The 57,671-nt window shown below is 58.7% G+C and carries 46 protein-coding genes (1 of these 46 running past the window's edge); 28 read left to right on the forward strand and 18 right to left on the reverse strand.

Going from position 1 to position 57,671, the window contains the following annotated elements; translation table 11 throughout:
• Positions 1-303 carry the 3' portion of a hypothetical protein gene (locus ACQKPC_RS02275; protein WP_427622967.1) on the forward strand. 279 nt of this gene lie to the left of the window's left edge, so only the last 303 of its 582 coding nucleotides appear in the window; its start codon lies off the left edge, out of view; its stop codon occupies positions 301-303.
• A 174-nt stretch (positions 304-477) separates the two neighbouring features.
• On the opposite strand, the gene ACQKPC_RS02280 is transcribed toward ACQKPC_RS02275, so the two are convergent.
• Together ACQKPC_RS02280 and ACQKPC_RS02285 are read right to left on the reverse strand one after the other, a co-directional pair.
• Complete coding sequence (locus tag ACQKPC_RS02280; RefSeq protein ID WP_008009296.1) at positions 478-1,695, reverse strand: argininosuccinate synthase; 1,218 nt, start codon at positions 1,693-1,695, stop codon at positions 478-480.
• Between the two features lie 129 nt (positions 1,696-1,824).
• Positions 1,825-2,733 (reverse strand): flagellar protein MotY, encoded by a 909-nt coding sequence (locus tag ACQKPC_RS02285; protein ID WP_427622968.1) that lies wholly within the window; start codon positions 2,731-2,733, stop codon positions 1,825-1,827.
• Positions 2,734-2,890: 157 nt separating this feature from the next.
• Here ACQKPC_RS02285 and pyrC point away from each other — a divergent pair, with 157 nt between their 5' ends.
• Both pyrC and rnt read left to right on the forward strand, forming a co-directional pair.
• Entirely contained in the window at positions 2,891-3,937 is a 1,047-nt protein-coding gene (gene pyrC / locus ACQKPC_RS02290; protein ID WP_427622969.1) for a dihydroorotase, read from the forward strand.
• On the forward strand, positions 3,934-4,611 hold the full coding sequence (rnt, locus tag ACQKPC_RS02295; protein ID WP_008069497.1) for a ribonuclease T: 678 nt from the start codon (positions 3,934-3,936) through the stop codon (positions 4,609-4,611). Before pyrC ends, rnt begins: the two co-directional genes overlap by 4 nt.
• A 210-nt stretch (positions 4,612-4,821) precedes the next feature.
• On the opposite strand, the gene ACQKPC_RS02300 is transcribed toward rnt, so the two are convergent.
• On the reverse strand, positions 4,822-5,424 hold the full coding sequence (locus tag ACQKPC_RS02300; protein ID WP_007898510.1) for a peroxiredoxin: 603 nt from the start codon (positions 5,422-5,424) through the stop codon (positions 4,822-4,824).
• A 326-nt stretch (positions 5,425-5,750) separates the two neighbouring features.
• Between ACQKPC_RS02300 and ACQKPC_RS02305 the strand changes: the two genes are divergently transcribed.
• Both ACQKPC_RS02305 and bfr read left to right on the forward strand, forming a co-directional pair.
• Complete coding sequence (locus ACQKPC_RS02305; RefSeq protein WP_123500682.1) at positions 5,751-5,969, forward strand: bacterioferritin-associated ferredoxin; 219 nt, start codon at positions 5,751-5,753, stop codon at positions 5,967-5,969.
• Positions 5,970-6,168: 199 nt separating this feature from the next.
• On the forward strand, positions 6,169-6,642 hold the full coding sequence (gene bfr / locus ACQKPC_RS02310) for a bacterioferritin (protein WP_123500680.1): 474 nt from the start codon (positions 6,169-6,171) through the stop codon (positions 6,640-6,642).
• 271 nt (positions 6,643-6,913) lie between these two features.
• Here bfr and grxD read toward each other — a convergent pair whose 3' ends face one another.
• The 3 genes from grxD to ACQKPC_RS02325 form a co-directional block, all read right to left on the reverse strand.
• Positions 6,914-7,255 (reverse strand): Grx4 family monothiol glutaredoxin, encoded by a 342-nt coding sequence (gene grxD, locus ACQKPC_RS02315; RefSeq protein WP_007898513.1) that lies wholly within the window; start codon positions 7,253-7,255, stop codon positions 6,914-6,916.
• A gap of 97 nt (positions 7,256-7,352) precedes the next feature.
• Positions 7,353-9,461, reverse strand: a complete 2,109-nt coding sequence (locus ACQKPC_RS02320; RefSeq protein ID WP_427622970.1) for a molybdopterin oxidoreductase family protein — start codon at positions 9,459-9,461, stop codon at positions 7,353-7,355.
• 134 nt (positions 9,462-9,595) lie between these two features.
• The gene (locus ACQKPC_RS02325; RefSeq protein ID WP_008069494.1) at positions 9,596-9,886 is read right to left on the reverse strand and encodes a hypothetical protein; all 291 of its coding nucleotides are present in this window, start codon (positions 9,884-9,886) and stop codon (positions 9,596-9,598) included.
• A gap of 406 nt (positions 9,887-10,292) precedes the next feature.
• Between ACQKPC_RS02325 and argF the strand changes: the two genes are divergently transcribed.
• Together argF and ACQKPC_RS02335 are read left to right on the forward strand one after the other, a co-directional pair.
• A complete protein-coding gene (gene argF / locus ACQKPC_RS02330; protein ID WP_032830187.1) occupies positions 10,293-11,213 on the forward strand; it encodes an ornithine carbamoyltransferase in 921 nt (306 codons plus the stop codon).
• Positions 11,210-12,319 (forward strand): ABC transporter ATP-binding protein, encoded by a 1,110-nt coding sequence (locus ACQKPC_RS02335; RefSeq protein ID WP_427622971.1) that lies wholly within the window; start codon positions 11,210-11,212, stop codon positions 12,317-12,319. The genes argF and ACQKPC_RS02335 overlap by 4 nt, the downstream gene beginning before the upstream one ends.
• Positions 12,320-12,485: 166 nt before the next feature.
• On the opposite strand, the gene ACQKPC_RS02340 is transcribed toward ACQKPC_RS02335, so the two are convergent.
• Entirely contained in the window at positions 12,486-13,268 is a 783-nt protein-coding gene (locus ACQKPC_RS02340; RefSeq protein WP_427622972.1) for a PhzF family phenazine biosynthesis protein, read from the reverse strand.
• Between the two features lie 116 nt (positions 13,269-13,384).
• Positions 13,385-13,855 (reverse strand): Cys-tRNA(Pro) deacylase, encoded by a 471-nt coding sequence (gene ybaK, locus ACQKPC_RS02345; protein WP_427622973.1) that lies wholly within the window; start codon positions 13,853-13,855, stop codon positions 13,385-13,387.
• 370 nt (positions 13,856-14,225) lie between these two features.
• Between ybaK and ACQKPC_RS02350 the strand changes: the two genes are divergently transcribed.
• The 11 genes from ACQKPC_RS02350 (at position 14,226) to ACQKPC_RS02400 (ending at position 26,898) form a co-directional block, all read left to right on the forward strand.
• Entirely contained in the window at positions 14,226-15,077 is an 852-nt protein-coding gene (locus ACQKPC_RS02350) for an MIP/aquaporin family protein (protein WP_123500668.1), read from the forward strand.
• 76 nt (positions 15,078-15,153) lie between these two features.
• Positions 15,154-16,659, forward strand: coding sequence for a glycerol kinase GlpK (gene glpK, locus ACQKPC_RS02355; RefSeq protein WP_427622974.1), 1,506 nt, complete (start codon positions 15,154-15,156; stop codon positions 16,657-16,659).
• Between the two features lie 84 nt (positions 16,660-16,743).
• Entirely contained in the window at positions 16,744-17,499 is a 756-nt protein-coding gene (locus ACQKPC_RS02360; RefSeq protein WP_007898523.1) for a DeoR/GlpR family transcriptional regulator, read from the forward strand.
• A gap of 327 nt (positions 17,500-17,826) precedes the next feature.
• Positions 17,827-19,365: a glycerol-3-phosphate dehydrogenase gene (gene glpD, locus ACQKPC_RS02365; RefSeq protein ID WP_427622975.1), complete on the forward strand. Its 1,539-nt coding sequence runs from the start codon at positions 17,827-17,829 to the stop codon at positions 19,363-19,365.
• A gap of 451 nt (positions 19,366-19,816) precedes the next feature.
• Entirely contained in the window at positions 19,817-20,731 is a 915-nt protein-coding gene (locus ACQKPC_RS02370; protein ID WP_123500663.1) for a glutamate/aspartate ABC transporter substrate-binding protein, read from the forward strand.
• Between the two features lie 190 nt (positions 20,732-20,921).
• Positions 20,922-21,668: an amino acid ABC transporter permease gene (locus ACQKPC_RS02375; protein WP_427622976.1), complete on the forward strand. Its 747-nt coding sequence runs from the start codon at positions 20,922-20,924 to the stop codon at positions 21,666-21,668.
• On the forward strand, positions 21,668-22,339 hold the full coding sequence (locus ACQKPC_RS02380) for an amino acid ABC transporter permease (RefSeq protein ID WP_427622977.1): 672 nt from the start codon (positions 21,668-21,670) through the stop codon (positions 22,337-22,339). The genes ACQKPC_RS02375 and ACQKPC_RS02380 overlap by 1 nt, the downstream gene beginning before the upstream one ends.
• On the forward strand, positions 22,336-23,070 hold the full coding sequence (locus ACQKPC_RS02385; RefSeq protein WP_008069475.1) for an amino acid ABC transporter ATP-binding protein: 735 nt from the start codon (positions 22,336-22,338) through the stop codon (positions 23,068-23,070). The genes ACQKPC_RS02380 and ACQKPC_RS02385 overlap by 4 nt, the downstream gene beginning before the upstream one ends.
• Before the next feature lie 263 nt (positions 23,071-23,333).
• On the forward strand, positions 23,334-25,235 hold the full coding sequence (locus tag ACQKPC_RS02390) for a sensor histidine kinase (protein WP_427622978.1): 1,902 nt from the start codon (positions 23,334-23,336) through the stop codon (positions 25,233-25,235).
• Positions 25,232-26,560, forward strand: coding sequence for a sigma-54-dependent transcriptional regulator (locus ACQKPC_RS02395; protein ID WP_427622979.1), 1,329 nt, complete (start codon positions 25,232-25,234; stop codon positions 26,558-26,560). Before ACQKPC_RS02390 ends, ACQKPC_RS02395 begins: the two co-directional genes overlap by 4 nt.
• An 8-nt stretch (positions 26,561-26,568) precedes the next feature.
• Positions 26,569-26,898, forward strand: a complete 330-nt coding sequence (locus ACQKPC_RS02400; protein WP_185047110.1) for a GlpM family protein — start codon at positions 26,569-26,571, stop codon at positions 26,896-26,898.
• Positions 26,899-27,035: 137 nt separating this feature from the next.
• Here ACQKPC_RS02400 and ACQKPC_RS02405 read toward each other — a convergent pair whose 3' ends face one another.
• On the reverse strand, positions 27,036-27,704 hold the full coding sequence (locus tag ACQKPC_RS02405) for a DsbA family oxidoreductase (RefSeq protein WP_427623019.1): 669 nt from the start codon (positions 27,702-27,704) through the stop codon (positions 27,036-27,038).
• A 553-nt stretch (positions 27,705-28,257) separates the two neighbouring features.
• On the opposite strand from ACQKPC_RS02405, the gene ACQKPC_RS02410 reads away from it, so the two are divergent.
• The gene (locus ACQKPC_RS02410) at positions 28,258-28,614 is read left to right on the forward strand and encodes a DUF6124 family protein (protein WP_427622980.1); all 357 of its coding nucleotides are present in this window, start codon (positions 28,258-28,260) and stop codon (positions 28,612-28,614) included.
• Between the two features lie 188 nt (positions 28,615-28,802).
• Here the strand turns inward: ACQKPC_RS02410 and ACQKPC_RS02415 are convergent, their stop codons facing one another.
• Positions 28,803-29,837, reverse strand: coding sequence for an alpha/beta fold hydrolase (locus ACQKPC_RS02415; protein WP_427622981.1), 1,035 nt, complete (start codon positions 29,835-29,837; stop codon positions 28,803-28,805).
• Between the two features lie 476 nt (positions 29,838-30,313).
• Between ACQKPC_RS02415 and ACQKPC_RS02420 the strand changes: the two genes are divergently transcribed.
• A complete protein-coding gene (locus tag ACQKPC_RS02420; protein ID WP_427622982.1) occupies positions 30,314-35,887 on the forward strand; it encodes a hypothetical protein in 5,574 nt (1,857 codons plus the stop codon).
• Between the two features lie 41 nt (positions 35,888-35,928).
• Here the strand turns inward: ACQKPC_RS02420 and metE are convergent, their stop codons facing one another.
• Complete coding sequence (gene metE / locus ACQKPC_RS02425; protein WP_427622983.1) at positions 35,929-38,241, reverse strand: 5-methyltetrahydropteroyltriglutamate--homocysteine S-methyltransferase; 2,313 nt, start codon at positions 38,239-38,241, stop codon at positions 35,929-35,931.
• A gap of 120 nt (positions 38,242-38,361) precedes the next feature.
• Between metE and metR the strand changes: the two genes are divergently transcribed.
• Complete coding sequence (metR, locus tag ACQKPC_RS02430; RefSeq protein WP_007898547.1) at positions 38,362-39,279, forward strand: transcriptional regulator MetR; 918 nt, start codon at positions 38,362-38,364, stop codon at positions 39,277-39,279.
• A gap of 384 nt (positions 39,280-39,663) precedes the next feature.
• On the opposite strand, the gene ACQKPC_RS02435 is transcribed toward metR, so the two are convergent.
• The 4 genes from ACQKPC_RS02435 to ACQKPC_RS02450 form a co-directional block, all read right to left on the reverse strand.
• Positions 39,664-40,179, reverse strand: a complete 516-nt coding sequence (locus ACQKPC_RS02435; protein WP_427622984.1) for an N-acetyltransferase family protein — start codon at positions 40,177-40,179, stop codon at positions 39,664-39,666.
• Position 40,180: 1 nt separating this feature from the next.
• Positions 40,181-40,819: a LysE family translocator gene (locus tag ACQKPC_RS02440; RefSeq protein ID WP_008072313.1), complete on the reverse strand. Its 639-nt coding sequence runs from the start codon at positions 40,817-40,819 to the stop codon at positions 40,181-40,183.
• Positions 40,820-40,842: 23 nt separating this feature from the next.
• Positions 40,843-41,277, reverse strand: a complete 435-nt coding sequence (locus ACQKPC_RS02445) for an NUDIX hydrolase (protein ID WP_427622985.1) — start codon at positions 41,275-41,277, stop codon at positions 40,843-40,845.
• Positions 41,278-41,538: 261 nt separating this feature from the next.
• On the reverse strand, positions 41,539-42,897 hold the full coding sequence (locus tag ACQKPC_RS02450) for an HD domain-containing phosphohydrolase (protein WP_427622986.1): 1,359 nt from the start codon (positions 42,895-42,897) through the stop codon (positions 41,539-41,541).
• A 256-nt stretch (positions 42,898-43,153) separates the two neighbouring features.
• Between ACQKPC_RS02450 and ACQKPC_RS02455 the strand changes: the two genes are divergently transcribed.
• The 6 genes from ACQKPC_RS02455 (at position 43,154) to ACQKPC_RS02480 (ending at position 52,260) form a co-directional block, all read left to right on the forward strand.
• Positions 43,154-45,460, forward strand: coding sequence for an EAL domain-containing protein (locus tag ACQKPC_RS02455; RefSeq protein WP_427622987.1), 2,307 nt, complete (start codon positions 43,154-43,156; stop codon positions 45,458-45,460).
• Entirely contained in the window at positions 45,457-47,331 is a 1,875-nt protein-coding gene (locus tag ACQKPC_RS02460; protein ID WP_427622988.1) for a putative bifunctional diguanylate cyclase/phosphodiesterase, read from the forward strand. The genes ACQKPC_RS02455 and ACQKPC_RS02460 overlap by 4 nt, the downstream gene beginning before the upstream one ends.
• 46 nt (positions 47,332-47,377) lie before the next feature.
• Positions 47,378-48,337: a cytochrome-c peroxidase gene (locus ACQKPC_RS02465; RefSeq protein WP_427622989.1), complete on the forward strand. Its 960-nt coding sequence runs from the start codon at positions 47,378-47,380 to the stop codon at positions 48,335-48,337.
• Positions 48,334-50,145, forward strand: a complete 1,812-nt coding sequence (locus ACQKPC_RS02470; RefSeq protein WP_427622990.1) for a DAHL domain-containing protein — start codon at positions 48,334-48,336, stop codon at positions 50,143-50,145. The genes ACQKPC_RS02465 and ACQKPC_RS02470 overlap by 4 nt, the downstream gene beginning before the upstream one ends.
• Positions 50,142-51,548 (forward strand): ATP-binding protein, encoded by a 1,407-nt coding sequence (locus ACQKPC_RS02475; RefSeq protein ID WP_427622991.1) that lies wholly within the window; start codon positions 50,142-50,144, stop codon positions 51,546-51,548. The genes ACQKPC_RS02470 and ACQKPC_RS02475 overlap by 4 nt, the downstream gene beginning before the upstream one ends.
• A gap of 427 nt (positions 51,549-51,975) precedes the next feature.
• Entirely contained in the window at positions 51,976-52,260 is a 285-nt protein-coding gene (locus tag ACQKPC_RS02480) for a putative quinol monooxygenase (protein ID WP_007905780.1), read from the forward strand.
• Here ACQKPC_RS02480 and ACQKPC_RS02485 read toward each other — a convergent pair.
• From ACQKPC_RS02485 to ACQKPC_RS02495, 3 genes are read right to left on the reverse strand one after another with little or no spacing between them, the layout of a single operon-like run.
• Positions 52,208-53,779 carry a glycosyltransferase family 39 protein gene (locus tag ACQKPC_RS02485; protein WP_427623020.1) on the reverse strand — a complete coding sequence of 524 codons (1,572 nt, stop codon included), beginning with the start codon at positions 53,777-53,779 and terminating at the stop codon, positions 52,208-52,210. The two genes, ACQKPC_RS02480 and ACQKPC_RS02485, sit on opposite strands and share 53 nt — an antisense overlap.
• A 47-nt stretch (positions 53,780-53,826) precedes the next feature.
• Positions 53,827-55,335 (reverse strand): glucosyltransferase domain-containing protein, encoded by a 1,509-nt coding sequence (locus ACQKPC_RS02490; RefSeq protein ID WP_427622992.1) that lies wholly within the window; start codon positions 55,333-55,335, stop codon positions 53,827-53,829.
• A gap of 1 nt (position 55,336) precedes the next feature.
• Positions 55,337-56,278, reverse strand: coding sequence for a glycosyltransferase family 2 protein (locus ACQKPC_RS02495; RefSeq protein ID WP_008072303.1), 942 nt, complete (start codon positions 56,276-56,278; stop codon positions 55,337-55,339).
• Between the two features lie 221 nt (positions 56,279-56,499).
• Between ACQKPC_RS02495 and ACQKPC_RS02500 the strand changes: the two genes are divergently transcribed.
• Complete coding sequence (locus ACQKPC_RS02500; protein ID WP_427622993.1) at positions 56,500-57,624, forward strand: OpgC family protein; 1,125 nt, start codon at positions 56,500-56,502, stop codon at positions 57,622-57,624.
• Positions 57,625-57,671: the final 47 nt, after the last annotated feature.

Below are 57,671 nucleotides of genomic sequence, written 5' to 3' on the forward strand. Positions count from 1 at the left end.
TCCAGCGTAGCGCCCGAAAACTCGACCCAGCACCATGTAAACCTGCCTGCCCCCCTAAAGGATCTGCACATCGTCGATGCACGGTGGATACACAAAAAAATGGCGTTCAGCGCCCTGATGGAGAGCATTCAGTACCCTGCGGACAATCCCGCACAAGTGATCGTATTTCTCACGTGTACCGATTCGGATAAATTGCTGAAGGCAAACACGCTCAAACATTGGAAACAAATAAAGAAACGCAACAGCGCAACGTTCTGTATTTCTTACAATTTGAGCTCACAGGGCGTGACGATTATGGGCTAGGTATTGAACTGTCGCACATCAGAAAGGCAGCCCTTGAAGCAGATCAAGGACAGGAAGTAGAAGGAACGGTCAGCGGAAACAAGAAGAAAGCGAAACGTTATATGCAGCAGCCCCTCTTCCAATTTGTGGCCTTGTCATCAACAAGGCCACAAATTCATTACCGACTCAAAGGTCTCAGAAAAGCTTCCGGCCCTTGTTCGCCGCGATGCGCATGCGCAAGGCGTTGAGCTTGATGAAGCCCGCCGCGTCGGCCTGGTTGTAGGCGCCGCCATCTTCCTCGAAGGTCGCGATGTTGGCGTCGAACAACGACTCGTCGGACTTGCGGCCGGTGACGATCACATTGCCCTTGTACAGTTTCAGGCGCACTACGCCGTTCACGTGGGCCTGGGAAGCATCGATCATCTGTTGCAGCATCAGACGCTCAGGGCTCCACCAGTAACCGGTGTAGATCAGGCTGGCGTATTTAGGCATCAGCTCGTCTTTGAGGTGAGCCACTTCGCGGTCCAGAGTGATCGATTCGATCGCGCGGTGAGCGCGCAGCATGATGGTGCCGCCCGGGGTCTCGTAGCAGCCGCGGGACTTCATGCCGACGTAGCGGTTTTCAACGATGTCCAGACGGCCGATACCATGTTCGCCACCGATCCGGTTCAAGGTCGCCAGCACGGTGGCCGGGGTCATTTCGACGCCGTCCAGTGCGACGATGTCGCCGTTGCGGTAGGTCAGTTCCAGGTACTGCGCTTTATCAGGAGCCTTCTCCGGGGAGACGGTCCAACGCCACATGTCTTCTTCGTGCTCGGTCCAGGTGTCTTCCAGCACGCCGCCTTCATAGGAGATGTGCAGCAGGTTGGCATCCATCGAGTACGGGGATTTCTTCTTGCCGTGGCGCTCGATCGGGATGTTGTGCTTTTCAGCATAATCCATCAGCTTTTCACGGGAGAGCAGGTCCCATTCGCGCCACGGAGCGATCACTTTCACACCTGGCTTCAGAGCATAGGCGCCCAGTTCGAAACGAACCTGGTCGTTGCCCTTGCCGGTCGCGCCGTGGGAAATGGCGTCAGCGCCGGTTTCGTTGGCGATTTCGATCAAGCGCTTGGCGATCAACGGACGAGCGATAGAAGTACCCAGCAGGTACTCGCCTTCATAAACGGTGTTGGCGCGGAACATCGGGAACACGAAATCGCGCACGAATTCTTCGCGCAGATCGTCGATGTAGATTTCTTTTACGCCCATGGCCTGTGCCTTGGCGCGGGCCGGTTCGACCTCTTCGCCCTGACCCAGGTCAGCGGTGAAGGTCACTACTTCACAGTTATAAGTATCCTGCAGCCACTTGAGGATCACCGAAGTGTCCAGGCCGCCGGAATACGCCAGAACGACCTTGTTTACGTCCGCCATGCCATCACTCCACGGGGTTCTACGGAAAGCCGTCAAGTCTACCGCTCATGCAGAATAATTTACAGAGGCGCGACAGCTTATGACGACGAAGCGACAGATTATGTCGAGCGAGCGACGATTTCAGCGGGTTCAGGAGGTCTTCGCGCTGCCCGCGGAAGCAGTGGCTGGAGGCGCCGGTTGCTCGGTCGGCGCTACCCGTTCAAGACGTACGGCAACCCGGCGGTTCTTCGCTCGATTGGCGGCATTGTTGTTCGGTGCCAGAGGATAGCGCTCACCGTGAAAACGCAGGGTGATCTGCGATTCCTGGATACCATTGGCCTTGAAGAAATCCATCACGGCCAGCGCCCTGCGTCGTGATAGTTCGCGGTTGGTCAGGCGGTTGCCGCTGTTGTCGGAATGGCCGTCGAGCTCAATGTGGTTGACCGTCGGATCGGCTTTCATGAATTCCAGCATGACCTGCAAATGGGCCTTGGCTTGGGCGTCTAGATCGATGCCCTCCCCCGGAAAGCCGACTTCGGATTGCTTCACCTGCTCGAAATTCTGCGGCAGCAACTTGGCCACGCACCCTTGGTAGTCACTGTAGGCCTTGCTGAATTTGACCGGCAGCAGACGGACTTCAGACACTCGACCGTCTCCCGAGGAGTGTCGAACCACCGGGCTGCGACCGTCCATCAACCCGTTGATCAGGCGCCCGGCCTGAACTTGCGAGCTGTTGAACAGCACGTTGCCACTGCCGATTCGTACCGAGCCCAGGTTGATGTCGCCACGCCCCGGCTGCCATGGCGCAGCGGCCGCCAGCAAGGTCGCGGAACCGCCACCGATCATCGAGTTGTAGGCCTTCAAGCGAAATGTCGCCTGTTCGCCGGCACGACGCACGAACTCTCCCGAGCCGAAATCGGTGATGGGTTGAGTCAGGCGGCATTCGAACTTGTCACCTTCGACCGTCCACTCGATGCTCTCCAGACGGGTCTGGAAAGTGAGCGCCATCGCAGGAAGGCTGGCAAACACACTGAGCAAAGCTAAATAACGCTGGCGCACGGGAGGCTCCACTGGCTTGTGCAACAAAAAGACCGACACACACATTTACGGCATACCTGTTGGGTATCGGAAGGTTGCCGCAAAACTTGATAGCGAGTGCCTGCAAGAGTCTTTTCCGGTAGCATTCCCCTGAGTTCGACCCGCCTGGAATCCCCTCATGTCCGACCGCCTGACCCTGCTGCGTCCCGACGACTGGCATATTCATCTTCGCGATGGTGCTGTGTTGACCAATACCGTCGCGGATGTCGCGCGCACCTTTGGTCGCGCCATTATCATGCCCAACCTGGTACCACCGGTGCGCAACGCGGCTGAAGCCAATGGCTATCGCCAGCGGATTCTCGCCGCGCGTCCGGCCGGCAGCCGTTTCGAACCGCTGATGGTTCTGTACCTGACCGACCGCACCCAGCCCGAAGAAATTCGTGAGGCCAAGGCCAGCGGTTTCATTCACGCCGCCAAGTTGTACCCGGCCGGCGCGACCACCAACTCGGACTCTGGCGTCACCAGCATCGACAAGATTTTCCCTGCACTCGAGGCCATGGCCGACGTCGGGATGCCCTTGTTGGTTCACGGTGAAGTCACCCGTGGCGATGTCGACGTTTTCGATCGCGAAAAAATCTTCATCGACGAGCACATGCGTCGAGTGGTCGAGCGTTTTCCGACCCTCAAAGTGGTGTTCGAACACATCACCACCGCTGACGCCGTGCAGTTCGTCAACGAGGCTTCGGCCAACGTCGGCGCTACCATCACCGCGCATCACCTGCTGTACAACCGCAACCACATGCTGGTGGGCGGGATTCGGCCGCACTTCTATTGCCTGCCGATCCTCAAGCGCAATACTCACCAGGAAGCCCTGCTCGACGCCGCCACCAGTGGCAGCGACAAGTTCTTCCTCGGCACCGACTCGGCGCCCCATGCCCAGCACGCCAAAGAAGCGGCTTGCGGCTGTGCCGGTTGCTACACCGCTTATGCCGCAATCGAGATGTATGCCGAAGCCTTTGAACAGCGCAACGCGCTGGACAAGCTCGAAGCCTTCGCCAGCCTCAACGGCCCGCGCTTCTACGGCCTGCCGGTGAACACCGATCGCATCACCCTGGTCCGCGATGAGTGGACCGCCCCAACCAGCCTGCCGTTTGGCGAGCTGACTGTAATCCCGCTGCGCGCCGGTGAAAAACTGCGCTGGCGCCTGCTGGAGGAACACGCGTGAGTGAAGACCATTTCGACGACGAACAGGACGGTCAAGGCAACGGAGGTGGTCCTCGTCATCCAATGGCTGCCAGATTCCGTGGTTACCTGCCGGTTGTCGTCGACGTAGAAACCGGTGGCTTCAATTCGGCCACCGATGCCCTGCTGGAAATTGCGGCGACCACCATCGCCATGGACGAAAAGGGCTTTGTGTATCCCGATCACACCTACTTCTTCCGCGTCGAGCCATTTGAAGGCGCGAACATCGAAGCGGCCGCTCTGGAGTTCACCGGGATCAAGCTCGATCACCCGTTGCGCATGGCCGTGAGTGAAGAAGCAGCCCTGACTGATATTTTCCGCGGCATCCGCAAGGCCTTGAAAGCCAACGGCTGCAAACGGGCGATTCTGGTCGGGCACAACAGCAGCTTTGATCTGGGCTTCCTCAACGCCGCTGTCGCACGCCTGGACATGAAACGTAACCCGTTTCATCCATTTTCCAGCTTCGATACCGCGACCCTCGCAGGTCTGGCCTACGGTCAAACCGTATTGGCCAAGGCCTGTCAGGCAGCCGATATCGACTTCGACGGTCGCGAGGCTCATTCGGCTCGCTACGACACCGAGAAGACTGCCGAGCTGTTCTGCGGCATCGTCAATCGCTGGAAACAAATGGGCGGCTGGGAAGATTACAACGACTGATCCATCACTGATTTCTCGAGACGCAAACCTGTGGCGAGGGAGCTTGCTCCCGTCGGACTGCGCAGCAGTCCCATTCTTTCAGAAAGAGAGTGGGGCCGCTTCGCTGCCCAGCGGGAGCAAGCTCCCTCGCCACAAGTGAACAGCCTGGGTTTATCCCGCCCATAAAAAAACCGGCCTTGGCAGCCGGTTTTTTTATGCCTCGAACGTGCCTTACAGCGCAGCAGCGTTCTCGGTCAGGTAAGCCGCAACACCTTCGGTGGAAGCGGTCATGCCTTTGTCGCCTTTTTTCCAGTTGGCAGGGCAAACTTCGCCGTGCTCTTCGTGGAATTGCAGAGCGTCGACCAGACGGATCAGCTCTTCGATGTTACGGCCCAGCGGCAGGTCGTTGATGATCTGCGAGCGGACAACGCCTTTGTCGTCGATCAGGAACGCGCCACGGAAAGCCACGCCGCCTTCGGACTCAACGTCGTAGGCCTTGGCGATTTCGTGCTTCAGGTCGGCCGCCATGGTGTAGCGAACTTCGCCGATGCCACCATTGTTGACCGGGGTGTTGCGCCAGGCGTTGTGGGTGAAGTGCGAGTCGATCGAAACGGCTACCACTTCCACGTTGCGTGCCTTGAAATCAGACATGCGGTTGTCCAGAGCGATCAGCTCGGACGGGCAAACGAAGGTGAAGTCCAGTGGGTAGAAGAACACCAGGCCGTATTTGCCTTTGATGGCCGAGGACAGGGTGAAGCTGTCTACGATTTCGCCATTGCCGAGTACGGCCGGTACGGTGAAGTCAGGGGCTTGTTTGCCTACGAGTACGCTCATTGGATATCTCCTGGTGTAATAACGTTGAAGAACAGGGTTCATGCCAGCCTGCCACCCTCGTGGCGACAGCCCTGTGACACAAACCTGCTTCGCAAAAGGCCGACCATCATACACCGCGTTTTTCACCTGTCCTTAGCGCCTTAATGGTTTTTTTCCTGGAAGGTAAAAAGACCGCTGCTATATTTTTCTCCTGACAACGTGAGAAGAAACCGTTCGTCAGTCACATGCCCTTATGATGAAAACCTTTCAGAAACCACTTTGACAATCATTCTCGTTAACATTAAGATCCATCGCAATTGAGTCACAACCAGCGACGGTTTTCACTTATGTATGTCTGCCTCTGCACTGGCGTCACCGACGGTCAAATCCGCGATGCAATCTATGAAGGTTGCTGCAGCTACCGGGAAGTCCGTCAGGCCACCGGCGTTGCCAGCCAATGCGGTAAATGCGCCTGCCTTGCCAAGGAAGTGGTCCGCGAAACCCTGGGCAAACTGCAATCGGCCCAGGCGTCGATCCCCTACCCCGCAGAATTTACCGCCGCATAATTACCGTATTTCAAAGAACCGGACTTGATGTCCGGTTTTTTTATGTCTGAAAATCAACCGCTTAGGCGCTAGACGCGGAACACAAACATTCTTATTCCGATTAATTTTCATTTAAGTTTCAATAACTTAGGTTTGACACTCTTAATTACGCGGCTCAAACTCTGCCTTATAGACAGCTAATACAGGGCAGGACCCCATCATGAAAGGCGACATTACAGTCATCCAGCATCTCAACAAGATCCTTGCCAATGAGCTGGTCGCGATCAATCAATACTTTTTGCATGCACGCATGTACGAAGATTGGGGCCTGAACAAGCTCGGCAAGCACGAGTACCACGAATCCATCGACGAGATGAAGCACGCCGACAAGCTGATCAAGCGCATCCTGTTCCTTGAAGGCCTGCCGAACGTCCAGGACCTGGGCAAGCTGAACATCGGCGAACACACCAAGGAAATGCTTGAGTGTGACTTGAAGATCGAACGCGACGGCCATGCCGATCTGAAAGTCGCTATCGCTCACTGCGAAACTGTCGGCGACTTCGGTAGCCGTGAACTGCTCGAAGACATTCTTGAATCCGAAGAAGAACATATCGACTGGCTGGAAACCCAACTGGGCCTGATCGATAAAGTCGGTCTTGAGAACTATCTGCAGTCGCAGATGGGCGAAGAGTAAATGCTACGCCGCTAATCGCGATGCAATAAAAAGCCCCGCTCTCTTTTATAGAGGCGGGGCTTTTTTGTGTGCGCGGTCTTGTCCTGAATATTGTTTACACAGGCACGCTCTTGTTGGAGCGAGCGGGCGGCGATCCCTGTGGCGAGGGAGCTTGCTCCCGCTTGAGTGCGTAGCACTCACAAAACCTTCATCGACTGTAAGGATTTTGGGGCCGCTTTGCGACCCAGCGGGAGCAAGCTCCCTCGCCACACCGCCCACTCCAAGTACCGAATCAGGCGTCGGTCTTGTTGGCCGCAGCAGCTTCAACAGCGGCTTTGATCGTCGCTTGCAACGAACCGTCGGCAGCCATTTCGGTCATGATGTCGCTACCACCAACCAGTTCACCGCCGACCCACAGTTGCGGGAAGGTTGGCCAGTTGGCGTACTTTGGCAGGTTGGCGCGGATTTCCGGGTTCTGCAGGATGTCCACATAGGCAAACTTTTCGCCACAGGCCATTACAGCCTGTGCGGCTTTCGCGGAGAACCCACACTGTGGGGCATTCGGCGAGCCTTTCATGTAAAGCAGAATGGTGTTGTTGGCAATCTGCTCTTTAATCGTTTCGATGATATCCATGGAGCACCTCGGCTGAACTTTCCGACTCAGTGGTCGGCACGGTGGCGCATTGTAACGGAAACCCGAGCGCCATGCTCGGCCTCCCCGACAGTCATGTTCATGCCGCCGCCACGGTCACCGGCACGCCGTTCAACGCCGCATTACCCGACAACTCATCGAGCTGACATTCGTCAGTCAGGTCATTGGCGCTGGAGCCGGGTTGGCCGCTGGCAATCGTCATCTGCACACCCGGTCGCGCATGACCCCAACCGTGAGGAAGGCTGACCACACCTTTCATCATATCCAGGCTGGCGACCACTTCAACCTCGATCACCCCGACCCGCGAACTGACGCGCACTCGCTGCCCATCGTGGAGCCCGCGGCTGGCCAGGTCATCCGGGTTCATCAGCAGTTGATGGCGCGGTTTGCCCTTCACCAGACGGTGATAGTTGTGCATCCATGAGTTGTTGCTGCGCACATGGCGGCGGCCGATCATCAGCAGCTCATCGGCAGCCGGTGCTTGTAGCGCCGCGAAGCGCGCCAGGTCGGCGAGGATCTCGACAGGCGCTGCCTGGACTCGCTGATTGGCGGTCTTCAGGCGTGGCGCCAGGTTGGGTTTGAGCGCCCCGAGATCAATACCATGAGGATGATCGAACAAGGTCGCCAGTGACAGCTTGTGTTCCGAAGCGTCGCCATACAGGCCCATTCGCAGCCCTCGGTCGATCATCTGCGCTGGCGCGATGGTCGATTTCAGCTCCTTGCCAGTCTTCGCCGCAAAGGCTTTGGCCAGCCCCACGAAGATTTCCCAGTCATGCAACGCACCTTCGGGCTTGGCCAGGATCGCCCGGTTGAAGCGGGTGACGTTGCGCACCGCGAACATGTTGAACGTGGTGTCGTAATGATCGTTTTCCAGCGCCGAAGTCGACGGCAGAATCAGGTCGGCATAACGCGTGGTTTCATTGATATACAGGTCAACGCTGACCATGAACTCCAATCCGTCCAGTGCCTGCTCCAGTTGTCGGCCATTGGGCGTGGACAGCACCGGATTACCCGCCACGGTGATCAGCGCGCGGACCTGCCCTTCCCCTTCTGTGAGCATCTCTTCGGCCAGCGCCGATACCGGCAGTTCTCCAGCGTATTCCGGACGCCCGGACACGCGGCTCTGCCACCGGTTGAAATGTCCGCCCGAGGTCGATGCCACCAGATCCACCGCAGGCTCGGTGCACAACGCACCGCCCACCCGGTCGAGGTTGCCGGTGACCAGATTGATCAGTTGCACCAGCCAATGGCACAGGGTGCCGAAAGCCTGGGTCGAAACCCCCATGCGCCCGTAGCAGACCGCTGTCGGCGCTGCCGCGAAGTCCCGTGCCAGTTGGCGGATCTGCTCGGCGGGCACCGCGCACAGCGGGCTCATGGCCTCGGCGGTGAACCCTGCGATTGCCTCACGCACTTCATCCAGGCCATCGACCGGTAAATGACTGTCGTGGGTCAAGCCTTCGGCAAACAAGGTATTGAGCAGCCCGAACAACAGCGCCGCATCGCCGCCGGGGCGTACGAACAGATGCTGATCAGCCATCGCCGCCGTCTCGCTGCGACGCGGATCGACCACCACCACTTTGCCGCCCCGGGCCTGAATCGCCTTGAGGCGCTTCTCCACATCCGGCACGGTCATGATGCTGCCGTTGGAGGCCAGTGGATTGCCGCCCAGGATCAGCATGAAATCGGTGTGATCGATGTCCGGGATCGGCAGCAGCAAGCCGTGGCCGTACATCAAGTGGCTGGTCAAGTGATGGGGCAACTGATCGACCGATGTCGCGGAAAACCGGTTGCGGGTTTTCAGCAGGCCGAGGAAATAATTGCTATGGGTCATCAACCCGTAGTTGTGCACGCTTGGGTTGCCCTGATAGACCGCCACCGCGTTCTGCCCGTGACGCTCCTGGATCGCCGCCAGGCGTTCGGCTACAAGGCTGAAAGCGTCTTCCCACTCGATAGGCTGCCATTCGCTGCCTGTTCGCCGCATCGGCTGACGCAGGCGATCCGGATCGTTCTGGATGTCTTGCAGGGCAACCGCTTTGGGGCAGATATGCCCGCGGCTGAAGGTGTCTTGGGGGTCACCCTTGATCGAGGTGATCTGTACGCCGCTGCCTTCGACCTCGGTGGTTTCGATGGTCAGGCCGCAGATGGCTTCACACAGGTGGCACGCACGGTGATGGAGAGTCTTGGTCATGGCCAGTCTCTGTTTTGTTCTGGGCGGGCAAGATCGGCCGCGGGAACAAAACTATGGCGCGCGACTCACCCCTTGGCCAGCGACGTTCGTCTTGTGAATCGGCGGCCATCAGGCCAGCCAATGGCAGCAAGGGATCAGTTCGACGGCAGACTCGGCGGCGCCTGCAACTGGATCTCCTCGATGGTTTCGATCTGCTCATGGGCAACATGCACGCCGGTGAGTTCGCCGATCAGTCGCCAATGCTCGTCGAGCCCGGCGCTGATGGTGGCCATGCGGTCAATCATGCGCCGGCCAGCCGCTTTCGTGACTTCGTCTTCACTGCGCAACAACTCGAAAGACATCGAGGTCATGGAAGCGGTGAGGTGAGTCAGAGAGCGGGCCGTAAGCCCGAGTAATTCCATTAACAGCTGTTCTTTCGATTCCATTCCAGATGGCTTCCTGCGTCGCTCGTGCCTTAGTTATAACGCAGCACTTTGCTTTAGCAAATGTTTCGGACAAGACACATTGCCCGCCAAAGGTCCGAATGACAGGTCAAAAACCGACCGCCAGCGTGTCGCCCGCGCCCTGTTTGATTGCCAAGCCCGGCGAGCCCGGTGTACAAATGGTCAGCTGCTGTCAGGAAACAGGCTTCAAAAGCGCTACTGCGGTCACCCGTAGCCCCTCTGAAATCCCCTAAACACCGTAGCCCATTGGAAAAACGCGACATTTAATGTCAATATCGCGCCTTCCCCTATTTCGTCGCCCCGTGCGGCTTACGCCGCAGGTCTCGCCCGTTTTTCAGTTAAACAAGGCTTTGAGTATCTGCGGTCTGTTGCAAAAAGGTAGTCAATGATGAGCGCAAGGCACTTTCTCTCCCTGATGGATTGCACGCCCGAAGAGCTGGTCAGCGTGATCCGTCGAGGCGTTGAGCTCAAGGACCTGCGTAACCGCGGCGTACTGTTCGAGCCTTTGAAAAACCGCGTCCTGGGGATGATTTTCGAGAAGTCCTCGACCCGCACACGCATCTCGTTCGAAGCCGGCATGATCCAGCTCGGCGGCCAGGCGATATTCCTGTCGCCACGCGACACCCAATTGGGTCGCGGCGAGCCGATCGGCGACTGCGCCATCGTCATGTCGAGCATGCTCGATGCGGTGATGATCCGTACCTTTGCCCACAGTACCCTGACCGAATTCGCCGCCAATTCCCGCGTGCCGGTGATCAATGGCCTGTCCGATGACCTGCACCCCTGCCAATTGCTGGCCGACATGCAAACCTTCCTCGAACACCGTGGTTCGATTCAAGGCAAGACCGTGGCCTGGATCGGCGATGGCAACAACATGTGCAACAGCTATATAGAAGCGGCGATCCAGTTCGACTTCCAGTTGCGCATAGCCTGCCCGGAAGGTTACGAACCCAATCCTGAGTTTGTGGCTAAAGCCGGCGATCGGGTGACCATCGTCCGCGACCCGCAGGAAGCCGTGCGCGGTGCGCACCTGGTGAGCACCGACGTCTGGACCTCCATGGGCCAGGAAGAGGAAACCGCCAAGCGCCTGAAGTTGTTCGCACCGTTCCAGGTCAACCGTGCCCTGCTCGACCTGGCCGCGCCGGACGTGCTGTTCATGCATTGCCTGCCGGCCCACCGTGGCGAGGAAATCAGCCTCGACCTGCTCGACGACTCGCGTTCGGTGGCTTGGGATCAAGCCGAAAACCGTCTTCATGCACAAAAGGCCTTGCTCGAATTCCTCGTCCCGCCTTCGTACCACCACGCATGAGCCAGCCATTACTGCTGAACCTGCGCAACCTGGCCTGCGGTTATCAAAACCAGCGGGTTGTGCAGAACCTCAACCTGCATTTGAATGCTGGGGATATCGGTTGCCTGCTGGGGTCTTCGGGTTGCGGCAAAACCACCACCCTGCGGGCGATTGCCGGTTTTGAACCGGTGCACGAAGGTGAAATCCAGTTGGCGGGCGAGACCATCTCCAGCGCCGGCTTCACCCTTGCCCCGGAGAAGCGCCGGATCGGCATGGTGTTTCAGGATTACGCACTGTTTCCGCATTTGAGCGTGGCCGAGAACATCGCTTTCGGGATCCGCAAGCACCCGCAAAAGGATCGCATCACCGAAGAACTGCTCGAACTGGTCAACCTGAAAAACCTCGGCAAGCGCTTCCCCCATGAGCTGTCCGGTGGCCAGCAGCAACGTGTGGCGTTGGCCCGCGCCCTGGCGCCGGAACCGCAACTGCTGTTGCTCGACGAACCGTTCTCTAACCTGGACGGCGAATTGCGACGCAAGCTCAGTCATGAAGTACGCGCCATTCTCAAGGCTCGCGGCACCAGTGCAATCCTGGTGACCCACGATCAGGAAGAAGCCTTCGCGGTCAGTGACCACGTGGGCGTTTTCAAGGAAGGTCGCCTGGAGCAGTGGGACACGCCCTACAACCTCTATCACGAACCCCTGACGCCATTCGTGGCCAGTTTCATTGGCCAGGGTTACTTCATTCGCGGCCAGTTAAGCAGCCCGGAATCGGTGCAGACCGAGTTGGGTGAATTGCGCGGCAACCGTGCCTACACCTGGCCAATCGGTTGTGCTGTGGATGTGTTGTTGCGTCCGGACGATATCGTCTATGCGCCGGACAGCCCACTGAGGGCGCAGATTGTTGGCAAGAGCTTCCAGGGGGCATCGACTCTGTACCGCTTGCAGTTGTCTACGGGCGCGCAGCTGGAGTCGATTTTCCCGAGTCATGCCGATCATCTGGTCGGTGCTGAAGTAGGCATTCGGGTGGCGGCTGAACACTTGGTGCTGTTCCAGGCGAACGGCAGCACGGCGGCGCAGATTCCGGTGATCGAATCCGGTGTTCGGCGGTACAGCACCACCAGTTGAGCGGACACAAGCGGGCTTGCTCGCTGTGGCGAGGGAGCTTGCTCCCGCTGGTTCGCGAAGCGGACCCAAATCCAGCGAATGCGGTTCGCTGGTTTTACGACTGCTTCGCAGCCGAGCGGGAGCAAGCTCCCTCGCCACAGTGGGCAAGCCTCGCTCCTACAAAAAATCATCCAAGCAATAATTTTCCGCTCGCAACCAGCGTCGCATTCCCGCCAATACTCACTCGCTCCCCTTCCAGCTGGCAGAACAACTCCCCACCTCGCGCCGAACACTGATAAGCCGTCAGACTCGACTTGTTCAAGCGTTCCGACCAATACGGAATCAGGCTGCAATGGGTCGACCCGGTCACCGGGTCTTCGTTGATGCCGATTGCTGGCGCAAAGTACCGCGATACAAAATCATGCGTGTTGCCCTTGGCCGTCACAATGGCGCCTGGCCACGGCAGTTTTGCCAGCGCAACCATGTCCGGCTGACAATCGAGCACCGCTTGCTCGGACTCCAGTACCACGAACAATTCTTTGGAACCCAACACATCGACTGCTTGCACACCCAAGGCGTGCTCGACATCCAGGGTCACGCCCACTTCTGTCGGCACGATGGCCGGGAAATCCAGCCACAAGCGCTCGCCCTCACGGCTGACACTCAGCGGGCCGGACTTGCAGATGAAGTCCAGTCGCTCGACCGGTTCCTTATAGATTTCAAACAGAACATAGGCGCTGGCCAGGGTCGCATGGCCGCATAACGGGACTTCGGTGGTGGGGGTAAACCAGCGGATGTGCCAGACGGAACCCTCACGAACCAGAAATGCGGTTTCGGCGAGGTTGTGTTCGGCGGCGATTTTTTGCATCAACTCATCGTCGAGCCAGGTATCGAGCCGGTACACCATCGCCGGGTTGCCACTGAACGGCCGATCACTGAACGCGTCGACCTGATGAAACTCTAGCTGCATGCCACTTCTCCCTTTTTCAGGTCGACGAGCATGGAGCCACGAAGAGTCCTTCACCAGTGACAGAGCGAATCAATTTTCACCATACAGCGCCGGGCTGAACGCCCGAGGCCTTCTGTTCAGGTGCGACCGATATCGGCGAACTTCGCCTGGGTGTGTTCGGCCAACACCGCGGGCGCCAGTTCGACTTCCAGTCCACGCCGTCCGGCGCTGACAAAGATGCTGGAAAAAGGCTGAGCCGAATGATCAATAAAGGTACGCAGGCGCTTCTTCTGCCCGAGCGGACTGATGCCGCCTAACAGATAACCTGTCGACCGCTGTGCAGCCGCGGGATCGGCCATTTCGACTTTCTTCACACCAGCGGCCTGCGCCAGCGCCTTCAAGTCCAGACTTCCGACGACCGGCACCACAGCCACCAACAATTCCCCCTTTTCGCTGGCCGCCAGCAATGTCTTGAACACCTGCGCCGGGTCCAACCCCAGTTTTTCCGCGGCCTCCAGACCATAGGACGCTGCCTTCGGATCATGTTCGTAACTGTGCACGCGATGTTCGGCACGAACTTTTTTCAACAAATCCAATGCGGGGGTCATGGCAGCTCCAGACTTGGTGGCAGAAGAAAAAATACTGCGCAGGATTCTAGGTCATTGATCGATAAAAGGCTCTATTACAACGCTATTTCAAAAGCCTGGCCGGGCTTCTGTGCCGTTCGTCCACGGTCAGCCTCCCCGATGAACGATGCGGTCATTCACGTGACTAATAGTTGAAATGTGACTGACAGTTCACTTTCGACCTTTGACAGCAGCGTTTCTTGTCTATATTTTTTCGAATCTGAATACTGTACGAATGTCTCACCGCAGCACCCAGCAGCAAGCCGAGCCCAGGATGGGGATCCTCCTCGGTGAAAATCGCGCTTTGACCTTGATGAAAAAGCGCCAGACAACAACAAAAAAGAGGTTTTCAATGACAACTGCTTTACAACAACCGTCGCTCTCGAGCCAATGCATGGCCGAGTTTCTGGGTACTGCACTGCTCATCTTTTTCGGTACCGGCTGCGTTGCCGCGCTCAAGGTGGCGGGTGCCAGCTTCGGACTGTGGGAAATCAGCATCATCTGGGGGGTTGGCGTCAGCATGGCGATCTACCTGACCGCCGGCGTTTCCGGTGCGCACCTCAATCCTGCCGTGAGTATCGCGCTGAGCATTTTCGCTGACTTCGAAAAGCGCAAACTGCCTTTCTACATCTTCTCCCAGGTGGCCGGCGCCTTTTGCGGGGCCTTGTTGGTTTACACGCTGTACAGCAACCTTTTCTTCGATTTCGAACAAACTCACCAAATGGTTCGTGGCACCCAGGCCAGCCTTGAATTGGCGTCGGTGTTCTCCACTTTCCCAAACCCTGCCCTGACCACTGCCCAGGCCTTTTTGGTTGAAGTGATCATCACCGCCATATTGATGGGCGTGATCATGTCGTTGACCGATGACAACAACGGTCTGCCCAAAGGGCCGCTGGCGCCGTTGCTGATCGGCCTGCTGATTGCCGTGATTGGTAGCTCGATGGGCCCGTTGACCGGTTTCGCGATGAACCCGGCTCGCGACTTCGGTCCTAAACTGATGACTTTCTTCGCCGGCTGGGGTGAAATTTCCTTCACTGGCGGGCGCGATATCCCGTACTTCCTGATCCCGATTTTTGCACCGATTGTCGGTGCCTGCCTCGGTGCTGCAGCTTATCGCGGGCTGATTGCCCGTCATCTGCCCAGCGCCATACCTGCTACAAAGGATGCAGTACCGGCCATTGACGGCAAACCAAGAACGTCTTGAAACCGTTGGCGCGTGATCCTGCCCATGTGGTCCCGCGCCTGACCTCACTTCCTAATTTTCGTCCAAGGCAATCGACATGACCGACATACAGAATAAGAACTACATCATTGCCCTCGATCAGGGTACGACCAGCTCCCGCGCGATCATTTTCGATCGTGACGCGAACGTGGTCTGCACCGCCCAGCGCGAATTCGCGCAGCATTACCCGCAAGCCGGTTGGGTCGAACATGACCCGATGGAAATCTTCGCCACCCAGAGCGCCGTGATGGTCGAGGCCCTGGCTCAAGCCGGCCTGCATCACGATCAGGTCGCAGCCATCGGCATCACCAACCAGCGCGAAACCACCGTGGTCTGGGACAAGACCACCGGCCGCCCGATCTACAACGCGATCGTCTGGCAGTGTCGGCGCAGCACCGAAATCTGCCAGCAGCTCAAGCGCGATGGCCACGAGCAATACATCAGCGACACCACTGGCCTGGTCACCGACCCGTACTTTTCTGGCACCAAGCTCAAGTGGATCCTCGACAACGTCGAAGGCAGCCGTGAGCGTGCACGCAAGGGTGAACTGCTGTTTGGCACCATCGATAGCTGGCTGATCTGGAAATTTACCGGCGGCAAGGTGCACGTCACCGACTACACCAACGCCTCGCGCACCATGCTCTTCAATATCCATACGCTGGAGTGGGACGCGAAGATGCTGGAAGTCCTCGACATCCCGCGTGAGATGCTCCCGGAAGTTAAATCGTCGTCCGAGATCTACGGCCACACCAAAAGTGGCATCGCCATTGGCGGTATCGCCGGCGACCAGCAGGCGGCCCTCTTCGGCCAGATGTGCGTCGAGCCAGGCCAGGCGAAAAACACCTATGGCACCGGTTGCTTCCTGCTGATGAACACCGGCGACAAAGCCGTGAAATCCAAACACGGCATGCTCACCACCATCGCTTGCGGCCCGCGTGGCGAAGTGGCCTACGCCCTGGAAGGCGCGGTATTCAACGGTGGCTCCACCGTGCAGTGGTTGCGTGACGAGTTGAAAATCATCAACGACGCCCACGACACCGAATACTTCGCCAACAAGGTCAAGGACAGCAACGGTGTGTACCTGGTGCCGGCCTTCACCGGTCTGGGCGCTCCGTACTGGGACCCATATGCCCGTGGCGCATTGTTCGGCCTGACTCGCGGCGTACGCGTGGATCACATCATTCGTGCCGCGCTGGAGTCGATTGCCTACCAGACCCGCGACGTCCTGGACGCCATGCAGCAGGATTCCGGCGAACGCCTCAAGTCCCTGCGCGTGGACGGCGGCGCAGTCGCGAACAACTTCCTGATGCAATTCCAGGCCGACATCCTCGGCACTCAGGTCGAGCGTCCGCAAATGCGCGAAACCACCGCATTGGGCGCGGCTTACCTGGCGGGTCTGGCGTGTGGCTTCTGGGGCAGCCTGGACGAGTTGCGCGGCAAGGCAGTGATCGAGCGCGAGTTCGAACCGACACTGGACGAAACCGCGAAGGAAAAACTCTACGCCGGCTGGAAAAAAGCGGTCAGCCGCACTCGTGATTGGGAACCACACGAAAGCGCTGAATAAGCCAAGGATGGGGTTCTAACTGGTAGGGAGCAGATTCCTGCGGCATCATGGGCAAATTTTGCACGGCAGCCCAAAGGAAGCCCCATGAATCTGCCTCCCCGTCAGCAGCAAATCCTCGAACTGGTCCGCGAACGCGGCTATGTCAGCATCGAGGAAATGGCCCAGCTGTTCGTCGTTACACCGCAAACCATCCGCCGCGATATCAATCAACTGGCGGAAGTCAACCTGTTGCGTCGCTACCACGGCGGCGCAGCCTACGACTCCAGCGTCGAAAACACTGCCTACGCCATGCGCGCCGATCAGATGCGCGATGAAAAACAGCGTATCGGCGAAGCCATTGCCGCTCAGATTCCCGATCACGCCTCGCTGTTCATCAATATCGGCACCACCACCGAATCCATCGCTCGGGCGCTGCTCAACCACAACCACCTGAAGATCATCACCAACAACCTGCACGTGGCCTCGATGCTCAGCGCCAAGGACGATTTCGACGTGCTGCTGACCGGTGGCAACGTGCGGCGTGACGGTGGCGTGGTCGGTCAGGCGAGTGTCGACTTCATTAACCAGTTCAAGGTCGACTTCGCCCTGGTCGGCATCAGCGGCATCGATGAAGATGGCAGCTTGCTGGATTTCGATTATCAGGAAGTGCGGGTGTCCCAGGCGATCATCGCCAATGCCCGGCAGGTAATCCTCGCGGCGGACTCCAGCAAATTCGGGCGCAATGCCATGATTCGCCTGGGGCCGATCAGCCTGATCGATTGCCTGGTCACCGATCAGCAGCCTTCGCCAGCCTTGGCGCAGCTGTTGAGCCAGCACAAGATTCGGTTGGAAGTGGTTTAACTCCTTTCGAAATGGCTCGCTCCCCTGTGGCGAGGGAGCTTGCTCCCGTTCGGCTGCGCAGCAGACGCAAATCAGACAATTTGTTCTTCCTGAAAAACCGCGCTCACCGGTTTTAGGGCTGCTTCGCAGCCCAGCGGGAGCAAGCTCCCTCGCCACAAAAGCCCTCCCGCGCTCACTAAATGTTCGTAAATTTTCCTTTAACCGCCCTTCGATCAGTATTTTCAATCGAAGTTGACTGGCTGTGCGCGTCTTTATGGGCTAGTATTTTCGTAAATGAACATTAATGTTCGAATTCAAATATAGAAAATCAAAGCCCGAGGCCAGCCGATGCCCACTTCTACCTTGCCTACGCCCCCTCTCGCCGAGGTTTACGATATCGCCGTCATCGGTGGTGGGATCAATGGCGTGGGGATCGCAGCGGATGCCGCCGGTCGCGGTCTTTCGGTGTTCCTTTGCGAAAAGGATGACCTGGCCAGCCACACTTCGTCCGCCAGCAGCAAGCTGATCCACGGCGGCCTGCGCTATCTCGAACATTACGAATTTCGCCTGGTGCGCGAAGCCCTCGCCGAGCGTGAAGTACTGCTGGCCAAGGCGCCGCACATCGTCAAACAGATGCGTTTCGTGCTGCCGCACCGCCCGCACCTGCGTCCGGCCTGGATGATCCGCACCGGCCTGTTCCTTTATGACAATCTGGGCAAACGGGAAAAACTCGAAGGTTCGAAAAGCCTGAAGTTCGGCCCGGACAGTGCACTGAAAAGCGAAATCACCAAAGGCTTCGAATATTCCGATTGCTGGGTCGATGACGCACGCCTGGTCGTACTGAACGCCATGGCCGCCCGCGAGAAAGGCGCCCACGTTCACACCCAGACCCGCTGCGTCAGTGCCCGTCGCACCAAGGGCCTGTGGCACCTGAATCTGGAACGCGCCGATGGCAGCCTGTTTTCGATCCGCGCCAAAGCGCTGGTCAATGCAGCCGGCCCGTGGGTCGCCAAGTTCATCCGTGATGACCTGAAGATGGAATCGCCGTATGGCATCCGTCTGATCCAGGGCAGCCACCTGATCGTGCCGAAGCTATATGAAGGCGAACACGCGCACATTCTGCAAAACGAAGATCAGCGCATCGTCTTCACCATTCCGTACCTGAATCACTTCACCCTGATCGGCACAACCGACCGTGAGTACACCGGCGACCCGGCGAAAGTTGCGATCACTGAAGGCGAAACCGATTACCTGCTCAAAGTGGTCAACGCCCACTTCAAGAAGCAAATCAGTCGCGACGATATCCTGCACAGCTACTCCGGTGTTCGCCCGCTGTGCAACGACGAATCCGACAACCCGTCGGCTGTCACCCGCGACTACACCCTGGCATTGTCGGGCAGTGCCGAAGAAGCGCCGCTGTTGTCGGTGTTCGGCGGCAAACTGACGACTTACCGCAAACTGGCCGAATCGGCGCTGGCGCAACTGGCCCCGTACTTCGCGTACATCAAGCCAAGCTGGACTGCCAGCGCCACCCTGCCCGGCGGCGAAGACATGACCACGCCGCAGGCCTTGAGCTCGCGGATCCGCGACAAATTCGACTGGGTGCCCACCGAAATCGCCCGACGCTGGGCCACCACTTATGGCAGCCGCACCTGGCGCATGCTCGAAGGTGTGGAAAGCCTTAATGATCTGGGCGAACACATCGGCGGCGGTCTCTACACTCGCGAAGTTGATTACCTGTGCAGCGAAGAATGGGCGACCACCGCCCACGACATTCTGTGGCGCCGCACAAAGCTTGGGCTGTTCACTACCCCGGCGGAACAGCAGAAGCTCGAAGATTACCTGAACAAGGTCGAACAGAACCGCAGCAAGATCCAAGCGGCCTGATCGGGAATCCGGTTAAAACGAAGCCCCTGAATCTCATGATTCAGGGGCTTTTTGTATTCTGCCAGACACTACCTATCCCCTGTGGGAGCGAGCCTGCTCGCGATGAGGTCGGCACATGCAACATTGATGTTGCCTGACACTCCGCTATCGCGAGCAGGCTCGCTCCCACAGGGGATAGGTGCAAGGCATGAGATTCCATTCGGTTTTCCGAACGCGACCCGACGGTCGATTCGGTTAACCGGATTCTCCATCGCGAAAATTCACGCCATAAATATTTAATATCTTTATAAATCAATAACTTGATCTATATCGCCTGGCCTGGCACGAGTCATGCTCTACACTCTTGGACGAATGTACGCTGCGCCACCCCTTCAGGAGCCGGCAAGCATTCGAAGCACCAAAAAGGGCCGATGAACTGGCTCCATATAAAAACAATGTCGAGGAAAATTTGATGCGCATCGTTCCCCATCTCCTGGGCGCAGCCATTGCTGCCGCTCTGATTAGCACTCCAGTTTTCGCCGCCGAACTCACCGGCACACTGAAGAAGATCAAAGAGTCCGGCACCATCACCCTCGGGCATCGTGACGCTTCCATTCCGTTTTCCTATATCGCGGACGCTTCCGGCAAACCGGTTGGCTACTCCCACGATATCCAGCTGAAAATCGTTGAAGCCATCAAGAAAGACCTGGACATGCCCAACCTCCAGGTCAAATACAACCTGGTGACCTCGCAAACCCGTATCCCGCTGGTGCAGAACGGCACCGTGGACGTCGAGTGCGGCTCCACCACCAACAACGTCGAACGTCAGCAGCAAGTTGACTTCTCCGTCGGCATCTTCGAAATCGGCACCAAGCTGCTGGCCAAGAAAGATTCCCCATACAAAGACTTCGCCGACCTCAAAGGCAAGAACGTCGTGACCACCGCCGGCACCACGTCCGAGCGCATCCTCAAGTCGATGAACGCCGACAAGCAGATGGGCATGAACGTGATCTCCGCCAAAGACCATGGCGAGTCCTTCCAGATGCTGGAAACCGGCCGTGCCGTGGCTTTCATGATGGACGACGCCTTGCTGGCCGGTGAAATGGCCAAGGCCAAGAAGCCGACCGACTGGGCCGTGACCGGGACTGCGCAGTCCAATGAGATTTACGGTTGCATGGTTCGCAAAGGCGACGCGCCGTTCAAGAAAGCTGTCGACGACGCCATCATCGCGACCTACAAGTCCGGCGAGATCAACAAGATCTACGAAAAATGGTTCATGCAGCCAATTCCGCCAAAAGGCCTGAACCTGATGTTCCCGATGAGCGAAGAGCTCAAGGCCCTGATCGCCAATCCGACCGACAAAGCGGCTGACGAAAAGAAATCCTGATTTCTGACTAACCTTATCCCCTGAGAGAGCCTTTGCCCTTTCAGGGGTTGTCACTCCCTGCTGGCATTTCTGGAAACACTCGAACCGGTGGCTGTCGAGCCGCTCGTGTGTGCCTGACCATTAGAGTCGGGCGGGAACGGAGTCCCCAGGCGGGCATTTGTAAATCGAACGAATCCGAGGGGAGACCCTAATGAATTACAACTGGGACTGGGGCGTGTTCTTCAAGTCCACCGGCGTGGGCAGCGAGATTTATTTCGACTGGTACCTCTCCGGTTTGGGCTGGACCATCGCCATTGCCGTCGCAGCCTGGATCATCGCGCTGCTGCTGGGCTCGATTCTGGGCGTCATGCGCACGGTACCGAATCGCATCGTATCGGGCATCGCGACCTGCTACGTCGAAATCTTCCGTAACGTGCCGCTGCTGGTTCAGCTGTTCATCTGGTACTTCCTGGTGCCCGACCTGCTGCCTGCGGACATCCAGGAGTGGTACAAGCAGGATCTCAACCCCACCACTTCGGCGTTCCTCAGCGTCGTCGTGTGCCTTGGCCTGTTCACCACCGCTCGTGTTTGCGAACAAGTGCGCACCGGTATCCAGGCGCTGCCCCGCGGCCAGGAAGCCGCCGCTCGCGCCATGGGTTTCAAGCTGCCGCAGATCTACTGGAACGTGCTGCTGCCCCAGGCTTACCGCATCATCATTCCGCCGCTTACCTCGGAATTTTTGAACGTATTCAAGAACTCCTCCGTCGCGTCGCTGATTGGCCTGATGGAGCTGCTCGCGCAGACCAAACAGACCGCCGAGTTCTCCGCCAACCTGTTCGAAGCCTTCACCCTGGCCACGCTGATCTACTTCACGCTGAACATGAGCCTGATGCTGCTGATGCGTTCGGTCGAGAAGAAAGTCGCCGTACCGGGCCTGATTTCCGTAGGGGGTAAATGATGGAATTCGACTTCTCGGGCATCATTCCGTCCCTTCCGGGTTTGTGGAACGGCATGGTCATGACCCTCAAGCTGATGGCCTTGGGCGTGATCGGCGGGATCATCCTCGGCACGATCCTGGCGCTGATGCGCTTGTCCCACAACAAACTGCTGTCGAACATCGCCGGCGCCTACGTTAACTACTTCCGCTCGATCCCGTTGCTGCTGGTCATCACCTGGTTCTACCTGGCGGTGCCGTTTGTATTACGCTGGATTACCGGCGAAGACACCCCGATCGGCGCGTTCGCCTCGTGCATCGTGGCCTTCATGATGTTCGAAGCCGCGTATTTCTGCGAAATCGTCCGGGCTGGCGTGCAGTCGATCCCCAAGGGTCAGATGGGCGCTGCCCAGGCGTTGGGTATGGAATACGGCCAGATGATGCGACTGATCATCCTGCCGCAAGCGTTTCGCAAGATGACCCCGTTGTTGCTGCAACAGAGCATCATTCTGTTCCAGGACACCTCGCTGGTGTATGCGGTGGGTCTGGTGGATTTCCTCAATGCCTCCCGTGCCAGTGGCGACATCATCGGTCGCTCCAATGAGTTCCTGATCTTCGCAGGTCTCACGTACTTCACAATCAGCTTTGCCGCCTCGCTGCTGGTCAAGCGTCTGCAAAAAAGGTTTGCCGTATGATCTCTATCAAGAATGTCAACAAGTGGTATGGCGACTTCCAGGTACTGACTGACTGCAGCACCGAGGTCAAAAAAGGCGAAGTGATTGTGGTGTGCGGGCCGTCCGGCTCCGGTAAATCCACCCTGATCAAATGCGTCAACGCCCTGGAACCGTTCCAGAAAGGCGACGTGATCGTCGATGGCACATCCATCGCCGACCCGAAGACCAACCTGCCGAAACTGCGTTCGCGCGTTGGCATGGTGTTCCAGCATTTCGAACTGTTCCCGCACCTGAGCATCATGGACAACCTGACCATCGCACAGGTCAAGGTGTTGGGTCGCAGCAAGGAAGAGGCATCCAAGAAAGCCCTGCAACTGCTCGAACGCGTCGGCCTCTCCGCCCACGCCAAAAAGCACCCGGGCCAACTCTCCGGTGGTCAGCAACAGCGTGTGGCGATTGCCCGTGCGCTGGCGATGGACCCGATCGTCATGCTGTTCGACGAACCGACCTCGGCGCTGGACCCGGAAATGGTCAACGAAGTACTCGACGTGATGGTGCAACTGGCCCACGAAGGCATGACCATGATGTGCGTGACCCATGAAATGGGCTTTGCGCGCAAAGTGGCCGACCGGGTGATATTCATGGACCAGGGCAAGATCATCGAAGACTGCAAGAAAGAAGAGTTCTTCGGCGACATCACCGCCCGCTCCGACCGCGCGCAGCATTTCCTCGAGAAGATTCTGCAGCACTAAACATCGGACGCTGCTCCCCCTGTGGGAGCTGGCTCTGTGGTGAGGGGGTTTGCCTGTGGCGAGGGGGCTTGCCCCCGTTCGGCTGCGAAGCAGTCGTAAACCCGTTGCATGCGGTTTGACTTCGAAATACCGGGGCCGCTTCGCGACCCAACGGGGGCAAGCCCCCTCGCCACAGGCAAGCCCCCTCGCCACACAAGTCCGCTCCCACAGGCGGCCAGTGGAGATATGGATATTTGTGTTGTGGTTGACCCAAGGCATCTGTGATGAAATGCGACTCCACTCTCTATCGCGCCGCGCCGCCATCACTCGCCGTGAAACCCCGTTTGATTCGCCATCTGTTCCTGCCGCCACTGGTCATCGCCCTGATGATCGGATTGGGTTACATCGGCTTCTGGGTCAGTGAACACTACGGAATTCGCAGCCTTAGCGAGAATGGCCAGCGTCAGTTGGAACTGCACGCCCGCGCCGTCGAGAGCGAAATCAGCAAGTACACCTACCTGCCCAGCCTGCTGGAACTCGAATCCAGTGTTTCAAAGCTGTTGGCCGACCCGTCTCCGGAACTCCGGCAGACGGTCAACGAATACCTTGAAGGCCTGAACCGGCGCAGCCGCAGTCGGGCCATCTATGTGATGGACACCACCGGTCGCGTACTGGCCACCAGCAACTGGCGCGATGTCGACAGTTATCTGGGTGAAGACCTGTCCTTCCGCGCCTATTTCCAGAATGCCGTGCGCGGTCAGCCGGGGCGTTTCTATGGCATCGGCAGCACCAGTGGCGAACCCGGCTATTACCTGGCGCATGGCCTGGAAGAGCACGGCAAGATCATCGGCGTCGCCGTGGTCAAGGTCCGCCTCGAAGCCATGGAAGAACGCTGGCAGCGTGCGCGTCTGGAAGCCTTCGTCAGCGACGAGAACGGCATCATCATTCTCTCCAGCGATCCGGCGCGGCGGCTTAAATCGGTTGTGCCATTGAGCGAGGAAACCAAGGAAAAACTGGCCCGTAGCCTGCAGTACTACTGGTTTCCGCTGAACGAACTGCAACCGCTGGCGCGGGAGAAACTGGCCGAAGGCGAGGAAAAACTGACCTTCCCCGCCAACAGCGAATTGATGTCCGATGAAGAGAACATCAGCTACCTCTCGCAAACCCGGCCGCTGAGCGACACCCCATGGAATTTCACCCTGCTCACCCCCCTGCAGGATTTGCGGCGTGAAGCGATCAATCAGGGGATTCTGGTGGCGGTGGCATTTGCCCTGGTGGCGTTTCTGCTGATCGCCTGGAACGAGCGGCGCAAGGTGATCGCCACCCGCCTCGCGGCGCGGGAAGCCTTGCAGGAAGCCAACAATCAACTGGAGCGTCGGATTACCGAACGCACCACCGACCTGCGCGCCAGCAACGAACGACTCAAGGGTCAGATCCGTGAACGCCGGCAGGCGGAAGAGACGTTGCGCCGCGCCCAGGATGAACTGGTCCAGGCCGGAAAACTGGCGGCCATCGGCCAGATGTCCACCAGCATCGCCCACGAATTGAACCAGCCACTGGCCGCCTTGCGGACCTTGTCCGGCAATACCGTGCGTTTTCTGGAACGCGGCCAGCTGGATGTGGCCAGCACCAACCTCAAGACCATCAATGAACTGATCGACCGCATGGGCCGGATCACCGCCAGCCTGCGCTCCTTCGCCCGGCGCGGTGATGACAAGGGCCAGGCCAGTTTTGGTAAAGCCGTGGACGCCGCCCTGCAATTGCTGGGCAGCCGGATGGAAAGCGCGCACCTGCATTTGCATCGCGACCTCGAAGACGTACAGGTGCAGATCGACCAGACCCGTCTGGAGCAGATCCTGGTCAACCTGATCGGCAACGCGCTCGACGCCATGCAGTCGCAGCCCCTGCCGGCGTTGTGGCTCGAAGGCGAGGAGTTCGATGGCAAGTATCGTCTGCGGGTACGCGACAACGGCCACGGCATCGATGCCGAAGCGCGCAAGCATCTGTTCGAACCGTTCTTCACCACCAAACCCGGCGAACAAGGCCTGGGCCTCGGCCTGACGCTTTCCGCCAGCCTGGCCGCCGCCACTGGCGGGCATCTGGGTGTCGAACACCCGGCCAGCGGTGGTACCACCTTCGTTCTCAGTTTACCGTTGGTAAGCCCCACTCCCGCCGAGCCAATATGAACAACGACCTTAGTGTGCTGATCGTCGAAGACGACCCCCATGTCCTGCTCGGCTGCCAACAGGCGCTGACCCTGGAAGACATTCCCTGCGTGGGCGTCGGCAGCGCCGAAGAAGCGCTGGAACGAGTCGGCGATAACTTCGCCGGCATCGTCATCAGCGACATCCGCCTGCCGGGCATCGATGGCCTGGAACTGCTGACCCGGCTCAAGGCCCGCGATCGCAGCCTGCCGGTGGTGCTGATTACCGGCCATGGCGACATCTCCATGGCCGTTGGCGCGATGCAGAAAGGCGCCTACGACTTCATGGAGAAACCCTTCTCCCCGGAACGTCTGGTGGACGTCGCCCGCCGTGCGCTGGAGCAACGCAGCCTGGCGCGAGAAGTGTCGTCGTTACGTCGACAGCTGTTCGAGCGCGACTCCCTCGAAGGACGGATCATCGGGCGTTCGCCGGCCATGCAGAACCTGCGAGAACTGATCGCCAACGTCGCCGACACCTCGGCCAACGTGCTGATTGAAGGCGAGACCGGTACCGGTAAAGAATTGGTTGCGCGCTGCCTGCACGACTTCAGCCGTCGGCACACCAAACAGTTCGTCGCGCTGAACTGCGGTGGCCTGCCGGAGAACCTGTTCGAAAGTGAAATATTCGGCCACGAGGCCAACGCCTTCACCGGTGCCGGCAAGCGGCGGATCGGCAAGATCGAACACGCCGACGGCGGCACGCTGTTCCTCGATGAAGTGGAAAGCATGCCGCTGCCCTTGCAGATCAAACTGCTGCGGGTGTTGCAGGAACGCACTCTTGAACGCCTGGGCTCGAACCAGAGCGTGGCGGTGGATTGCCGGGTGATCGCCGCGACCAAGTCCGATCTGGATCAATCGAGCAAGGCCGGCGAGTTTCGCAGCGACCTGTATTACCGCCTGAACGTGGTAACCCTGGAACTGCCGCCGCTGCGCGAACGCCGCGAAGACATCCTGCAACTGTTCGAACACTTTTTGCAGCAGTCATCCTTGCGCTTCGACCGCGCGGTGCCGGAGCTGGACAACCAGACCCTGTCGAACCTGATGAGCCACGACTGGCCAGGCAATGTGCGCGAATTGCGCAACATCGCCGAGCGTTTCGCATTGGGCCTGCCGGCCTTCAAAAAAACCGGCGCCAGCGGCAGCAACCAGGGCCTGGCCTTCGCCGAAGCGGTGGAAGCCTTCGAACGCAACCTGCTCAGCGACGCCTTGCAGCGCAGCGGCGGCAACCTGACCCAGGCCAGCCAGGAACTGGGGATGGCCAAGACCACGCTGTTCGACAAAGTGAAGAAATATGGGTTGAGCCACTGATGGACCTGATTTTCAAAGCAACCCTGGGCGCGGCGGTGGTGGTGATTCTCGCCATGCTGGCCAAGACCAAAAATTATTACATCGCAGGCCTGGTGCCGCTGTTTCCGACCTTTGCGCTGATCGCTCATTACATCGTCGGCAAGGGGCGTTCGCTGGATGATCTGAAAACCACCATCGTGTTTGGCATGTGGTCGATCATTCCGTACTTCGTCTACCTGGCGACCTTGTATGTGATGGTCGACCGGATGCGGCTGGAGGCTTCGTTGGCGGTGGCGGCGGTGGCGTGGTTGATGGCGGCGACGGTGCTGGTCAGCGTGTGGGTTCGCTTGCACGCCTGACCGCGATCTTCTGTAACTGATCGTTCCCACGCGCAGCAAAGGAATGCAGCCTGTGACGCTCCGCGTCACTGGACGCGGAGCGTCCTTAGAGGCATTCCCACGCAGAGCGTGGGAATGATCGAGCGTGTAACGTCAGTTCAACCGTTGACCGTACCGCCCCTGGCTTCACTCATGATCTGGCGAATCGCACCGACAAACGTCTCCACCGGCTGCCCGCCACTGACGGCGTACTGCCCGTTAAACACCACCGTCGGCACTGAACTCACTCCGCGCGATAGCCACAACTGTTCTTCTTCGCGAACCTCTTTGGTGAATTCATCGGACGCCAGAATCGCCTCGGCCCGCTGCCGATTCAGCCCCACGCTTTCAGCGATCTGCGCCAATTGCCCGTGATCGGAAGGATTGCCGCCCTCGGTGAAATACGCCTTGAACAGTGCGTCTTTCAGGTTGAACTGCAACCCTTCCAGCCCCGCCCAATGCAGCAAGCGGTGAGCATCGAAAGTGTTGTAGATACGGCTGCTGCCGTCCGTGCGAAAGGCAAACCCGACCTCGGCGCCACGCGCGCGGATCATTTCGCGGTTCTTCTGCGATTGCTCAGGCGTCGAGCCGTACTTTTCGCTGATGTGTTCGGTGATGTTCTGGCCCTCTGGGCCCATCTTCGGGTTCAGTTCGAACGGCTGGAAACGGATCTCGGCCTGGACTTCATCGCCGAGCGAATCCAGGGCACGGGTCAGGCTATACAGACCGACGACGCACCAGGGGCAGGACACGTCGCTGACGAAATCGATTTTCAGGGGGGTACTCATCATTTACCTCACAGGCTTGAATCGCGCCGGAAAGTTCGAACGATACACCCGCAGGCTGAGCCCGTGTGGCAGCCGTTCCACTATTCCCCTTGTGGGAGCGAGCCTGCTCGCGAAGGCGTCATGTCAGTTGATATCTGCATTGGCTGATGCACCGCTTTCGCGAGCAGGCTCGCTCCCACAGGGGGATTTCGGGTGTTTTGGGGATGGTGTTTAGTTCTGTTTAGCGTTACTTCCTGAAAGCTACAGCGTCTTGCGCCGTCGCCTACAACCACGTCAGAATCCGCCGGCTTGTGCGCCTGGAGGCCCGTCGGTAACTTGGTTCGTGTCACTGATTCCCAGTGATCGGGTTTAGTAGCCCGGATTACCCCTCAAGACGGTTGCACAAGCGTCATTTAGTCAGGTTTTCACCTGCATTTGATGGTGGCTGTGCGCATGGCACCCTCGGGTGCGCCGGGTTTGAGGGAGTTACCGGTCTACTAACTTGCGCACAGCTACCACCCCTACCGTTTAGTAGCGAGAGAGGTTGTAGCTCTACTAAAAGGTGTATCCCTCAATGTTCAAAATCACTCCAAACCCACCGGAAACCGACGACGTTTCCCCATACGAAACCCCGGGCTCCAAAAAGCTCAACGAAGCCGCCGACCGCGCCCTCGATTACTACCTCAAACCGGTCATTCCCAAAGACACCCCACGCAAACCCAGCACCCTTTACTCGGTCGCCCCCGACGCCAACAACGAAACCCTGCTGGTCAACGCCTGCGAATCGCTGGCGGCGGCGAGCGTGATGTTGAGTGATTTCGCGGGGCAGCTGAACGGCCCTCAACGCAACACCGTGCTCGGCATCCAGAACTCGGTCATGCTGGGTGAACTGGCGGTGAACCGGATGCTGGATAACTTCGTTCCAACGTAAACCAGCCTCCACTGTAATTGAGGCGCTTTTGTGGCGAGGGAGCTTGCTCCCGCTCGGCTGCGCAGCAGTCGTAAATCGGCTTGCGCGGTTTTTCAGGAGATCCGCGCTGACCGGTCATGGGGCTGCTTCGCAGCCCAACGGGGGCAAGCCCCCTCGCCACAAGGGCTCGCACACATTGGATCTGGGTGTTACAGAAGATTGCGTTCGGCCACTGGATCGATCTGCGCCCAATGCGAGGTGTCTTCGCGGTGGGCCTGCAAATACGGCAACACCGCCGCCAGCAACGGCGCCTTGAACGCCTCCTGAAAACGATGGGCCAGCCCCGGAATCAGCTTCAACTGACTGCCGCGAATGTGCGCCGCCAGGTGTACGCCGTGCATCACCGGCAACAACGGATCGGCGGTACCGTGAACCACCAGCGTCGGCACTCGCAATTGATTGAGCAGCGCCACACGGCTCCGTTCAGCGAGGATTGCCATGATCTGGCGCTTCACACCCTCAGGGTTGAATGCCCGGTCATAAGACTGCGCCGCCTGCTGCAACAACGCCTGCCGGTCATCGCTCACCGCCGGGCTGCCCAGTGCCGCCAGCAAGTCAGCCTGTTGCTCCAGCGCCACTTCACGATTCGGCGCACCACGTCGCGCGAGTAACTGCACCAGCGCCGCACTCGGCGCCGGCAAACCTTCGGCCCCCGAGCTGGTCATCAGCAAGGTCAGGCTCTCGACACGCTGCGGTGCCATGGCCGCCATATGCTGGGCGATCATCCCACCCATGCTGGCGCCCAGCACGTGGAATTGCTCGACGTGCAAGGCACTCATCAGGCCGAAGGCATCGTCGGCCATGTCGGTCAGGGTGTACGGCGCCGATACCGGCAAGCCGAGTTTGTAGCGCAGCACTTCGAACGTCAGGTTGGCGTCGACAGGCGCCTGCCGCCAAGTCGAGAGGCCGACATCGCGATTGTCATAGCGGATGACCCGAAACCCCTGCTGACACAGCGCAACCACCACCTCGTCCGGCCAGTGAATCAACTGCCCGCCCAGGCCCATCACCAGCAACAACGCAGGGTCCGAGGCACGGCCAATGCTCTGGTAGGCCAGGCTCACCTGCTCCAGATCGACCCGCTCGGTCGGAACATTGACATCGCACCGCGAAGCCGCCAGGGACGGCAAGCTGAACAATAAAGCGACCAGAAAAGTGGTCGCCGATAACAATAAAGCACGCATGAAAAACACCGAAACGCAGAACTCCAGTAGAGCGCGAGTCTGATGAAGTTTGTTCAAGCGCGCTGCCACAGTTACGTGACAGTTTGATGAAGATTGCCGAGCGGTCATCGTGACAGCCCGATTGCACGAGGAATGCTGTTCACTTAAGAGAGTCTTGAATCAGAGAAACCTGTGGCGAGGGAGCTTGCTCCCGCTTGAGTGCGTAGCACTCACAAAAATCGGTGATTGTTATCGGATTTTGGGGCCGCTACGCAGCCCAGCGCGAGCAAGCTCGCTCGCTCGCTCGCTCGCTCGCCACAAAGGTACGCACGATCCAAGAGCGCGCCTAAATGAACAGCATTACGATTGCACGAGGTGCGTTCGATCACATTCTCCTCTGACGCGATAACTATTTACCGCCACCGTCCCCGAGAACTTTCCTTAAATGGCTCGCAAATGGAGTGGAACCGCCGCTCCTCGCACCGAGCCATGTTGATATGACCGATAGACTTCTTTTCGACCTCCCCAACCCGGCGCCGATCCTCATCCCTACCCCATCCGCGCTGCCGCCTCTCTACGACGAAAGCCTGTTTCTGCATGCTTCGGCACGCTGGCGCGAAAGCAGCGAGGGCTTGCGCGAGCTTCTTGCCGCCAGTCCGGGAATGCGTGACACGCTCACTCAACTGTTGAAACAAAAACTCGATCTGGCCGGGCAACAAGCTGGCTTGCTCTTCGTCGCCACACAGGAGCATCCGGAACGGTTTGTCAGCTTCACCGATGCCTGCGCCTTCGTCCTGCAACACCCGACACTGGAGACGACGCTCGATGAGCGCTGTCGAGTGACCGGTCTGAATCAGACTCATCCCCTGTCGAACCTGACGCCACTGCAAATGCTCGAACGACTCAAGACACTCAACCCTGAACAGTCGCACCGCGAGCGTTGGGCAACCTACTGGGACACGCGCGCCCCCGGCACTGCGGTATCGCGTAAACAACGGGCAATACAGCTTTACCGTCATCATTTCGAAGCGAGCATCCAACTGGCATTCGCCCAGAGAGCCCTGACGGCGGAACAGCTCAAACCCCTGTTGTTGATCATTGATCCGCCCCTCGGTGCTCTGACGCTGGACAGCCAGCCTGTCCATACCGAGCAATTGGCCCTGGTATTGAGTAACCTCGGCAGAGTCGAACTCCCAGGCGCATGGGTCATCACCACAGGCGAGGCGGCCAGCGGCAGTCAATGGCTGTATCTGCCTTGCCGGCCCGTCGCCATTCAACTTTTCAGTCAACGCAGCGACATGGAGGCATGGCTGCTCCGACAGGCACTCATCCCGACCGGCTTGCCTACCGATAACGTTCGCTTTGAATACACCGCCAAAACCGACCCCATGGGCGTGGGCGCAAGCGACCTGTTTGCGGCCTGCCAGCCGGCTCAGGTCAGCGCGTTACGCCACGCAACCCTCGACAAGCCCGGGTTGGCGGAGCACGGTGCGCAATCCCTCGCCCTGGCTGACCAGGTTGACCAAGAGCGCGGCAAGACTGCCATTCTCGCCTCACCCCCCAAGCTGGAAACCGCCGATGGCGACACGGTGGCCAGTGAACAGCCACTGTTTGGCAGCCTATATGCGGATATCCCCTTGTCACTGCGCCGGGCCGCGCTGAACAAGCAGCGCGATGCGCTCGAAATATTGGTGGCAGAGGTAGGAGATGGCCAGGGCCTGCAACCGTTCAAGGACTCGCTCAAAGCGTTGGAAATCGCCGAAGAAGCCGCAGACAAGGCCGCCTCTGCGTTGCTTTATCGATCGCGCCCACTGGATGTGGTCACGTTCCAGCAGGCGTTCACCGCCCTGCACAGCGCCCATAAGGCCGGTCTGCACGCAGAAGCCAGGCTCCAACTGGCGCTTAAACAACTCAGTGACGAGGAGTGCAGCCTGCTCAAGGCCTTGCTGGACACTCCCGATCATCCAGGTCCGGACCCCGTCGCGGCCAGCCTGACCCTATCGATGACCGAACAGAGCGGTGACAAAACCACGGTCACCGCCCAGGAACTCAACGGCGCATTTATCGTCACCCGAGCGGATGCGCTGGCCGATGCCAATTCGCCGCACAGCGTGCTGCTCTACTGGTCTGGCACCGGCGGTGGTCTGCAACGATTCGCCAACCGTCGTGAGCTTGAACGCCAGGTATTGCAGATTCATCAGCAGGACAATGCACTGACGTTGCAGCTGAATAAAATTCCTGGCGACGCGCTGACGTACGGGCTGAATCAACTGACCAGCGACTTCGAAGAGCAGGCCGGCGCGCTGCGCCAGCGTCACGCCGAGCCGGCCCAGGCCGCGCAGCGTGCCGAACAACTGGAAATCTTGCGCAAACACACCCGCGCCACGTTGCAGGTTCCGGTACATGCTGCCAGGAACCTTGCTTTCGCCCACCTGCAAGAGCAAGACCTCAGCAATATCCTCGCCTCCAACCTGCCAAATTGGCTCAGTGCACTGACCGAGGCTGACCGTACCAGGCTCAAGCGACTGATCGAGGCGTACATCAAGGCGATGCAACGTAGCCACGAACTGATAACAGTCGCCCTGGAACCCCGTGACGACTTCACCCGCAAACACTTGCACGCCCGTCTGCGCAAGGATTTCGCGATCAAGGGCCGTTTCGACGTGAAGCTCGACTTGCCCGATTCGGTGAAATGGGCAAAGCATCTCGATCCCGCTCCCGGAGCGCCAGGAACCCCGCAAAAACTCGTGCTGATTCCAAGTGTGACGCGTAGCAGGATGTCTCTCGAGGACCTGGCCCAACACAATATAGACAACACACCGTCGATGAACCTGGAACCCCTTTCCCTGCGATTGAGCTTCATGCAGGTGGAGGTTACTGCGGCGAATAAGACAGAAGCCCAGGCCCTGAAAAGCGGCATCACCCGTGATTATCTGATGAGGGTCCTGCCGGAGCTCGACCTGCCCAAGGCATACGAAACGCTGATCCGCGACGCGTTCACGGGGGCGGCCACCGAGTCCGTCTTCAGCAAAGAGCATCGCCGCGAGAGCCTGATCGAGCCCTGGGCGCTGATGCTCAAATTGCAGGGTGAGACCGCCCGCCTGCAAAAGCAGATCGACCAAAACGACTTGCAAGTCCTGCACATCGCCATCGACGCCGACAACCCCGAAGCCTGGCGCACCGATGGCAAGCGCATTGTATTGCTGCCGGCCTACTTGAGCGTGGGTGGCAAGGACACACCCAATGAAGGCCCCGTGACTTTGTCTGGCGTGAACTTCATCGAGGAACAGGTCAGCGGGGTCACTTTGCTATACCTGCCCGACAGCCCCGATGGCCAATTCCTGCGCCGTTACGACAGCCTGGAAACCGCTCGCAAAGCCCTGTTCAACCTGTGTCTGCATGACAAATGGGTCGGCTACCTGGCTGGCCGGGCCTTACAGGGCGACGTACGAGCCCACGAAATCCGCATCAAGCAGAGCATGCTTAAACATTTCGACGCCTTGATCGGAGTCGGCTTGCGTTGGCCCGCGACCACCTCGTTGGCCGCCCACCTGGTCAATGCTCATATGGGTCGCCTGATCGAAACTCATCGCGGCACCTCCCGCGCCAACGACGCGCTGTACATGGAGCGTTACGCACTGAAAGGCCCGCGCGCCTTCAACTACATAAAAATGGCTTTTGGACTGGTGCCTTTCGTCGGGACCGCTATCGCACTCTACGATGCCTGGATCGCCGCGAACCAGGCGGTGGCAGCCTTTTTACGCGCAGACGTGGGTGACGGCCTGGCGGAGGTCGAATCGGTGCTGTTGTCGCTGATCGACGCGGCCATGGATCTGCTCCCCGGTGAAGTTGCAGCCTCGGCGCTTTCCCGGACAGCCAGCTCCGTCACGCGCGCGCGCCAGCTGCATAAGTTGGGCACAACGGCGGCCGCGATACAGGTGCCCTCGATGCGTCAGGCCCGGCATGTGGCCGAACGCTTCGCCGGTTACGAGTATGAGCAGGCAATTTCCCTGTCGGGACTCCAGCCGGCAACCCAGGGGACCTATCGCAATATCTACCGCCATACCGAGGGTGATTTTATCGTGCGCCAGGGACGGATTTTCCAGGTCGAGCGCAGCAAGGATTCACGCAACTGGCGCTTGAGCGGCAATAGCCAAAAAACCTACAAACAGCCCATCGCGCTCGATGAAGCAGGCCACTGGGATACTTATTTCGGCGTTTATGGCGTTACGTTCGAAGGCGGGGGGCTCGGTGGCGGCAACATGCTCGGGCACCTGGCGGATACGCTTGATCCGGTATGGCCTCAGGCTCTGCGCGAACGGTTGCCTCGCTGGTGGAGCGACCATGCTTATCGTCGCCATCATGCATTGACCGTAGAGGCCGACAGACTCGCCTTGCAATTCGATACCCAGGTAAAGCGCACCAAAGCCGCCCTGCAAGCCTACAACGCCAATCCAGAGCGTCCCAAGGCGCTGATGCACGAAGCGGAGACAGCCTGCATCGCCGATATCGAGTTAGCCAAACAGCACTACCAGACGCTGGCAGATCTGCTTCCACTCAGCCACGGCAACAAAAAGCGCGCGCTTGTGCAAATGCAAAGCGATGACGCGGCGTTACTGACCGACAGGTACAAGCAACAATTGTTCTTTGCCAATCATCGAACCGATCCCCTGCTGAACAGTATCGATGCGCTGATAGAGAGTCTGGACACATTGCCCGCTACAGCGCTCTCCGACCGGCTGCGGGTGCTGGGGGATATCCGGAAGCTGCGGCTGGAAACGATTAAAGAACTCGACACCATCAAGGCCCAAATGCGGGACCTTAACTATTGGTACGAGAAAATTACCGTCAAGGCACACAAAGCCCAACTGACCCAGGAAATCACAATGCTGAACGGGCGTCTCAGCGAGACAAATCTCCTTTACTTGAGAACCGGTAACTTGCTGGAAATGGTGACACGCTATGACACCGCCAACGATGTGTCCTGGTTCTGGCTCCAAAGCCAGGCGCAAGTGAAAAGAGCCCAAGTCGACCGCGCCCTGTTCACCCAATTCAGTCTGCCGGAAGTCAATGTTACCAAGGCTCAGCGTAACCAGATCCTTCAAGAGTGCATCGAGTACTACAGTCAATTTCGTCGGGATATGAATGCCTGGACTGCCAGCTATCCTCAGCATTTTCATCTGGATGACGTGCCGTCATTGATGGACGGCATCGCGAAAATGGCCGAGAGAGCGCGCAAGGCGCTTGATTTGCCTGCACCGACTATTCCAGGGCGCAGCAACAAAAAAGTGTTCACCACTGAAGGCGACCAATTGTTGATCGGGGTGGAGCGCTGGGAAACGACTACACAAAAGCGGCAATACATCCTGACGGGACGAAGTGGGTACATGGAAATCTGGGAACAAGGGAGCAACGGCAAATTCCGCCTCTTGAACCCACAGCCACAGCCATCCCACTCCATTCGCAGAGAACTTGAACCGTTAGTGGCAGATGCCCGCCACCGATTGCAATCACAAGAAACCTACCAGGCCAGGGTTCAAGCCTACGCGGATCAAGACATGCTCCCGGTGGACCTCGAGCACATGATGGTCAGTGAGGCAAATGAACTCACACGCCGCGCTCTTGGCATCGAGGACATTGCCCCAGGCAATGCCCTTGTCCAGCAGCTACGCGACAAGGCCACCGAACTGATTGCCACCGGTCGCGCACTGCGAACCCGTCAGTCGCTGCTGATTAAAAAACCAACCGATGGCATGCTCGGCGACCTCGTCACGCACCACGTGGTAGATATCCGTAAAACCAGTCCGATCAAAAACCTGGGCAGACGCTCGAATGGTCGAATTGACTATATGCAGGAATACGAAGTCTGGGATTTGACGCAAACACCCGCGAAAGTGCTGTGGTACGCCCACTTCCATTACAACAAGGCCGCACCTGCATTCGGCGCATTCGAGAAAGCCCATTTGAAATTACCGGAACATCGGTTTCTCACCCACGCGGACAACGCCGACCTGCCTTACGCCGATATCGGCAAACAATCTGCCGCGCTGCCACACTTCGAAAACCTCTGATGAAAAAAAGGAGCGGGATTACCCCGCTCCTTCCTGGCGCTTCACGCCAGCTGGCTACGCAACTGCCGTGCTGCCGCGACCATGTTTACCAGCGCTGCTTCGGTTTCCGGCCAGGCGCGGGTTTTCAAACCACAATCGGGGTTGACCCACAACCGCTCGGCTGGAATGCGCTTCACCGCTTTGCTCATCAATTTGACCATCTCGGTCGTGTCCGGCACCCGTGGCGAGTGGATGTCATAGACGCCCGGGCCGATGTCGTTCGGGTAGTCGAACGCTTCGAAGGCCTCCAGCAATTCCATGTCCGAGCGCGAGGTTTCGATGGTGATCACGTCGGCGTCCATGGCGGCGATGGACTCGATCACGTCGTTGAATTCGCTGTAGCACATGTGGGTGTGAATCTGGGTTTCGTCACGCACGCCCGATGCACTCAAGCGGAAGGCTTCCACCGCCCAGTCCAGGTATTCCTGCCATTGCGCCCGGCGCAGTGGCAGCCCTTCACGGAACGCGGCTTCGTCGATCTGCACGATCTTGATGCCGGCGTTTTCCAGGTCCACCACTTCATCGCGCAAGGCCAGGGCCAGTTGCTGCGCCTGAATTTTGCGCGAGACGTCTTCGCGCGGGAACGACCACATCAGCATGGTCACGGGACCGGTGAGCATGCCTTTCATGACTTTGTCGGTGAGGCTCTGGGCGTAGGTGATCCAGTCGACCGTCATCGGTTTCGGACGGCTCAGGTCGCCGTAGATGATCGCCGGTTTAACGCAGCGCGAGCCATAGCTCTGGACCCAGCCGAACCGAGTGAACAAGTAGCCGTCCAGTTGTTCGGCAAAGTACTCGACCATGTCGTTGCGCTCGGCTTCACCGTGCACCAGCACGTCCAGGCCCAGGCGTTCCTGGATTTGCACGGCGTGGCGGATTTCGCTGTGCATGGCATCCGTGTAATCGTTGGCCGACAGCTTGCCTTGCTTGAAGGCCTGGCGCGCCAGACGGATCGAAGCGGTTTGCGGGAACGAACCGATTGTGGTGGTCGGGAACGCCGGCAGTTTCAGCCGTGCCTGTTGTTGTGCGATGCGTTTGGTAAATGGTGAGAGGCGTTGGCTGTCCGCTGCGCCGATGGCATTGATTCGGGCCTGCACATCCGCTTTGTGGATACGCGGAGACTGAGCGCGACTGGCCGCAATGGCGCGGCTTTCAGCCAGGGCGGTTTGCACTTTGGGCGATTGCGGATCGTTGAGGGCATCACGCAGCACGGCGATTTCACCGCACTTCTGCACGGCAAACGCCAGCCAGCTTTTCAGTTCCGGGTCGAGTTTGTCTTCACGGTCCAGGTCCACCGGGCTGTGCAGCAGCGAGCAGGAACTGCTGACCCACAAGTTATCGCCAAAACGCTCCTGGGCCGGCTGCAGTTGCGCGAGGACTTGCTCCAGCTCGCAGCGCCAGACGTTGCGACCGTTCACCAGACCCACCGAGAGAATTTTGTAAGTCGGCAGACGATCCAGCACCTGACCGAGTTGATCCGGTGCGCGCACCGCGTCGATGTGCAAGCCTTGCACTGGCAGGCTGACAGCCAGGCCGAGGTTGTCTTCCAGGCCACTGAAGTAAGTCGCCACGAGTTTTTTCAGCGGCGAATATTGAAGGATGTGATAGGCGCGTTCGAAGGCGTTTTTCCAGGCCTGTGGCAGGTCGAGGGTCAGGATCGGTTCGTCGATCTGCACCCACTCCACGCCTTGGGCTGCGAGGCGACCGAGAATTTCGCCGTAGATCGGCAGCAGGCGCTCCAGCAGGTCGAGCTTGTCGAAGTCATTGCCTTTGGCCTTGCCCAGCCACAGGTAAGTCAACGGGCCGATGATCACCGGTTTGACGTTGTGGCCCAGGGCTTTGGCTTCGTCGACTTCGTCGAACAGCTGTTCCCAGCTCAGTTTGAACTGTTGATCAGCGGTGAATTCCGGGACCAGGTAATGGTAGTTAGTGTCGAACCATTTGGTCAGTTCTTGGGCGTATTGCGCCTGGGTATGTTCACCGCCGCAGCAGGCTGCGGTAGCGCCACGGGCCATGGCGAACAGGGTGTCGAGGGTCGGCAGGCCACGGGAGTCTTTGGCACCGTCGAAGCGCTCGGGAATCACGCCGAAGGTCAGGGAGTGAGTCAGTACCTGGTCGTACCAGGCGAAGTCGCCCACAGGTAGCAGGTCGATGCCAGCGTCTTTCTGCAATTGCCAGTGAGTGGCGCGCAATTGGCGGCCGACGCTTTTCAGCGCGTCCTGATCCAGATCACCCTTCCAGTAGGATTCGAGGGCTTTTTTCAGTTCGCGGTCGGCGCCGATGCGCGGGAAACCAAGTGTGTGGGCCAAGGCCATGGTAAGAGTTCTCTCTATAAAGGACGCTATAAAACATGGTGCTATTGTCGACAGCTCACCCAACATGAGACAAACTCAACCTTTTCGTGTTGATCACAAGTTTTCCTCATGGAGCCCCCGGTGCTTGAAATCCGTCACCTGAAAACCCTGCACGCCTTGCGCGAAGCCGACAGCCTGGTGGATGCGGCCGACCGCCTGCACCTGACCCAGTCGGCACTGTCCCACCAGTTCAAGGAGCTGGAAGAGCGCATGGGCATGCCGTTGTTCGTGCGCAAGACCAAACCGGTGCGCTTCACCAGTGCCGGCTTGCGCCTGCTGCAACTGGCCGACGCCACCCTGCCGCTACTGCGCGGCGCCGAGCGTGACATTGCGCGGCTGGCCGGCGGCACGGCGGGGCGTTTGCACATGGCGATCGAGTGCCACAGTTGCTTTCAGTGGCTGATGCCGACCATCGACCAGTTCCGCGACGCCTGGCCGGAAGTCGAGCTGGACCTGGCCTCGGGTTTCTCCTTCGCCCCGCTGCCGGCGCTGGCCCGAGGCGACCTGGACCTGGTGGTGACCTCCGATCCGCTGGAACTGGTCGGGATCACTTACGTGCCGTTGTTCACCTACGAAGCCATGCTCGCGGTGGCTAACCAGCATCGCCTGGCGAGCAAGCCGTACATCGTGCCCGAAGATCTGCTGACGGAAACCTTGATCACCTACCCGGTGGAGCGTGATCGGCTGGACATCTTCACCCGCTTCCTGGAACCGGCCGACATCGAACCGGCCCAGGTGCGCACCTCGGAACTGACGGTGATGATGATGCAACTGGTGGCCAGCGGTCGTGGCGTCTGCGGCATGCCTCATTGGGCGCTGCATGAATACAGTTCACGGGGTTACGTGAAGGCTAAACGGCTGGGGGAAAAAGGCTTGTTCGCAACACTCTACGCCGGGATTCGCGCCGACATGCTGGATGCACCCTACATGCGCGACTTTTTGCTGACGGCCAAGGACACGTCGTTTTCGACGCTGGACGGGGTTAGTGCAGTGCGCTAATGCTCTGTCACCCGAAATGGCTGGGGCAATGATGATCAAATGTGGGAGCGGGCTTGCTCGCGAAGGCGGGTTCATATTCAACATAAATGTTGGCTGATCTACCGCTTTCGCGAGCAAGCCCGCTCCCACATTGGATCTGCGGGGTTCACAAAAAATGGGGTCATTGCAGATCCCCTGTGTGTAGGATCGGGGTGGTTTCAGATCTCGCGCCACAGGCTTGGCGTCCCCGATGCTCGAAGAAACTGTGGCGAGGGGGCTTGCCCCCGTTCGGCTGCGCAGCAGTCGTAAAACCGGCGAATACGGTTTATCAGATACAACCGGGTTGATTGGTTTTGGGGGCGCTTCGCAGCCCAGCGGGAGCAAGCTCCCTCGCCACAACAGCCCTTATGCCAAAGATTCAGCGGTGAGCTCACGCCACATATGAATCTTGTCGAAATAGTCTTCGCCAACCCGCACGGCCAGTGGCTCAAGCCCGAACTGCACGAAACCGCATCGCTGATACAGCTTGAAGGCGGCTTCGTTGCCTGCGGTAACGGTCAGCTGGATCAGCCTCAGGCCCTGATGGGTCTGTGCTTCAGCCAACGCTGCCTGAACCAGTTGATAGCCGAGCCCGCGCTGCCGAACGTCACCCGAAACGTACATGCCGAACAACGTCGCCTTGTGCCGGGCCTTCTCCCGCGGCTCGAAGGCCAACCCGACGATGCCCGCCAGCTCACCCTTCTCGAACGCCCCGAACACTACATCCAGCTTGCCGGTCAGGCGCGATTCCCACCAACTCAACGGCATTACCGCGCGCTCGCGCACGCTGGACGTGAACGCCTGGGGATGCAAGTCATAGGCTTCAAGCATCAACGCCCGGTAATCCAGGGCATGGCTGGCATCAAGCCGTTGAATCCACATTTCAGGCCACTCGCCGCTGCTCGAGCATCAAGCGCACCGCCAGCCCGGACAGCACGAAGCCCATGAAGTAACGCTGCATCGCCAGCCAGTTCGGGTTGTTGACGAACCAGGAGGCGATGCCCGCGGCAAACAGCGCGATCAGCAGATTGACGCTGAAGCTCACGCTGATCTGGGTCAGGCCGAGGATGATGCTCTGGGTGAACACCGAACCGTGCTCAGGGGTAATGAACTGCGGAAACACCGACAGGTAAAACACCGCGATTTTCGGGTTCAGCGCGCTGGTGAGAAAGCCCATGGTGATCAGCTTGCGGGACGAGTCCGCTGGCAACTGCTGCGCCTCGAACGGCGAACGCGCACCGGGCTTGACCGCCTGCCAGGCCAGCCACAACAGGTACAACGCACCGGCCCACTTCAACACTTCATAGGCCATCGGCACTGCCACGAACACCGCGGTCAAACCCGCAGCGGCCGCGAACAGGTGCACTAAAAACCCCGCGACCACGCCGAGCAACGAAGTCACTCCGGCCTTGCGCCCCTGGCAAATTGAACGAGAGATCAGGTAGATCATGTTTGGCCCGGGCGTGAGTACCATCAGCAGCGCCGCCGCGGCGAAAATCAGCAAATCTTGAAGCGGGATCATGGGCATCCTCCGTCCTTGGACGATCAAGCGGTTTCGTTCAGTGAGGCTCGATAAAACGGCAATATCTGGTCCCGTGTCAATGGCGCCAGCATGACATCGCCGTCGGTGGCAGGATCGATCCAGCGCACTTCTTCGATTTCCGCCGCTGGGGAAACGTGTGAGTCGATGGTCAATTGAAAGAGTTCGGCGTGTACGACAAAACCCGGCTCATTGGCGGCCGGTGCCGAGAATTGCCCCAGGTAGGCGGCTTGCGCCGGATCGATGACCAGTCCCAGTTCCTCTTCCAGCTCCCGGGCGAGGGCATGGACCGGTTGCTCATGGGCCTCGATCTTGCCTCCCGGCTGCATGAACGCCTGGGTGCCGCGCTTGCGCACCAGCAGGGTGCGACCGTCGGGGCCGATCAGCAGGGCTGCGGCAATGCGGATGAGACGAGACGAAGCGGCGGATGAAAGCGTCATGGATCAGGATTGGCCTTGGGCAAAAGACGCAAGGATCACATGAGCACTGCTTCTGTGGCGAGGGGGCTTGCCTGTGGCGAGGGGGCTTGCCCCCGTTTGAGTGCGTAGCACTCACAAAGATCTTTGGTGCATTGGAGATTTTGGGGCTGCTTCGCAGCCCAACGGGGGCAAGCCCCCTCGCCACAGACCCTCACCACAGACCCTCGCCACAGACCCTCACCACAGGGCTCCCACAGGGGATCAGTGTTGAGCCTTGAACACTTAGCTCGTCTCGAGAAGCGCGCCCTCCACTTCCTCCGGCACTTTCACAAAAATGCTGTACCTGGCACCTTCCATCGCCTCGAAAGCGATCAACTTCTCCACCAGTGGCCCATTCAACACCTTGCCGGCATTGAGCAGCAGCATGCCGTTGTCGGCGTTGAGATTGCGCGCCAGGATCATGCCCGCCGCCAGATCCCGGGTGGTCAGCACCTTGACCGTCGGATCGGCCAGCGTCACGTCGCTCAGATAAGTGGCGCAGACCTGAATGAAATCCTCCACCAGTTCCGGGTCGTAGAGGCGACCGGCGTACTGGCGGATGTACACCAGGGCTTCATCGCTGTTCATCTGCCGTTCGAGGATCAGCCCGCGCTGCAACTCGATGAAATCCACCGCCAGTTTCAGCAACCGCGAACCGAACGGAATCGCTTCGCCCTTGAGCCGATCCGGAAAACCGCTGCCGTCCCAACGCTCCTGGTGATGCAGGATCAGCCGAGCGGCATCCTTCATTGGGTCGAGCGTCATCAGCAGCGACTCACTCTGCTTCGGGTACCCCCGATAGCGCTCGCGATCATTGTGATGCAGCAGGTCCGAGGGCGTGCTCATCATGCTGTCGGTCCAGCTCAACTTTCCGATGTTGTAAAGCGCCGCGGCCATGGTCAGGTCACGACTGCTGCCTTCGTCCAGACCATGCAGTTTGCAGTACACCCGCACCAGTTCGATGATCTGCCGGTTGGTCTGTTTGGCGGGCGGCAGGCGCAGGTTGGCCAGCAACGAAAACACCTCGGTGCCAGTGACATAGCTGCGCTTGAGCTCTTCGTAGGCCAGGTCCAGCATGTCGGCGGTCTGCTGCAGCTCGCTGGTGCGGGCCGCGACGTGTTTTTCCAGGGTGGCGTTGAGCAGCTTCAGCTTCTCGTTCTGATCCCACGTCTCCTGCACCAGACGCAAGCGTTCACGCTCGGAATGCTGATAGGCAAGTGATTGTCGAAGGGTCAGCAGCATTTCCTCATCGTGCCAGGGTTTGCTGATGTAACGATGAATCTGCCCTTCATTGATGGCTTTGATAATGGCCGACGGATCGGCATAACCCGTCAGCATGATCCGGAGAGTGTCGGGGTAACGCTGATGGACATGAGCCAGCAGCGTGGCGCCGTCCATATTGGGCATGCGCGCGTCACTCATCACCAGATCGATCGGCTGCTGCGCCATGATCTCCAGCGCCTGGGCACCGCTGGTGGCCAGCAGTACCTCGTAGGGCTGACCGCGCAGCAGACGGCGCAGACTATTGAGAATCGACTCCTCATCGTCGACCAGCAGTAATTTGGGTTTATAGGTCTCAGTCGTGGGGAGTTGCTCTTCCATGGCATTACCTCAAGTGAAACGTGTGTCTTTATGTCGCGCGCGGGGCAAACGTCCTGGCGCCCCGAGCCTGACTTACAGGCTAGATGATTTTCAGCCCGACCCCGGAAATGATTCGTTTCAGTCAACCGGGCGAATTTCTGGCCGGGCGACTATGCTCAGATCACTCGGATCCAGAACGATACCCGCTTCATCCAGCGATCAGGGAAGGGATACCCTCTATGAACTCATTGCACCAACCTGCAGTCGGTACAGGCGCATGTCAGTGAATACGCTGCTTGCGCGTATTAATCGTCGGATTCTCATCGTCGATGACACGGCGTCGATCCATGAGGATTTTGCCAAGATTCTCAGCCCGCCATCGATCGAAGACGACAGCCTGATCAACGCCGAAAACGCCCTGTTCGGTACCCCGGCGTCGGTATCGTTGCAAAGTTTCGTCATCGATTCCGCGTTTCAGGGCCGCGAAGCGCTGGACAAGGTCGAGAGCGCACTGGCGAATGACTCGCCCTACGCGATGGCCTTTATCGACATGCGCATGCCGCCGGGCTGGGACGGTCTGGAAACCATCGAACGCTTGTGGCAAGTCGATCCCAAGCTGCAGGTGGCGCTCTGCACCGCGTATTCCGACTATTCCTGGGAAGACATCGCCGAGCGCCTGGAACTGGGCGATCGCCTGCTTATCCTGAAAAAACCCTTCGATGCCATCGAGATCCGTCAGATGGCCAGCGCATTGACCGCCAAGTGGCAAATGACCGAAGACGCGGCGCTGAAGATGTCCTTGCTGGAGCACGCGGTCGAAGAGCGCACCCGGGAATTGTCCGACGCCAACATCATCGTGCAGAACAGCCCGACCATTCTGTATCGGCTGCGGGGCGAACCGTCGTTCCCGTTGATGTACATCTCCCACAACATCACCAAATACGGCCACATCGCGGCGGCCCTGGTGGCGTCGGCCAATTGGGCGCAGGAGCTGATCCATCCTGACGATCAAGCAAAAGTCGATACGGCGATGGCCAGGGTACTGGACCGCCATGCGTCAGGGGCTTCCATCGAGTTTCGGATGCGCACCGGTGACGGGGACTGGCGCTGGGTCGAAAACCGCTATATCCCGGTGCGCGATGATGAAGGCCGCTTGCTGGAAGTCGAAGGCATCATCATCGACGTCACCGAACGCAAACTGGCCGAGGAAAAAATCGCCCTGTTGGCCCGCACCGACGGGCTGACCGGGCTGGCCAACCGCGCGACGCTGATCGAGCGGCTGCACCAGGCGTTCGCCGCCGCCCGGCGCGGGGCCACACCGTTCGCCATGTTCTATCTGGATCTGGATCACTTCAAACGCATCAACGACACCCTGGGCCACCCGGTAGGCGACCTGTTGCTGCAGGAGGTTGCCAGGCGCATCAAAAATTGCGTGCGCGAAAACGACGTGGTCGCCCGCCTGGGTGGCGACGAGTTCGCGATCCTGCAACTGGACGTCGGCGACCCGACCCAATCAGCAGCCCTGGCTGCCAAGGTCCGCGATGCACTGGTGCTGCCCTATTCCCTGGCCGGCAATGATGTGCGGGTCTCGGTCAGCATTGGCATCAGCAGCTACGTCCCGGCCAGTCTCAGCGCCGACAGCCTGTTGACCCAGGCCGACATGGCGCTGTATCGCTCCAAGGAAAAGGGCCGCAACCAGTACCACTTCCACTCCGAGGAGATCAATCAGGAAGTGGTCGAGCGCATGACCATCGCCAACGACCTGAAAAAGGCCATCGAACACGACGAGCTCGAACTGCGTTACTGGCCGGAAGTAGACCTGAGCAGTGGCAAGATCCTCGGCATGGAGGCGCAGGTCAGCTGGAACCACCCCATACGCGGTTTACTGGAAGCCCCTGCGTTTCTGCCCGCGGCGGAAAAGACCGGCATCATCATCGCTCTCGGTCACTGGGTGCTGGAGCGCGCCTGTCGGCAAATGCGCCAGTGGCGAGACGAAGGCATGGCGCCACCGGTGGTGGCGATAAAACTGTCCCTGGCCCAACTCAAGAGTGGCCCCGAGCTGATCTATGACGTGTTACGCACCACCGCGCGCTGGGAACTGTGCCCGTGGGACCTGCGTTTCGACGTCACCGAAGCGACCCTGGCCCAGACCAAGTGGACGCACAACGATATCCTGCCGCGCCTGCATGAACTGGGGGTGAAGATCGCCATCGATGACTTCGGCACCGAATACTCTTCGTTCGACTACCTCAAGACTTACCAGGTCAATCACCTGAAACTCGCTCAGGCGTTCATCGACACCGCCGCCCATGACGCGGCCAGTGCCACCACCCTGCGAGCAATCATCAATTTCGCCCGCGACGTCGGGATCGGCATCATCGCCGAAGGCGTCGAAACCCAGGAGCAACGCCGTTCGCTGATAGCCACCGGCTCACCGATGAACGCCCAGGGGCACTACTTCAGCCAAGCGGTCAGCAGCCAGCAGGCCGCCGAGCTGCTGAAGGCTGGGAGTATCGTGCACACCAACCCCGAAACCGGAGCGGTACCGGGTGCTCCATGGCGCACCACGGAGGGCAAGGAATGAAAACTCCGTTCGTCCAGGCTAACCGGCGCATCCTGATCATCGACGACACACCTTCGATCCATCAGGACTTTCGCAAGATTCTCGGCCCGGATACCGACGACGAACAAACCCTCGCCGGCACTGAAGCCGCGCTGTTCGGCAGCCCGCAGTCCGCACGGCTGGTGTTCCAGCTCGACTCCGCCTATCAGGGCGAGGAAGCACTCGAACTGGTCAAGCGTGCCCAGGCACAAGGTCGGCCTTACGCCATGGCGTTCACCGACATGCGCATGCCCCCGGGCTGGGACGGCCTGGAAACCATCGAACAGCTCTGGAAGGCTGATCCTCACCTGCAAATCGCGCTGTGCACGGCCTTCTCCGATTACACCTGGGAAGCCATGGCCGAGCGACTGGAGTTCGGCGATCAGTTGCTGGTGCTGAAAAAACCCTTCGACAGCCTGGAAATCCGCCAGATGGCTAGCGCCTTGACCTGGAAGTGGCAGATGGCGCAGGACGCGGCCATGAAAGTGCAAACACTGGAGCAAACCATCGAGGCCCGGGTCCATGAGCTGCTCAAGGTGTCGCACTTGTTGCAGTACGACGTATTGACCGAATTGCCCAACAGCACCTTGCTGGGCGACCGGCTGAACCAGTCATTGGCCCTGTCGCGACGCCATGACAAACAACTGGCGGTGATGTTTCTGGGGCTCGATCGCTTCAAGCGCATCAACAATGCCTTGGGTCACCCGACCGGTGACGAGATGCTCAAACGTGTCGGGCACAATCTGGTGGCCTGCGTGCGCGCATCCGACTCGGTGTTTCGTTACGGCTCCGATGAGTTTGTGGTGATCCTGGCTGACATCCATCACCCCCAACAGACCAAGGGCATCGCCGAAAAGCTCTTGAACGCCATACGCGCGCCTCAACACATTGCCGGCCACGACCTGAGCGTGACGGCCAGCCTGGGCATCAGCATCTACCCCGAGGACGGTTTCGATGCCATCGCGCTGATCAAAAAAGCCGAAACCGCCATGCGCAACGTCAAGGAAAGCGGCCCTAACGATTTCAGCTTTTTCATCGATGAGATGAACCAGCGCGCCCGGGAACAGCAGAGCATCGAGTCGGGTATTCGCCTGGCGCTGGAACGCAACGAATTTGTCCTGCACTACCAGCCCAAACTTGACCTGGGCAGCGGCAAGGTGGTCGGCGCCGAGGCATTGATCCGTTGGCAAAAGCCGGGGCAAGGCTGGGTTTACCCGACAGATTTCATCGGTGTGGCCGAGGACAGCGGCTTGATCGTACCGTTGAGCAAATGGGTGCTGGCCCAGGCCTGTCAACAAGCCTGCGCCTGGCAGGCGAAAGGTCTGCCGAAACTCTGCATGTCGGTGAACGTGTCGGCCATCGATTTCCGTCAGCGGGACTTTGTCAAAGGGATCGAACAGATACTCAAGCAAACCGGTATGGACCCCACCTTGCTGGAGCTGGAAATTACCGAAGGCGTATTGATGCAGAACGTCGATGCCACGATGCTCGCGCTGAATCGGCTCAAGGCATTGGGCGTACGGCTGGCTATCGATGACTTCGGCACCGGCTATTCGAGCCTGAGTTACCTGCAACGGTTTCCCATCGATGTGTTGAAAATCGACCAGTCATTCATTCGTGGCCTGAGCCGTGACAGCAATGACGCGGCCCTGGTCAGCGCCATCATCAGCCTGGGCAAGAGCCTCAAACTGACCGTCATTGCCGAAGGGGTGGAAACCCTCGAGCAATTGAATTTTCTCAAGGCCCTCCAATGCGAGGAAGGCCAGGGTTATTACTTCAGCAAAGCCGTGGAGCCGGAGGCCTTCGTGCAATACCTGATGTCCGTGCAGCCTGCTCCATCCACCACCAGATAAACGATGTGCAACGACACCCAGGCCCCCTGCGCCAAGGAATCATAAGATGTCGAGCCCCTTCTACTACCTGCTTCTTGCGCCTCTACTCGGATGCTGTCTGATAGCCAACGGCGCGCCGCTGGACGAACCGCTCAAACCCTTGCCCGCGGTGCCCCAGCAGAACCCCTTGCAAGTTGAACTCGGTCGCCGGTTGTTCAACGAGCCACGCCTGTCGGTCAACAACAGCCTGTCCTGCGCCAGTTGCCATCGTCTGGAAATCGGAGGTGCAGACGACAAAGCATTGTCTATCGGTTTCAAAGGCAATCCCCTGACGATCAACACCCCCAGCGTCTTCAACTCAAGCCTGAATTTCCGGCAATTCTGGAACGGCCGCGCCGACACCCTGGAAACACAGGCCCACGAAGTGGTGCAGAGCCCCAGCGAAATGGGCAGTCATTGGGAGCATGTCGTTCAGACACTGACCGCCGACCCGGCTTACAAAAGCGCTTTCGCCAAGGCCTACCCGGACGGCGTGACCATGAACAATGTGCAAAATGCCCTGGCCACCTATGAGCGCACGCTGATCAGCGCCAACTCGCGTTTCGACCAATACCTGCTGGGCAATACCGAGATTCTGACGACCGAGGAGAAATACGGTTACCAACGTTTCAAGGACTACGGCTGCATCGCCTGCCATCAGGGGGTCAATATCGGCGGCAACATGTTCCAGAAATTCGGGGTCATGGGCGATTACTTCCAGATTCGGGGCAACCCCACCGAAGCCGATCTGGGCCGCTATCTGGTCACCAAAGATGAAGAAGACCGCAACGTGTTCAAGGTTCCGAGCCTGCGCAACGTCGCCGTGACCGCACCGTACTTTCATGACGGCTCGGCCAAGACCCTCGAAGAAGCGGTAGACGTGATGTTCAAGTTCCAGCTCGGTCGCGTGCCCTCTGACAAGGACAAAACCTTGATCGTCAAATTCCTCAAGACCCTGACCGGTGAGTGGGGAGGCAAATCTTTATGAAAACGTACCACCGTCGCAACCTCTTGTTGCTCAGTGGCGTGGCCGTGTTGCTGGCCTCGACACTGCTGTTTCTGTACCTCAAATCAAGCTCCGACCAGACCTCGACGTACGCCGAATCCCGGGACCTGATTGGCCGGATCAAACAGTTCAACGCGCAGTGGGAAACCGAGATTCTCAAGGCCAGGATTGCCATCAGTCACAACTACGACCCGCTGGTTGCACCACTGACCGAGATGACACACCTGTGGGAGCGGTTCGAGACCATGGAATCCAGTCATGGTCGCAATGACTCGCCGATCTGGCGTGCCAGCCATGAGGCTTACCACGCAGCCATTCAGGAAAAAACCCGATTGGTGGAGCAGTTCAAATCGCACAACGCTGTGCTGCGTAACTCACTGGCGTTTTTGCCCACCGCCGAAGATGATATCCAGGAACCGCTTACCCAACTGGTCGACGAAGACAAACTGCAACTACAGAACATCGCCACCGACACCTACGACTTGCTGCTCAGCAGCCTGGAGTTCGCCCAGGTCACCTCCGACGACAAAGCGGCCGATATCCTGGTCGGGCTGAACAAACTGCAGGTGAACAAGGAACGATTACCGGAGCAGTTTCATAGCCCGATCGATGTCTTGAGCAGTCACATTGCGCTGATCCTGCGGGAACAACCCGTGGTCAATCGGCTGCTGGAAAATATCGAAGCCGTTCCCGTGGCCGCACGGCTGGACGACATGACTGCGCTGCTGAACAAGGATCAGCAGCAAACCGATGCAGCCAACCGGCGCTACCACCTCTACATGTTGGTATTTTCGACGCTGCTGGTGATGGTGCTGGTGTACCTGGCCATTCGCCTAATGCGCAGCTTCGGGGAGACCCATCGGGTCAACAAGGAACTGCAAACTGCCAACGACGTACTCGAACAACGGGTCGAAGAACGCACCCGCGAACTCAAGGATACCCAGAGTGAACTGCTCGACACCGCGCGCCAGGCCGGCATGGCTGAAATCGCCACCAACGTGCTGCACAACGTCGGCAACGTGCTCAACAGCGTGAACATCTCGGCCGATCTGGTCACCCGCAAGCTGCGTAACAGCAAGACCCAGGGACTGGGCAAGGCGATGCTGCTGATCAACGCGCATCAAGACGACTTGGGCGCCTTCCTGACCCAGGACGAGAAAGGAAAACTGCTGCCCGGTTACCTGAACCAACTGGTGGATGCCATTGCCCTTGAGCAACAAGGCATGGCCGACGAACTCGGGCAACTGAGCAAAAGCGTCGATCACATCAAGGACATCGTCGCCACCCAGCAATCCTACGCGGGTGCCAACAGCCTGATGGAGCCGTTGCACATCAACGAACTGCTGGAAGATGCCCTGCGGATGAACGCTGGCGCCCTGACCCGGCATCACGTCACGGTGGTCAAGGAGTACGGCGACGTACCGCAAGTGATGGGCGACAAACACCGGTTGTTGCTGATCCTGATCAACCTGATCAGCAACGCCAAATACGCCATGACTGACCTCAGCAATCGCCCGCGACAAATGACCCTTGGGGTGAAAGTCGTCGAAGACACGATCCTGCAAATCAGCGTCAAGGATGACGGCGAAGGCATCGCGCCGGAGAACATGACGCGGATCTTTGCCCATGGTTTTACCACCCGCAAGGAAGGTCACGGCTTCGGCCTGCACAGCTGTGCCCTGGCCGCAATCGAGATGAACGGCCATCTCACCGCCCACAGCGACGGACCGGGCAAAGGTGCACTGTTCACTTTGCAGATCCCGTTGAAACCCGTCATGGAGGAAGCATGAGCGATCTTTCAAACCGACGCATTTTGCTGATCGACGACACACCGTCCATCCATGAAGATTTTCGCAAGATCCTCACCCCGACATCAGCGCAGCATGCAGAGCTGGACGAAATGGAGGCCGCGCTGTTCGGCAGCGAAGCGAAATCCACCAACCTGCTGTTCGAGCTGGATTCGGCCTATGGCGGTCAGGAGGGGCTGGGCAAACTCATCCAGGCATTACAGGAAAACCGCCCCTATGCGCTGGCCTTCGTCGACATGCGCATGCCCGAGGGTTGGGACGGCGCGCAGACCATCGAACACCTGTGGCAGGAAGACCCGCAGCTGCAAGTGGTGGTGTGTACTGCCTATTCCGACTATTCGTGGGATGAACTGCTGGAACGCTTGCACGCCCATGATCGCCTGCTGATTCTGAAAAAGCCGTTCGACAACATTGAAGTCCAGCAGATGGCCAACACCCTGCTCACCAAATGGGAAATGACCGAACGGGCGTCTATTCAGATGATCCATCTGGAGCATCTGGTGGATCAGCGCACGGACCAGTTCAAGCAGGCCAGCGAGGCGTTGCAGCGGGAAATCGACGAGCGCAAACAGCTTGAATCCCAATTGGTGCAGTCGGAAAAGCTCGCCTCGCTGGGGCAACTGGCGGCGGGCGTCGCCCATGAAATCAATAACCCCATCGGCTTCATTTCCTCCAACCTCGGCGCCCTCGATGGCTACTTCAAGCAACTGCAGGAAATGCTTGATGCCTATCGGGAGGCGGAAAACGCCATTGGCTCAAGCGAGGTCATCGAGCAACTCAGTCAGTTGCGTGAACGGGTGGAACTGGACTTTCTGCGTGAAGACATTCCCCTGCTGATCAAGGAATCCAAGGATGGCATCGGCCGGGTCGGGCGAATCGTCAAAGACCTGAAGGACTTCTCCCGCGTCGACTCCAATCAGGAATGGCAGTGGGCCAATCTGCAACAGGGCATCGAGTCGACCTTGAACATCGTCGCCAATGAACTCAAGTACAAGGCCGATGTGGTGAAGGAGTTTCAACAGCTGCCCGATATCGAATGCCTGCCGTCGCAAATCAATCAGGTGATCATGAACCTGATTGTCAACGCGTCTCAGGCAATGGGGCCGAAACGGGGCACCATCACGCTACGCACCGGGCTTGAAGGTGAAACGGTATCGATCGAGGTCGCGGACACGGGCATAGGTATCGAGCCGGACAACCTGCAGAAAATATTCGACCCGTTCTACACCACCAAACCGGTGGGCCAGGGGACAGGGCTCGGGTTGTCCCTGTCCTATGGCATCGTGAAAAAACACCAGGGCGATATTTCGGTACGCAGCGAAGTCGGGGTGGGCAGCACCTTTCGGGTCGAGTTGCCGGTGCGCCAATCGAAAGCGGCTGTCTGACCAGCCGAACAAGGGATCAAATCTCAATCCGGGCTGTTTTCGTTTTTTCTCCAGGCGCAGAATGCCTGACGCCCTGCTCTAACACAGGAGATCTTGTGGCGAGGGGGCTTGCCCCCGTTCGGCTGCGAAGCAGCCGTAAAACCTGCAAATGAGATCTGTCAGGAAGAATGCAGTGAATCGTTTGGGACTGCTGCGCAGTCCAACGGGGGCAAGCCCCCTCGCCACAGAGCCTGTATGCCACTGCCTACCCTTACCGAGTCCGAACCCAAGAAAACCGTTTGAGCCTGTCCCTCCTGAGTCGCTCGCCCTTTTCCAAGTGACCCGCCGTAAGGGCGGCCCCCAAAGTGGCTATTACCGCAAAAACGGATATGTACACCCTCAAAATCCGGGAAGATGTGTAGATACCCATACACCAAGAAAGAACACCATGCTGAAAGTAATCGCTCAAGATTTCATCAAACCCGAATACATTGAAACCGTTCGCCCGTGGTACGCCGAACTGGTCGAGAAGACTCGACTGGAACCTGATTGCATTGCTTACGATCTGTTCATCGATCAAAAAGACCCGGGGCACTTTATCTTCGTCGAACAATGGCCGAATAAGGCGGCGCTGGATGCTCATTGCCAGTCTGAGCACTTTCGGCGTCTGGTGCCGCAGATCAATGGTTACCAGGCGAAGGATTGTATTGTTGTGCTGATGGATGCGTTCTGACGTCAACCTCAAGGGGGGTTGCCGCTTCCCCTCGGATAAACAAACGGGCTTCGCTATCCCCTTCCTTTAGCATCAGCACCTGCTTCCAGTGTTTGGGAAACAAGGCGTCGTGTTCAGGACGAGCGTCGCCCGTGACCCACCAGATCCGCTTGGCATTCAGTTGCAAGGTTGAAAAATCGTCGAAGAGAATCGAATGCAGGTGACGGGGGATGAGTGCCCAACCACCGTATTCGGCGGTTCCCCAAAGGGTGCCTGTCGGTGGTTTGAAAGCGTATAACCTCGGCTGAATACCGGTCGAGTTGTAGTACGTAAACGGCAAATACCAATACAGGTTATCCACAACGATCTCGTCACCCGGACGTACTTCGCGGCCAAGCCCTGCGACCACGGCGTCCAGTCTTGCGTCCTTGCGAATGCTCGTCCCGTTCATCTCATCGGTTTGTGCATAGACCGCCGAAAGCCCGTGTACTTCTGCCAATAAAACCAACGCCATGGCGACAGCGGCAAGAACGGCATGGCGTTGGCTGAATGCGTCCAACGCGAGCGCAACGATAAGGGGCAACGCGGCGACAGCGAACACCAGGTATCTGGCATTGAAAACCGGCACGATCAGCGACACCAGAAAAACGGTCAGCACCGGCACAAAGAAATAGCCCACCAGCAAGACGCTGAAAGGCCGCTCATGACGAGCCTTGAGCAGCACCGCAGCAGCGCAAACAACGATCAACACCGAGGGCAGCGCACGCCATAAAGATGAATAACTGGCCGAATCTCCCATCATCACCAGCTGCCAAACAAAGGTCAGCGCTGATTGCCAGGTGAGCGGCGGTATCCACTCGAGCCCGTCCATTCGCAGCAATTGATCGATGAAATGAGGAATCCACGGCAGGTACAGCACAACGATTGCGCTATTGGCCACGACCCACGCATGAATCGGTATTGCCCTGGGCCGACCGCCCTCCCGCGCTCGCCACCAACAAAGCCAATGCACCAGAACGGACAGTGCGGCGAAGTAGTGCGTGTAGAAAGCAGCCGACATCAGCAGCACGTAAAAAACCGGATAACGTTTTTGATCCGGTGCCTTGACCCAGCACACCAGCGCCACGGTCGCGCCCATCAGCCAAAAGCCGAGCAAGGTGTACATTCGCACTTCCTGGCTATAACGCACCGACATCGGCAGCAACGCCAACAACACGGCGGCTATCCAGGTCGCCTTTCGCGTCGTCACCTGACTCATTAATTTAATGCACAGCAACAGCGTGCCGACATCCGCCAGCGCACTCAGGGATCGCGCAGCCAACACGCCGTTGCCGAACAGCAACATCCACAAATGCAGCAAAACATAGTAAAGCGGCGGATGAACATCCCGTGCCGTCGTAGCCCAGATATACGCAGGCGAGCCTTCGGCCAGCAAGATGCTGTAGGCCTCGTCGTACCAGATGACCGGCACGGTGATGGAATGAAACCTTGCGAACAACGCGAGGACGATCACCGCCACCAGACCTGCCCTGTCGGCCATCCGGGATGGAAAGCTTTCGGGAGGGATCGAAGAGTTAATCACCAGGCTCACCACTGAAGCATGGTGATCGGGGTTGGCTCCTTCATGACGATGAAACCGTAATCACCCAGCAGATAGATGCGGTAAAACTTGCTCTCCACCAGCGGCGGATAAGCCTGGTAACCCATCAGGGTCGCATTACGCCGCTCCCTCTCCGCGACCACATTGGTAATGCCCGCCTTCGGCAGGTTTTCAGCCAGCATGAAGAAGTTGATGTTCAGCAGATAATGCAAGACCGGCATCTGCTTGAACGACCCCGCGGCCCCCACCAGCCAGTGATCGGAGTAACTGACCGCCAGGTAAATGCGCTTGGCCTCGTGCAATTGCCGATGGGCCGCAATGTCATGCCCCAGGGAAAACAACGCGCTGGACGCAAAAGTGTTCTGCACCGTCAGCACGCGGCCATAGGCGTAAGACAACGAAAGCATGGCCAACAGAGGCACCGCCAACAGCAGCGGCAGCCGCTCATGGATGGGCGCCAGCGCCAGATGGCTTAAATAGAACACCAGCACCAGCAACACCGCAAACCCCATCAAGGTTCTGGCGCCTTCATTGAAGTCGCGGAAAAACAGCGCAGCACCCGACACCAGTAAAGTCACGACCGATACCGTCAGCACGCACGCCAGGCCCATCACAATTTTTCTCAGCCCGGTGTCGTGGCGTTCCATCACGTTCCGGGCCAGCCGCACGCTGCCCGCCAGTGCACACAACAGCAGCGCAGCGAACACCCAAGTGAATCCACCGTGAAACAGCAGCGTGACTTTTTCCAGCACCCGGCCGATGTTGATTTCAACTTGCAGCAAAGGCTCTGCTGCCCAGTTCAGCAGCAAGGCGCGATCCTGGTTCATGTACGGATAAGCCGTGACGCTATAGATCAACCCGCCGAGCCCTGCCTGGGCGATTTTCCAGCCGATCAGTTCGGACCACTGCCGCCACGCCCATTTGTCATTCACGCCCCTGAGCAGTTCCAGGCAACACAGGCCCAGAAACACATTCAGGCTCACCTGATAGAGCCCCAGCGCCAGCGCAATCAGGAAGGCCGGCACCAGCCATTGCAGAATGCGCGAGGGATGACGAAAAGTGATCGCGTAGATCACTGCCACCAGACTCAAGGCATTGGCCGGCCCGTCGTATTGATAAGACAGGTTCTGCAGGAAGAACGGGTTGTACCAGAGCGGCAACAGCACCAGGCAGCAGGATATTGTCGGCCGTGGGTAGTAATGGAATGTCAGGCTGGTCAACGCAAAAGCCATGGCCAGCGTGGCGATCAACAGCGGCAATGGAAAGATGTTCGGTGCGCCATCGCTGAACGTCAGCAGGTTGTAGAACAGCTCGGTGAACAACCGCCCCTGTCCCGCCCAGGCCGTGCCGGCCGACAGCGAGCGCCAGTTGTCATCGATGTAGGGATAGTCCGCCAGGACCAGCGGAATGACATAAACCAGCGTCGCGATAAAAAAAAACAGCCAGACCCGACGACGCCCGAGCTCTTTGCTGAAAAAGTCGCTCAGCCTGCCCATGCTAAAGCCCGGTCCGGTCTTTGCCGCCAATGACGTCTTTGACCACATAACGGGGTCGATGCTTGGCTTCGATATAGATGCGGCCGACATACTCGCCGAGGATGCCGATACCGATCAATTGGACGCCGCCGAGAAACAGAATGGCCGTCATCAGCGAGGGGTAACCGGGGACATTGTTGCCGAAGAAAATCTTGTCCAGCACCATGTACACCGCGTACAGCACCGCGAAGATCGAAATGCCGCCACCGATGTAAGTCCACAATCGCAACGGCACCGTGCTGAACGAGGTAATGCCTTCCAGCGCCAGGTTCCACAGTTTCCAGCCATTGAACTTGCTGCGTCCTGCCACTCGCCGGGCCCGCTCGTACTCCACCACCGCGGTGGTGAATCCGGCCCAGGACAGAACGCCCTTCATGAACAACTGATGCTCGGGAAGCGCACGAATCACATTGACCACCTTGCGGTCCATGAGCCGGAAATCCCCGACGTTTTCTTCGATCCGGGTGTAGGAAATCCTGTTCAACAAATGATAGAAGAGCGATGCGCTGTGGCGTTTCAAATAACTGTCACTGTCACGATTGCGGCGTTTGGCGAGCACCACATCGGCCCCCTTCTGCCACTCGGTAATCAACTGCGGGATGACGCTGATCGGATCCTGCAGGTCCACGTCCATGGGGATCACTGCATCGCCGGTGGCGTATTCCAGGCCGGCAAACAACGCCGGTTCCTTGCCGAAGTTGCGCGAAAAGTTGATCAGCAATACCTGTTCATCGACCTGTGCCAGCGCCTTGGCCTGCTCAGCCGTCCGGTCGGTACTGCCGTCGTTGATGAACACGATCTCGACCTCACACGGGTCAAGTTTCAATTCGCGACGCACCGCCTGATGGAACAGACTGATCGCCTGCTCTTCATTGAATACCGGAACAATCAGCGAAACTTTCACGTTTCACACTCCTGAAAATCGAAGTGTAGATGTTCGGCAGACCGCCATCAGGGGGCGTTCTGGTGCGCGAACTGCCCGGCAGACCGACGGACACGCCATCCCGATCGTTCGCTATAGCCCCCTGAGACATTCGGTAATATCCAGCCTTTTGCAATTGGCGGCGAATCACGCCACCCTGCGCGCCGCTCGCTCCTACTCAACCCGTTCAAGAGCCCGCCATCATGACGTTTGAACGCGATCACCGAATCGACTTTTTTCGCGGCCTGGCCTTGATCTTCATCTTCTGGGATCACGTGCCACAGAACCCGCTCGCGCAGTTCACGGTGCGTAATTTCGGGTTCAGCGATGCGGCAGAGATTTTCGTGTTCCTGGCCGGGTACGCGGCCGTGCTGGCCTACGGCAAAATCGCCCGGCGCGACGGTTTCATGGTCGCCACGGTAAAAATCCTGCGACGCGCCTGGGTGCTGTATGTGGTGCATATCTTTTTGCTGGCGCTGCTGATGGGTATCGTGTTTTTCGCCAACAGCCACGTGGAAACCCGTGACCTGGTGCAGGAGATGGGCTTGCAGTACTTCCTCAGCAATCCGCAGCAGGCATTGATGGATGAGCTGTTGCTGCGTTTCAAGCCGAACCTGATGGACCCGCTGCCGCTGTATATTTTTTTGCTGCTCGGCCTGCCGTTGGTGCTGCCGATGCTGCTGCGCAAGCCTGAATACGTGGTGGGGTTGTCGGTGGTGGTGTATCTGCTGGCGCCATGGCTTCAATGGAACCTGGCGGGCACCGACGGTGGCGTGTGGTTTTTCAATCCGATGGCCTGGCAACTGTTGTTTATTCTCGGTGGCGCCACGGCGATTCACGGGCAAAGGCCTCGGGCGCCGCAACCTCGACCGCTGACTCGGCAGCCGGTTTTTATCGCAGCGCTGACCTATTTGCTGCTGACCGGGCTGATCGCGGTGTCGTGGAAGTGGCCGACCGTGCATGACGTCTTCATGCCCCAGACACTCGGCGAATGGCTCTATCCGATCAGCAAGACCAACCTCTCGCCGGCACGCCTGCTGCATTTCCTCGCCCTCGCCTACGTCACCGCCAGGTTGTTGCCCGACAATGGCTGGACGCAACATTGGCTGGCGCAACAAAGCTGTCGCATGGGTCGTTATTCGTTGGAAGTGTTTTGTTTTGGCGTGTTGCTGGCGCCATTGGCGGACATGCTCAACGCCTTGGGCGCGAATGCACTGGCGATGCAGGTATTCAGCGCGATGCTGGGGGTCGGGTTGATGGTGCTGCTGGGGGCCTGGCTGGATTTCAACAAGCGGTTGAATCGCTCGATGGTGGTGTCGGTAGCTTAAGATCAAAAGCCCCGGTCATCTAAACCGGGGCTTTTGCATTTCTGGCG

The organism is Pseudomonas sp. NPDC089918 (assembly GCF_050280605.1).
GTDB lineage: Bacteria > Pseudomonadota > Gammaproteobacteria > Pseudomonadales > Pseudomonadaceae > Aquipseudomonas.

What these genes read in the sequence shown, in the direction of transcription:
- ACQKPC_RS02280 (WP_008009296.1), bottom strand. Translation starts at nt 1,695, where the DNA reads ATGGCGGACGTAAACAAGGTCGTTCTGGCGTATTCCGGCGGCCTGGAC.
- pyrC (WP_427622969.1), top strand. Translation starts at nt 2,891, where the DNA reads ATGTCCGACCGCCTGACCCTGCTGCGTCCCGACGACTGGCATATTCAT.
- ACQKPC_RS02300 (WP_007898510.1), bottom strand. Translation starts at nt 5,424, where the DNA reads ATGAGCGTACTCGTAGGCAAACAAGCCCCTGACTTCACCGTACCGGCC.
- ACQKPC_RS02305 (WP_123500682.1), top strand. Translation starts at nt 5,751, where the DNA reads ATGTATGTCTGCCTCTGCACTGGCGTCACCGACGGTCAAATCCGCGAT.
- bfr (WP_123500680.1), top strand. Translation starts at nt 6,169, where the DNA reads ATGAAAGGCGACATTACAGTCATCCAGCATCTCAACAAGATCCTTGCC.
- grxD (WP_007898513.1), bottom strand. Translation starts at nt 7,255, where the DNA reads ATGGATATCATCGAAACGATTAAAGAGCAGATTGCCAACAACACCATT.
- ACQKPC_RS02320 (WP_427622970.1), bottom strand. Translation starts at nt 9,461, where the DNA reads ATGACCAAGACTCTCCATCACCGTGCGTGCCACCTGTGTGAAGCCATC.
- ACQKPC_RS02325 (WP_008069494.1), bottom strand. Translation starts at nt 9,886, where the DNA reads ATGGAATCGAAAGAACAGCTGTTAATGGAATTACTCGGGCTTACGGCC.
- argF (WP_032830187.1), top strand. Translation starts at nt 10,293, where the DNA reads ATGAGCGCAAGGCACTTTCTCTCCCTGATGGATTGCACGCCCGAAGAG.
- ACQKPC_RS02335 (WP_427622971.1), top strand. Translation starts at nt 11,210, where the DNA reads ATGAGCCAGCCATTACTGCTGAACCTGCGCAACCTGGCCTGCGGTTAT.
- ACQKPC_RS02340 (WP_427622972.1), bottom strand. Translation starts at nt 13,268, where the DNA reads ATGCAGCTAGAGTTTCATCAGGTCGACGCGTTCAGTGATCGGCCGTTC.
- ybaK (WP_427622973.1), bottom strand. Translation starts at nt 13,855, where the DNA reads ATGACCCCCGCATTGGATTTGTTGAAAAAAGTTCGTGCCGAACATCGC.
- ACQKPC_RS02350 (WP_123500668.1), top strand. Translation starts at nt 14,226, where the DNA reads ATGACAACTGCTTTACAACAACCGTCGCTCTCGAGCCAATGCATGGCC.
- glpK (WP_427622974.1), top strand. Translation starts at nt 15,154, where the DNA reads ATGACCGACATACAGAATAAGAACTACATCATTGCCCTCGATCAGGGT.
- ACQKPC_RS02360 (WP_007898523.1), top strand. Translation starts at nt 16,744, where the DNA reads ATGAATCTGCCTCCCCGTCAGCAGCAAATCCTCGAACTGGTCCGCGAA.
- glpD (WP_427622975.1), top strand. Translation starts at nt 17,827, where the DNA reads ATGCCCACTTCTACCTTGCCTACGCCCCCTCTCGCCGAGGTTTACGAT.
- ACQKPC_RS02370 (WP_123500663.1), top strand. Translation starts at nt 19,817, where the DNA reads ATGCGCATCGTTCCCCATCTCCTGGGCGCAGCCATTGCTGCCGCTCTG.
- ACQKPC_RS02375 (WP_427622976.1), top strand. Translation starts at nt 20,922, where the DNA reads ATGAATTACAACTGGGACTGGGGCGTGTTCTTCAAGTCCACCGGCGTG.
- ACQKPC_RS02380 (WP_427622977.1), top strand. Translation starts at nt 21,668, where the DNA reads ATGGAATTCGACTTCTCGGGCATCATTCCGTCCCTTCCGGGTTTGTGG.
- ACQKPC_RS02385 (WP_008069475.1), top strand. Translation starts at nt 22,336, where the DNA reads ATGATCTCTATCAAGAATGTCAACAAGTGGTATGGCGACTTCCAGGTA.
- ACQKPC_RS02390 (WP_427622978.1), top strand. Translation starts at nt 23,334, where the DNA reads ATGAAATGCGACTCCACTCTCTATCGCGCCGCGCCGCCATCACTCGCC.
- ACQKPC_RS02395 (WP_427622979.1), top strand. Translation starts at nt 25,232, where the DNA reads ATGAACAACGACCTTAGTGTGCTGATCGTCGAAGACGACCCCCATGTC.
- ACQKPC_RS02405 (WP_427623019.1), bottom strand. Translation starts at nt 27,704, where the DNA reads ATGAGTACCCCCCTGAAAATCGATTTCGTCAGCGACGTGTCCTGCCCC.
- ACQKPC_RS02410 (WP_427622980.1), top strand. Translation starts at nt 28,258, where the DNA reads ATGTTCAAAATCACTCCAAACCCACCGGAAACCGACGACGTTTCCCCA.
- ACQKPC_RS02415 (WP_427622981.1), bottom strand. Translation starts at nt 29,837, where the DNA reads ATGCGTGCTTTATTGTTATCGGCGACCACTTTTCTGGTCGCTTTATTG.
- ACQKPC_RS02420 (WP_427622982.1), top strand. Translation starts at nt 30,314, where the DNA reads ATGACCGATAGACTTCTTTTCGACCTCCCCAACCCGGCGCCGATCCTC.
- metE (WP_427622983.1), bottom strand. Translation starts at nt 38,241, where the DNA reads ATGGCCTTGGCCCACACACTTGGTTTCCCGCGCATCGGCGCCGACCGC.
- ACQKPC_RS02435 (WP_427622984.1), bottom strand. Translation starts at nt 40,179, where the DNA reads ATGTGGATTCAACGGCTTGATGCCAGCCATGCCCTGGATTACCGGGCG.
- ACQKPC_RS02440 (WP_008072313.1), bottom strand. Translation starts at nt 40,819, where the DNA reads ATGATCCCGCTTCAAGATTTGCTGATTTTCGCCGCGGCGGCGCTGCTG.
- ACQKPC_RS02445 (WP_427622985.1), bottom strand. Translation starts at nt 41,277, where the DNA reads ATGACGCTTTCATCCGCCGCTTCGTCTCGTCTCATCCGCATTGCCGCA.
- ACQKPC_RS02450 (WP_427622986.1), bottom strand. Translation starts at nt 42,897, where the DNA reads ATGGAAGAGCAACTCCCCACGACTGAGACCTATAAACCCAAATTACTG.
- ACQKPC_RS02455 (WP_427622987.1), top strand. Translation starts at nt 43,154, where the DNA reads ATGTCAGTGAATACGCTGCTTGCGCGTATTAATCGTCGGATTCTCATC.
- ACQKPC_RS02460 (WP_427622988.1), top strand. Translation starts at nt 45,457, where the DNA reads ATGAAAACTCCGTTCGTCCAGGCTAACCGGCGCATCCTGATCATCGAC.
- ACQKPC_RS02465 (WP_427622989.1), top strand. Translation starts at nt 47,378, where the DNA reads ATGTCGAGCCCCTTCTACTACCTGCTTCTTGCGCCTCTACTCGGATGC.
- ACQKPC_RS02470 (WP_427622990.1), top strand. Translation starts at nt 48,334, where the DNA reads ATGAAAACGTACCACCGTCGCAACCTCTTGTTGCTCAGTGGCGTGGCC.
- ACQKPC_RS02475 (WP_427622991.1), top strand. Translation starts at nt 50,142, where the DNA reads ATGAGCGATCTTTCAAACCGACGCATTTTGCTGATCGACGACACACCG.
- ACQKPC_RS02480 (WP_007905780.1), top strand. Translation starts at nt 51,976, where the DNA reads ATGCTGAAAGTAATCGCTCAAGATTTCATCAAACCCGAATACATTGAA.
- ACQKPC_RS02485 (WP_427623020.1), bottom strand. Translation starts at nt 53,779, where the DNA reads ATGGCCGACAGGGCAGGTCTGGTGGCGGTGATCGTCCTCGCGTTGTTC.
- ACQKPC_RS02490 (WP_427622992.1), bottom strand. Translation starts at nt 55,335, where the DNA reads ATGGGCAGGCTGAGCGACTTTTTCAGCAAAGAGCTCGGGCGTCGTCGG.
- ACQKPC_RS02500 (WP_427622993.1), top strand. Translation starts at nt 56,500, where the DNA reads ATGACGTTTGAACGCGATCACCGAATCGACTTTTTTCGCGGCCTGGCC.